The sequence below is a fragment of the Arthrobacter sp. AIWTK1 genome, from assembly GCF_056680535.1.
In genome coordinates, this window is the sequence record NZ_CM155287.1 from 4,541,510 (window position 1) to 4,596,876 (window position 55,367).

General features: G+C 66.4%; 54 protein-coding genes and 2 pseudogenes (2 of these 56 running past the window's edge). 25 read left to right on the top strand and 31 right to left on the bottom strand.

The features are described from left to right. On the bottom strand, positions 1 to 614 hold the 5' portion of the coding sequence (locus AC1MDG_RS20795; RefSeq protein WP_479806577.1) for an ABC transporter permease. It extends 373 nt beyond the left edge of the window; the window shows 614 of its 987 coding nt (coding positions 1-614); the start codon lies at positions 612 to 614; the stop codon falls past the left edge of the window. A gap of 360 nt (positions 615 to 974) precedes the next feature. Further along, a complete protein-coding gene (locus AC1MDG_RS20800) occupies positions 975 to 1,628 on the bottom strand; it encodes a TetR/AcrR family transcriptional regulator (RefSeq protein ID WP_479806579.1) in 654 nt (217 codons plus the stop codon). Positions 1,629 to 1,754: 126 nt separating this feature from the next. On the opposite strand from AC1MDG_RS20800, the gene AC1MDG_RS20805 reads away from it, so the two are divergent. Together AC1MDG_RS20805 and AC1MDG_RS20810 are read left to right on the top strand one after the other, a co-directional pair. Continuing rightward, positions 1,755 to 2,321 carry an NAD(P)H-dependent oxidoreductase gene (locus AC1MDG_RS20805; protein ID WP_479806581.1) on the top strand — a complete coding sequence of 189 codons (567 nt, stop codon included), beginning with the start codon at positions 1,755 to 1,757 and terminating at the stop codon, positions 2,319 to 2,321. A 294-nt stretch (positions 2,322 to 2,615) separates the two neighbouring features. After that, positions 2,616 to 3,329 carry a GerMN domain-containing protein gene (locus AC1MDG_RS20810; RefSeq protein ID WP_479806583.1) on the top strand — a complete coding sequence of 238 codons (714 nt, stop codon included), beginning with the start codon at positions 2,616 to 2,618 and terminating at the stop codon, positions 3,327 to 3,329. A 51-nt stretch (positions 3,330 to 3,380) separates the two neighbouring features. On the opposite strand, the gene AC1MDG_RS20815 is transcribed toward AC1MDG_RS20810, so the two are convergent. Then, entirely contained in the window at positions 3,381 to 4,226 is an 846-nt protein-coding gene (locus tag AC1MDG_RS20815) for an isocitrate lyase/PEP mutase family protein (RefSeq protein WP_479806585.1), read from the bottom strand. A gap of 123 nt (positions 4,227 to 4,349) precedes the next feature. On the opposite strand from AC1MDG_RS20815, the gene AC1MDG_RS20820 reads away from it, so the two are divergent. Next, complete coding sequence (locus tag AC1MDG_RS20820; protein ID WP_479806587.1) at positions 4,350 to 5,642, top strand: aminotransferase-like domain-containing protein; 1,293 nt, start codon at positions 4,350 to 4,352, stop codon at positions 5,640 to 5,642. A 67-nt stretch (positions 5,643 to 5,709) separates the two neighbouring features. Next, a complete protein-coding gene (locus AC1MDG_RS20825) occupies positions 5,710 to 6,141 on the top strand; it encodes a universal stress protein (RefSeq protein WP_479806589.1) in 432 nt (143 codons plus the stop codon). A gap of 7 nt (positions 6,142 to 6,148) precedes the next feature. On the opposite strand, the gene AC1MDG_RS20830 is transcribed toward AC1MDG_RS20825, so the two are convergent. After that, positions 6,149 to 7,741, bottom strand: a complete 1,593-nt coding sequence (locus tag AC1MDG_RS20830) for an AMP-binding protein (RefSeq protein ID WP_479806591.1) — start codon at positions 7,739 to 7,741, stop codon at positions 6,149 to 6,151. A gap of 184 nt (positions 7,742 to 7,925) precedes the next feature. Here AC1MDG_RS20830 and AC1MDG_RS20835 point away from each other — a divergent pair, with 184 nt between their 5' ends. Next, positions 7,926 to 8,306, top strand: a complete 381-nt coding sequence (locus AC1MDG_RS20835; protein WP_082049933.1) for a hypothetical protein — start codon at positions 7,926 to 7,928, stop codon at positions 8,304 to 8,306. 85 nt (positions 8,307 to 8,391) lie between these two features. On the opposite strand, the gene AC1MDG_RS20840 is transcribed toward AC1MDG_RS20835, so the two are convergent. From AC1MDG_RS20840 to AC1MDG_RS20855, 4 genes are all read right to left on the bottom strand, one after another. Further along, the gene (locus AC1MDG_RS20840) at positions 8,392 to 9,993 is read right to left on the bottom strand and encodes a dihydrolipoamide acetyltransferase family protein (protein ID WP_479806593.1); all 1,602 of its coding nucleotides are present in this window, start codon (positions 9,991 to 9,993) and stop codon (positions 8,392 to 8,394) included. A gap of 53 nt (positions 9,994 to 10,046) precedes the next feature. Beyond that, a complete protein-coding gene (locus AC1MDG_RS20845; protein ID WP_479806595.1) occupies positions 10,047 to 11,027 on the bottom strand; it encodes an alpha-ketoacid dehydrogenase subunit beta in 981 nt (326 codons plus the stop codon). Continuing rightward, positions 11,024 to 12,271, bottom strand: a complete 1,248-nt coding sequence (gene pdhA / locus AC1MDG_RS20850; RefSeq protein WP_479806597.1) for a pyruvate dehydrogenase (acetyl-transferring) E1 component subunit alpha — start codon at positions 12,269 to 12,271, stop codon at positions 11,024 to 11,026. Before pdhA ends, AC1MDG_RS20845 begins: the two co-directional genes overlap by 4 nt. Positions 12,272 to 12,420: 149 nt before the next feature. Beyond that, positions 12,421 to 13,539, bottom strand: coding sequence for a histidinol-phosphate transaminase (locus AC1MDG_RS20855; RefSeq protein WP_479806599.1), 1,119 nt, complete (start codon positions 13,537 to 13,539; stop codon positions 12,421 to 12,423). A gap of 60 nt (positions 13,540 to 13,599) precedes the next feature. On the opposite strand from AC1MDG_RS20855, the gene AC1MDG_RS20860 reads away from it, so the two are divergent. Beyond that, the gene (locus AC1MDG_RS20860) at positions 13,600 to 14,025 is read left to right on the top strand and encodes a phage holin family protein (protein WP_043485532.1); all 426 of its coding nucleotides are present in this window, start codon (positions 13,600 to 13,602) and stop codon (positions 14,023 to 14,025) included. A gap of 32 nt (positions 14,026 to 14,057) precedes the next feature. Here AC1MDG_RS20860 and AC1MDG_RS20865 read toward each other — a convergent pair whose 3' ends face one another. Both AC1MDG_RS20865 and AC1MDG_RS20870 read right to left on the bottom strand, forming a co-directional pair. After that, positions 14,058 to 15,488 (bottom strand): alpha/beta hydrolase family protein, encoded by a 1,431-nt coding sequence (locus tag AC1MDG_RS20865; RefSeq protein ID WP_479806601.1) that lies wholly within the window; start codon positions 15,486 to 15,488, stop codon positions 14,058 to 14,060. After that, on the bottom strand, positions 15,488 to 15,793 hold the full coding sequence (locus AC1MDG_RS20870; RefSeq protein ID WP_479806602.1) for a hypothetical protein: 306 nt from the start codon (positions 15,791 to 15,793) through the stop codon (positions 15,488 to 15,490). Before AC1MDG_RS20870 ends, AC1MDG_RS20865 begins: the two co-directional genes overlap by 1 nt. 191 nt (positions 15,794 to 15,984) lie before the next feature. Here AC1MDG_RS20870 and purB point away from each other — a divergent pair, with 191 nt between their 5' ends. Both purB and AC1MDG_RS20880 read left to right on the top strand, forming a co-directional pair. Then, entirely contained in the window at positions 15,985 to 17,427 is a 1,443-nt protein-coding gene (gene purB, locus AC1MDG_RS20875) for an adenylosuccinate lyase (RefSeq protein WP_043485539.1), read from the top strand. Further along, the gene (locus tag AC1MDG_RS20880; protein WP_479806604.1) at positions 17,424 to 18,095 is read left to right on the top strand and encodes a histidine phosphatase family protein; all 672 of its coding nucleotides are present in this window, start codon (positions 17,424 to 17,426) and stop codon (positions 18,093 to 18,095) included. The genes purB and AC1MDG_RS20880 overlap by 4 nt, the downstream gene beginning before the upstream one ends. Here AC1MDG_RS20880 and AC1MDG_RS20885 read toward each other — a convergent pair. The 3 genes from AC1MDG_RS20885 to AC1MDG_RS20895 form a co-directional block, all read right to left on the bottom strand. Continuing rightward, positions 18,092 to 18,979, bottom strand: coding sequence for a serine/threonine-protein kinase (locus AC1MDG_RS20885; protein WP_479806606.1), 888 nt, complete (start codon positions 18,977 to 18,979; stop codon positions 18,092 to 18,094). The genes AC1MDG_RS20880 and AC1MDG_RS20885 overlap by 4 nt on opposite strands. Then, positions 18,976 to 19,287, bottom strand: coding sequence for a hypothetical protein (locus AC1MDG_RS20890; RefSeq protein ID WP_479806608.1), 312 nt, complete (start codon positions 19,285 to 19,287; stop codon positions 18,976 to 18,978). Before AC1MDG_RS20890 ends, AC1MDG_RS20885 begins: the two co-directional genes overlap by 4 nt. 95 nt (positions 19,288 to 19,382) lie before the next feature. Further along, a complete protein-coding gene (locus AC1MDG_RS20895; protein ID WP_479806610.1) occupies positions 19,383 to 19,901 on the bottom strand; it encodes a MarR family winged helix-turn-helix transcriptional regulator in 519 nt (172 codons plus the stop codon). Positions 19,902 to 20,055: 154 nt separating this feature from the next. Between AC1MDG_RS20895 and AC1MDG_RS20900 the strand changes: the two genes are divergently transcribed. The 5 genes from AC1MDG_RS20900 to AC1MDG_RS20920 all read left to right on the top strand — a co-directional run bounded on the left by AC1MDG_RS20900 (position 20,056) and on the right by AC1MDG_RS20920 (position 25,333). Further along, positions 20,056 to 20,559: a GNAT family N-acetyltransferase gene (locus AC1MDG_RS20900; protein ID WP_043485551.1), complete on the top strand. Its 504-nt coding sequence runs from the start codon at positions 20,056 to 20,058 to the stop codon at positions 20,557 to 20,559. Between the two features lie 81 nt (positions 20,560 to 20,640). Beyond that, on the top strand, positions 20,641 to 21,075 hold the full coding sequence (locus AC1MDG_RS20905; RefSeq protein WP_082049934.1) for an acyl-CoA thioesterase: 435 nt from the start codon (positions 20,641 to 20,643) through the stop codon (positions 21,073 to 21,075). A gap of 213 nt (positions 21,076 to 21,288) precedes the next feature. Beyond that, positions 21,289 to 22,350, top strand: a complete 1,062-nt coding sequence (locus AC1MDG_RS20910) for an extracellular solute-binding protein (RefSeq protein WP_479806612.1) — start codon at positions 21,289 to 21,291, stop codon at positions 22,348 to 22,350. Between the two features lie 44 nt (positions 22,351 to 22,394). Further along, entirely contained in the window at positions 22,395 to 23,507 is a 1,113-nt protein-coding gene (locus AC1MDG_RS20915) for an ABC transporter ATP-binding protein (RefSeq protein WP_043485558.1), read from the top strand. Then, on the top strand, positions 23,504 to 25,333 hold the full coding sequence (locus AC1MDG_RS20920) for an ABC transporter permease (RefSeq protein ID WP_479806614.1): 1,830 nt from the start codon (positions 23,504 to 23,506) through the stop codon (positions 25,331 to 25,333). Before AC1MDG_RS20915 ends, AC1MDG_RS20920 begins: the two co-directional genes overlap by 4 nt. A 37-nt stretch (positions 25,334 to 25,370) precedes the next feature. Here AC1MDG_RS20920 and AC1MDG_RS20925 read toward each other — a convergent pair whose 3' ends face one another. From AC1MDG_RS20925 to AC1MDG_RS20935, 3 genes are all read right to left on the bottom strand, one after another. Continuing rightward, the gene (locus AC1MDG_RS20925; RefSeq protein WP_479806616.1) at positions 25,371 to 26,402 is read right to left on the bottom strand and encodes an FAD-dependent monooxygenase; all 1,032 of its coding nucleotides are present in this window, start codon (positions 26,400 to 26,402) and stop codon (positions 25,371 to 25,373) included. Positions 26,403 to 26,442: 40 nt separating this feature from the next. Then, positions 26,443 to 27,633, bottom strand: a complete 1,191-nt coding sequence (locus AC1MDG_RS20930; RefSeq protein WP_043485564.1) for a 4-hydroxybenzoate 3-monooxygenase — start codon at positions 27,631 to 27,633, stop codon at positions 26,443 to 26,445. Positions 27,634 to 27,758: 125 nt separating this feature from the next. Beyond that, positions 27,759 to 28,526 carry an IclR family transcriptional regulator gene (locus AC1MDG_RS20935; protein WP_479806618.1) on the bottom strand — a complete coding sequence of 256 codons (768 nt, stop codon included), beginning with the start codon at positions 28,524 to 28,526 and terminating at the stop codon, positions 27,759 to 27,761. 287 nt (positions 28,527 to 28,813) lie between these two features. Here AC1MDG_RS20935 and AC1MDG_RS20940 point away from each other — a divergent pair. The 3 genes and pseudogenes from AC1MDG_RS20940 to AC1MDG_RS20950 form a co-directional block, all read left to right on the top strand. Continuing rightward, positions 28,814 to 29,329: pseudogene (locus AC1MDG_RS20940) on the top strand (MFS transporter); the annotation flags it as partial. 120 nt (positions 29,330 to 29,449) lie between these two features. After that, positions 29,450 to 30,940, top strand: a pseudogene (locus AC1MDG_RS20945) (molybdopterin oxidoreductase family protein); the annotation flags it as partial. Continuing rightward, on the top strand, positions 30,937 to 31,398 hold the full coding sequence (locus tag AC1MDG_RS20950; RefSeq protein WP_479806620.1) for a hypothetical protein: 462 nt from the start codon (positions 30,937 to 30,939) through the stop codon (positions 31,396 to 31,398). The pseudogene AC1MDG_RS20945 and the gene AC1MDG_RS20950, both read left to right, overlap by 4 nt. Positions 31,399 to 31,403: 5 nt before the next feature. On the opposite strand, the gene AC1MDG_RS20955 is transcribed toward AC1MDG_RS20950, so the two are convergent. Beyond that, on the bottom strand, positions 31,404 to 32,480 hold the full coding sequence (locus AC1MDG_RS20955; protein WP_479809154.1) for an FUSC family protein: 1,077 nt from the start codon (positions 32,478 to 32,480) through the stop codon (positions 31,404 to 31,406). A gap of 215 nt (positions 32,481 to 32,695) precedes the next feature. On the opposite strand from AC1MDG_RS20955, the gene mscL reads away from it, so the two are divergent. Then, positions 32,696 to 33,157 (top strand): large conductance mechanosensitive channel protein MscL, encoded by a 462-nt coding sequence (mscL, locus tag AC1MDG_RS20960; protein WP_479806622.1) that lies wholly within the window; start codon positions 32,696 to 32,698, stop codon positions 33,155 to 33,157. Between the two features lie 11 nt (positions 33,158 to 33,168). Here the strand turns inward: mscL and AC1MDG_RS20965 are convergent, their stop codons facing one another. Beyond that, a complete protein-coding gene (locus tag AC1MDG_RS20965) occupies positions 33,169 to 34,344 on the bottom strand; it encodes a DegT/DnrJ/EryC1/StrS family aminotransferase (protein WP_082049935.1) in 1,176 nt (391 codons plus the stop codon). 282 nt (positions 34,345 to 34,626) lie between these two features. On the opposite strand from AC1MDG_RS20965, the gene AC1MDG_RS20970 reads away from it, so the two are divergent. The 6 genes from AC1MDG_RS20970 (at position 34,627) to AC1MDG_RS20995 (ending at position 41,021) form a co-directional block, all read left to right on the top strand. Then, positions 34,627 to 35,466 (top strand): ACT domain-containing protein, encoded by an 840-nt coding sequence (locus AC1MDG_RS20970; RefSeq protein WP_479806624.1) that lies wholly within the window; start codon positions 34,627 to 34,629, stop codon positions 35,464 to 35,466. Positions 35,467 to 35,802: 336 nt separating this feature from the next. After that, entirely contained in the window at positions 35,803 to 37,167 is a 1,365-nt protein-coding gene (locus AC1MDG_RS20975; RefSeq protein WP_479806626.1) for an MFS transporter, read from the top strand. A 94-nt stretch (positions 37,168 to 37,261) separates the two neighbouring features. Next, positions 37,262 to 37,945: a GntR family transcriptional regulator gene (locus tag AC1MDG_RS20980; protein WP_479806628.1), complete on the top strand. Its 684-nt coding sequence runs from the start codon at positions 37,262 to 37,264 to the stop codon at positions 37,943 to 37,945. Next, on the top strand, positions 37,942 to 38,787 hold the full coding sequence (locus tag AC1MDG_RS20985; RefSeq protein ID WP_479806630.1) for an aspartate/glutamate racemase family protein: 846 nt from the start codon (positions 37,942 to 37,944) through the stop codon (positions 38,785 to 38,787). The genes AC1MDG_RS20980 and AC1MDG_RS20985 overlap by 4 nt, the downstream gene beginning before the upstream one ends. 51 nt (positions 38,788 to 38,838) lie before the next feature. Beyond that, entirely contained in the window at positions 38,839 to 40,284 is a 1,446-nt protein-coding gene (locus tag AC1MDG_RS20990; protein ID WP_479806632.1) for an amidohydrolase family protein, read from the top strand. Between the two features lie 8 nt (positions 40,285 to 40,292). Further along, on the top strand, positions 40,293 to 41,021 hold the full coding sequence (locus AC1MDG_RS20995; RefSeq protein ID WP_479806634.1) for a maleate cis-trans isomerase family protein: 729 nt from the start codon (positions 40,293 to 40,295) through the stop codon (positions 41,019 to 41,021). A 114-nt stretch (positions 41,022 to 41,135) separates the two neighbouring features. On the opposite strand, the gene AC1MDG_RS21000 is transcribed toward AC1MDG_RS20995, so the two are convergent. Continuing rightward, complete coding sequence (locus AC1MDG_RS21000) at positions 41,136 to 42,122, bottom strand: diacylglycerol/lipid kinase family protein (RefSeq protein WP_479806636.1); 987 nt, start codon at positions 42,120 to 42,122, stop codon at positions 41,136 to 41,138. Between the two features lie 110 nt (positions 42,123 to 42,232). On the opposite strand from AC1MDG_RS21000, the gene AC1MDG_RS21005 reads away from it, so the two are divergent. Then, complete coding sequence (locus tag AC1MDG_RS21005; protein ID WP_479806638.1) at positions 42,233 to 42,694, top strand: pyridoxamine 5'-phosphate oxidase family protein; 462 nt, start codon at positions 42,233 to 42,235, stop codon at positions 42,692 to 42,694. Between the two features lie 10 nt (positions 42,695 to 42,704). Here AC1MDG_RS21005 and AC1MDG_RS21010 read toward each other — a convergent pair whose 3' ends face one another. From AC1MDG_RS21010 to AC1MDG_RS21065, 12 genes are all read right to left on the bottom strand, one after another. Beyond that, the gene (locus AC1MDG_RS21010; RefSeq protein WP_479806640.1) at positions 42,705 to 43,529 is read right to left on the bottom strand and encodes an IclR family transcriptional regulator domain-containing protein; all 825 of its coding nucleotides are present in this window, start codon (positions 43,527 to 43,529) and stop codon (positions 42,705 to 42,707) included. A gap of 161 nt (positions 43,530 to 43,690) precedes the next feature. After that, a complete protein-coding gene (locus AC1MDG_RS21015) occupies positions 43,691 to 44,383 on the bottom strand; it encodes a 3-oxoacid CoA-transferase subunit B (RefSeq protein WP_479806642.1) in 693 nt (230 codons plus the stop codon). A gap of 1 nt (position 44,384) precedes the next feature. After that, positions 44,385 to 45,044: a 3-oxoacid CoA-transferase subunit A gene (locus AC1MDG_RS21020; RefSeq protein ID WP_479806644.1), complete on the bottom strand. Its 660-nt coding sequence runs from the start codon at positions 45,042 to 45,044 to the stop codon at positions 44,385 to 44,387. Positions 45,045 to 45,047: 3 nt separating this feature from the next. After that, entirely contained in the window at positions 45,048 to 46,247 is a 1,200-nt protein-coding gene (locus AC1MDG_RS21025) for a thiolase family protein (RefSeq protein WP_479806646.1), read from the bottom strand. An 85-nt stretch (positions 46,248 to 46,332) separates the two neighbouring features. After that, positions 46,333 to 46,797 (bottom strand): 4-carboxymuconolactone decarboxylase, encoded by a 465-nt coding sequence (pcaC, locus tag AC1MDG_RS21030; RefSeq protein ID WP_479806648.1) that lies wholly within the window; start codon positions 46,795 to 46,797, stop codon positions 46,333 to 46,335. After that, positions 46,794 to 47,612, bottom strand: a complete 819-nt coding sequence (locus tag AC1MDG_RS21035; protein WP_479806649.1) for an alpha/beta fold hydrolase — start codon at positions 47,610 to 47,612, stop codon at positions 46,794 to 46,796. Before AC1MDG_RS21035 ends, pcaC begins: the two co-directional genes overlap by 4 nt. Continuing rightward, a complete protein-coding gene (locus tag AC1MDG_RS21040; RefSeq protein ID WP_479809155.1) occupies positions 47,605 to 49,095 on the bottom strand; it encodes a lyase family protein in 1,491 nt (496 codons plus the stop codon). Before AC1MDG_RS21040 ends, AC1MDG_RS21035 begins: the two co-directional genes overlap by 8 nt. A gap of 11 nt (positions 49,096 to 49,106) precedes the next feature. After that, complete coding sequence (pcaG, locus tag AC1MDG_RS21045) at positions 49,107 to 49,697, bottom strand: protocatechuate 3,4-dioxygenase subunit alpha (RefSeq protein WP_479806651.1); 591 nt, start codon at positions 49,695 to 49,697, stop codon at positions 49,107 to 49,109. A gap of 16 nt (positions 49,698 to 49,713) precedes the next feature. Next, entirely contained in the window at positions 49,714 to 50,598 is an 885-nt protein-coding gene (gene pcaH, locus AC1MDG_RS21050; RefSeq protein WP_144406499.1) for a protocatechuate 3,4-dioxygenase subunit beta, read from the bottom strand. 36 nt (positions 50,599 to 50,634) lie between these two features. Beyond that, on the bottom strand, positions 50,635 to 52,539 hold the full coding sequence (locus AC1MDG_RS21055; RefSeq protein ID WP_479806653.1) for a bifunctional sugar phosphate isomerase/epimerase/4-hydroxyphenylpyruvate dioxygenase family protein: 1,905 nt from the start codon (positions 52,537 to 52,539) through the stop codon (positions 50,635 to 50,637). After that, positions 52,539 to 53,420, bottom strand: a complete 882-nt coding sequence (locus AC1MDG_RS21060) for a shikimate dehydrogenase (RefSeq protein ID WP_479806655.1) — start codon at positions 53,418 to 53,420, stop codon at positions 52,539 to 52,541. Before AC1MDG_RS21060 ends, AC1MDG_RS21055 begins: the two co-directional genes overlap by 1 nt. 169 nt (positions 53,421 to 53,589) lie before the next feature. Beyond that, a complete protein-coding gene (locus tag AC1MDG_RS21065) occupies positions 53,590 to 54,453 on the bottom strand; it encodes an IclR family transcriptional regulator (protein ID WP_200891071.1) in 864 nt (287 codons plus the stop codon). A 242-nt stretch (positions 54,454 to 54,695) separates the two neighbouring features. Here AC1MDG_RS21065 and AC1MDG_RS21070 point away from each other — a divergent pair, with 242 nt between their 5' ends. Continuing rightward, on the top strand, positions 54,696 to 55,367 hold the 5' portion of the coding sequence (locus tag AC1MDG_RS21070; protein WP_479806657.1) for an MFS transporter. It continues 648 nt past the right edge of the window; the window shows 672 of its 1,320 coding nt (coding positions 1-672); the start codon lies at positions 54,696 to 54,698; the stop codon falls past the right edge of the window.

The following is a 55,367-nucleotide window of genomic DNA, read 5'->3' on the forward strand; positions in this document are numbered from 1 at the left end:
ACGATGGTGATGGCAAACGTGGGCACGGCGTAGTGGGCCAGCATGTCCACAAACTGGACCCAGCCGTTGCCTTCCAGCCCCGGGGTGGAGATGCCGGTGACGAACAGAATCCGTTCGCCGACCGTTTCGTTGATGTTGATGGCACCGAGCTGGACCAGGAAGTAGGCGATCGGCGCGGGCACGATGTACACAAGGTAGCTGTAGGAGGTGATTGCGCGGTCGGAAAACTTGTACTGCCGGGCGGCGGTGTACACGCCCAGTGCCACGCCGATGATCAGGGTGAGGACTATCGAGGCCAGGAACAGCCGGGTGGAGATCCATACGCGGTCCCCGAACTCGGCGTTGATGAAAGCGCCGTTGGGGCTTCGGCCCCAGTCCCACCGCGTGACCACCGCCGTGAGCCAGTCAACGTAGCGCTCCCACGGGCTGAGCGTCGGGTCCAGGCCCTTGAGACGGAAGGAGTTTGCCACCTGCTCGGGCGTCGGCCGCGGGATCCGTTCCTGTTCCAGCAACGCGGGCTGCAGCGTGCTGACGGCGAGGAAGTACCCCGCCGACGTGGTCAGGAAGATCATGAGCAGGTAGGTGGCTGCCCTTTTGGCGAGGTAACGGAACATGTCTGCCTAGCTCAGGATCGCCGGCGCCAGTTCCACGCCGTGCAGTGACGGCGGCGCTTGGGAGGCGCCGTCCCGGGCGGGTGTCATATCAGCAATCACAGCAGTCGATCCTTCCGTCATCCCCCGAACCGGCAGGGGGTCCGCCGCCGATCCGGGATCATGGCCAGCGGGTGTCTGGCCGCCCGCGAGCCCCTGGGGGCCGTGTCCTTGTGGACTATGTTGCGGGTCACATTCCAGAGGAAACTACCACATATGCAGGGGCCTCCAAGGTGCGTCAAAGCGGAACACGGGCGGCCTGTATCAGATCGTTATGAATAAATCACGATGATTGATTTGAGCGGCCCGGATGCGGTCCGCGGATTACCGGTCGCCCGCGGAAGTATCGTCCATCGGGTCAGCAACGCCGCCGGGACAGCTCACCACGCGGGTGACCAGTTCGCGCCAGGACTCGGCGAGCCGCTCGGGTGCTACGTGGTGCACCCGCACCGCGTAGAGCAGCCGCTCCGGATCCAGGGTGGAGCTCAGGGACATCGCCATCAGCCAGGGGTCGGCGGTCACGCCGGCCGCCCGCAGGAGCATTTCGATATGCCGGTGCCAGAGCACGGCCGCCGGCACGTCGAAACGGTTGTAGGCGGAGGAGTCCGCAGCCCGGGCCAGCTCGCCGTATTCCAGGACATAGGAAATCCGCTCGGCACCGAACGCCACGAGCCGGTCCCGCGGCGGCGCGCCCGGGCCCAGCGGCGGCGGCCCGAACATGAACCGGCCCTGAAACTCGGCCTCCGAATCGCTGAGCAGCGTCATCATGAGCCCTGCCCGGGAGCCGAACCGCCGGAAGACGGTGCCTTTGCCGACGCCTGCCCGCTCGGCCAGGCGGTCCATGGTGAGGCCGTCCGCCCCGCACTCCTCAATGAGTTCGCGGGCAGCCTTGAGAAGCAGCTCCCGGTTACGGGCGGCGTCGCTGCGTTCCGATTCCCCGGCCAACGGCGATCCGGAGCGGATTGGGATGAGGCTCACAGAAATTATTCTAGTCCGGGGAATAACATACGGACCGTAGTCCGTTTAGCATGAGTGAAGGCACTCACCAGCCTCCATGATCAACCAGCCTGCGGACCCTCCCGCGGCCAGAAACTAGGAGTTCACATGTCCAAGAGCACCGTACTCACCCTGGTCGGCAGCCTGCGCGCCGAATCCACCAACCACAAGCTCGCCGAGGCCATCCAGCTGAACGCGCCGGAGCAGGTTGAAGTTGTTATCCACGAAAGCCTGGGCAACATCCCGTTCTACAACGAAGACATCGACGTCGAGGGCCAGGTTCCGGCCGCAGCCGCAGCCCTGCGCGCCGCCGCCAACGAGGCCGACGTCCTGCTGCTGGTCACGCCGGAGCACAACGGAACCGTGCCGGCGTCGCTGAAGAACGCGATTGACTGGCTGTCCCGTCCGTTTGGTGCCGGCGCCCTTGCCGGCAAGCCCACCGCGGTCGTCGGGACCGCTTTCGGCCAGTACGGCGGAGTCTGGGCGCAGGACGAAGCCCGCAAGGCTGTCGGCATCGCCGGCGCCCAGGTGCTCGAGGACGCCAAGCTGGCCGTACCCGGCTCCATGGTCCGCTTCGCCGAAGTCCACCCCAAGGACGACGCCGAAGTTGTGGAGCAGATCAAGGGCGTGTTCGAAGCCCTGGCAAATGCCGGAACAGCCGCCGAAGCAGCCTGATTCACCGCATTTAGCGCACCCAACGCCCCCGGCATCTGCCGGGGGCGTTTGCGCGTCACCATTCCGTGATCGAGCTGACGCAGAACCGTCACTCGGCATATATTCCGTGCACAGGGGCGCCGCCGTAACGTGGAGACGGGGACGTGCGAGAGCTGAAAGAGCGGTGCGTTCATGATGTTCACGCCTGGGGTCCGGGCATGTGCGGCGGCGGCCGCGTTGATTCTTCCACTGTGGCTCGGCTCGTGCTCGACGTCTGGGCCGGCACCGGAGAATTCGGCAGTTAGGCCAGGCCTCATGCCGGAACCACAACCCCTTCCGGCGCCATTTCCCGCGACCACCAGCGCCGACGCCCCACCCCCGGCGGCGTCCTCCTCCGGGCCGGCCCTTGCCGCTTCCAGCATGGCGGCTAAACCCAGGACGGGTGGCAGCATCACCGCGCAGGCAGGCTCCAAAGCCGCCGCGGCCACTGACGATTCCACCGCGGTAAGCGCCCCCGGCAGTACGGCGTCGGGCACTCCAGCGGCAGGCGGCTCGGGCAACTCCGGCTCCGGGAGCCTGGCCGCGCCGGAGGAACCGGCCGCAGAGGGCAAGGCACTGCTGCGCGGCAAGCTCCCCGGCGGGACGCCGGTGTACTTCGTGGCAGTGGACGACGGCGGCAGCACCGGCGTACGGTTCGGCTGCAACGACAGCCTGGTGGCCGTTTTCCACAGCACCACGGCGGCGGAGGAACCGCTTCAGTCGGCCCTCGGAATCCTGTTGGGCGGCGGCGATCCCCCGGACGGACTGTACAACTCCCTGGATGACTCCACACTCAGTTACGTGTCCGCTTACTTCGACGGAACCACTGTGGTGGTAAACCTGACCGGAACGATCCGGCCCGGGGGCACCTGCGACATCCCGCGCCTGGAAGCGCAGCTTACGCACACGGCCGTGTCTGCCGTCGGCGCAGCGCGGGCGGAGATCTACGTGGACGGGCGGCGGCTGGCGGAGGCCGTGAGCCTCCGCTAGGCATCACCCCACAGCGCGAGGGGCGCGCCGGACAGACGGCGACTCTGATGGTCAGCTGCGCCGGAACAATTCATCCATGGCCTCGTGGCTGCGGGCGCCGGCCAGTTCGGACCAGTTGCCGTCCCCGAGCACGTCTTCGGCCACCCTGGAGACGGTGGCATACGCAGCCTTGGCAGTGTTGCCACCGATGCTGATCCGGCGGACGCCGGCGTCGTGCAGTTCCCCAACTGAGGGCGCACCCACGCCGGCGAGCGCATTCAAGGGCGCGCCAATCCGCCGGGACAGGTCATGGAGCACGTGCAGGTCCTGCACCCCGGGCACGAATATTCCGTTGGCTCCGGCGGCCAGGTATGCCTCCGCACGTCGGATCGTTTCCGTGAAGGCGTTGTCCGCAAAACGGCCGGACAGGTAGGTGTCGGTGCGCGCGTTGATAAACAGGTCAACGCCCTCTTCTTCCGCCACATGGCGGACGACGGCGATGCGGCGCGCCTGTTCTGCTACGTCAGTCAGCGGTTCGTCGCCGGAGTCCTCGAAGTTCACGCCGACCGCCCCGGCAGCCAGGACGCTGCGGATGGTTTCCCTAAGCTCACCGTCGTCGAAGGTGCCGCCGGGGCTGGCATAACCGGTCTCGATGTCCGCGGTGACGGGGAGCGCAGTGGAGGCAGCGATCCGACGGAGGGCCGCCATGGCCAGTTCGCGCGGCAGGTGGTTGCCGTCCGGAAAGCCAAGGCTCCATGAGAGGGCCGAGCTGGAGGTGGCCAGCGCCGCTGCCCCGGCCTCCTCCACCAGCCGGGCAGACGCCACATCCCAGATATTCACCAGGACCAGTGGCGCAGTGCCTTGGTGCAGAGCGTGGAAGGCGGCGGACAGGGGTCCCAGGCGGCTGTGCGAAGTCATGGGTCTATTCCATGCCCTGCGCCGCCCAAGGTAAAGGAGCTTCGGGCGTGCACCCGGAAAGGTCCGCAACTTCTTATCAACAAACGTTGCCTCATTGGCAACATATGGTTGTATCCTGTGAATGTGACCCACGAAACACTTGATGCTGCCGCCGATGTCCTGCCGGCCGAAGCAATTGACGCAATCGAACGCGCGGCTACGTCCGCCCACCGCCACGACGGACTTTTCTCGGAGCGCGCAGCCAATATCAAGCAGTCCGCCGTCCGCGACGTCTTTGACATCTCGCTCCGCCCGGGCCTGGTGTCGCTGGCCGGCGGCAGCCCCTACCTGCAGTCCCTGCCGCTGGAACGGCTGGGCCAGACGGCAGCGAAGATCATCTCCGAACAGGGCCTGACCGCACTTCAGTACGGCAACGGCCAGGGGACCGAAGAGCTCCGCACCCAGATCTGCGAGGTGATGGCAGCAGAGGGCATCCTCGATGCGGACCCCCGGAACGTAGTGATCACTGCGGGTTCCCAATCAGCCCAGGACGTCGCCACGAAGGTGTTCTGCAACCCCGGTGACGTAGTGCTGGTGGAAGACCCCACCTATGTGGGCGCCCTGAATACCTTCGAGGCGTACCAGGTGGAGGTGGCCACGGTTCCCATGGATCAGCACGGCCTGGTGCCCGATCTCCTGGAAGCCCGGATTGCCGCCCTCCAGACCGCCGGCAAGAACATCAAGTTCCTCTACACGATTCCCAACTTCAACAACCCGTCCGGCATCACGCTCGCTGAGGAACGTCGGCAGCAAATCGTCGATATATGCCGCAAGGCGAATATCCTGGTCCTCGAAGACAATCCGTACGGCCTGCTCCGCTTCGACGGCAAGCCGCTGGCTCCCCTGCGGGCCGGCAATCCCGACGATGTCATCTATATGGGCTCGTTCTCCAAAATCTTCGCCCCCGGGCTGCGGATTGGCTGGGCCCTGGTGCCGGCGCACCTCCAGCGCCGCTATTACCTGGCGTCCGAAGCCGTGACGCTCTGCCCGTCGACGCTGAACCAGATGCTGGTCTCGGCCTACCTGCGTGACTACGACTGGAAAGGGCAGATCGAAACCTACCGCGGGCTCTATGCCGAGCGCTGCGAGGCCATGCTCGCCGCCTTGGAAGAGTACATGCCGGAGGGGCTCAGCTGGACCCGGCCCGAGGGCGGCTTCTTCGTCTGGGTAACGCTGCCCGAGGGTGTGGACACGTACCCGCTGCTGCGCAAGGCAATCGACGCCGGCGTCGTGTTCATCCCGGGAGCGGCATTCACGCATTCGGACGAACCGTCCAACAAGCTGCGCCTCGCTTTTAGTGCCGTTCCTCCCGAGATCATCGCCGAAGGCGTGCGGCGGCTTGCGCCGGTCCTGCGGGACGCCATCGCGGCGCTGTAGCCTGAATCATTACCGCACGCAGCCGGGCACTTCCCATTAGGCTGACCGATCCCTTAGGAGCAGGACTATGACCGGAGTTATTGTTGTCGGCGTTGACGGCAGTGAGACTGCCATGCGGGCCGCGGAAACAGCGCAAGGGCTTGCCGCGTCCCTGGAGGCTACCCTTCACGTGGTGACGGCGTTCGACAGCGACCGCACCGAGGTTTACGGCAGCGGCAGTGACCGGTTCATTGTCTCTGATGCCGGTGAGGCCGAGAAAGTAGCCAAGGACGTTGCGGGACGGCTGAGCAGGGAAGGCCTCAAGGTCACCTATTCAGCGGCCCGGGGCAAGCCGGCGGAGGCCCTGATCAAGGAAGCCGAGCGCTTCGACGCCCGCATGATCGTGGTGGGCAACCGCCGGATGCGCGGGCTCGGCCGGGTCCTGGGCAGTGTCGCCAACAGCGTGGCGCACAACGCACCGTGCGACGTCTACATCGCGAAGACGGACGTGGCCGACTAGCGCCTTCTTAGGCCGACTGGGCCGCCTTGAGCATCCTGCGCAGGATCTTGCCGGAGGCGGACTTGGGCACAGCCTCGATGAATTCCACCCGGCGGACCTTCTTGAAGGGCGCCACCCTGGAGGCCACGAAGTCGATGACGCCGGCTTCGTCGAGCGTGTCCCCTGCCCCGCCCGGCTGGCGCACGATGAAAGCCATCGGAACTTCCTGGCCGTCGGCGTCGGGCGTCCCGATCACGGCGGCGTCCGCGATGCCCGGGTGCGACAGCAGCAGCGCCTCAAGTTCCGCCGGGGCGATCTGGTAGCCCTTGTATTTGATGAGTTCCTTCAGCCGGTCGACAATGGTCACCACTCCGTCAGCGCGGACCGTGGCGATGTCGCCGGTGCGGAGGAAACCGTCCGCGTCCAGGGTCTCCGCCGTTTCCTCCGGGCGGTTGAGGTATCCCAGCATGACATTCGGTCCGCGGCAGAGCAGATGGCCCGGAGCGCTGGTTCCCTCTGCCGGGATCTCGATGTCCTCGCCGGTGGCGGGGTCCACCAGCCGGCATTCCATGTTGGGCACCGTGAACCCCACCGAGCTCACCGGAACGTCCAGGGCATCCGCCGGGATCAGGTGCGACACAGGACTCATCTCGGTCATCCCGTAGCCCTGCAGCACGCGGCACTGGAGACGTTCGGCAAGCGTCGCGCCGAGTTCACCGTCCAGCGGCGCAGCGCCCGACAGCGTGGTGTGGACGGAGCTGAGATCGTACTCGGCAACCAGCGGATGCTTGGACAGGGCCACGGCCACGGGCGGGGCGATGAACAAGTACGTGCATCGGTGGTCCTGGATGATGCGCAGGAACTCGGCGAGCTCGAAGCGGGGCATGGTGACCAGGCATGCCCGTTCCCGCAGGGCGAGGTTCAGCAGGACAGTCAGGCCGTAAATGTGGAAAAAGGGCAGCAGGGCGAGCAGCCTGTCCTGCGGACCCACCTTGAGCAGCCCGCGGGACTGTTCCACGTTGGCCACGAGGTTCCGGTGGCTGAGCTTCACGCCCTTCGGCCGCCCCGTGGTTCCGGACGAGTACGGCAGCACCGCTACGTGCGTCGCCGGGTCGAAGGAAACCGCGGGAGCCCGCACTCCGGCGGTGAGCAGGTCCTTCAGCGACGGGTGGCCGGCGGCGCCGTCGAGCACTACGAGCCGCTCCGCCGGGATCCCGGCGCGTTCAGCGGCTTCCTCGGCCCCCGGAAGCAGCGCGGATACCGTAAACAGCCAACTGGCCCCGGCGTCCTGCAGCTGATGGGTGATTTCATCGGCGGTGTACAGCGAGTTGATGGTGGTGATGGTGGCACCGGCACGGAGCAGTCCGTGGAAAACGGCAGCGAACGCCGGGACGTTGGGGCAGAGGATCGCGGCAACACCATTCGGCCCCAGTCCCAGGGCGGAGACGGCGCCCGCCACAGCGTCGATCTGTTCGAGCAGCTCGCGGTAGGTGGTTTGCGCACCGCTGCTGCCGTCCACGACGGCGGTCCGGTCCAGGTCCGCTTCTGCGAGGTCCCCGAAGAGGTACTCGTAAATGCTTTGGTCCGGGATGACCACATCCGAAAAAGGGCTTGAGAACACGCAACATCTCCTTTGATCCGCTCGGGCAGCTGCCGGTAAGTGACGGTAGCTGGTGCCACTCTAGTTCGGCGTGTCAAGGATGCAGCGCGCCCGGCTTGACCGGCGTCACTGCCCCTGGTGGGCAGCCTCACCCGTTTTTCGGCGGAATCACGCGGTTTACGGCGATAAAATTGGAAGGTGCTCGATGGTGCGGACATCCGAGTACCGACGACCCCAGGGGAACATCATTCTTACTCTTCAGCGCCGCCAGCTGGTCGGCCACGACATCCTTCTTGCCCGCCACGGGAACCACATCAGCACCATGCGGGTGGACCGCGCCAATGACCGGGTGATCGCGTTCCTCGACGACGGTTCAACGGACACTGCCCCTAATCTGATCGCGCCCGGCCTGGATCTTCCGGAGACTATCCGAAGCGTCATGCGCGATGACTGGAAGTTCTTCGCGGTAGTGACGGCGTGCGTCACCGGCTTTTCCGGCATGATGATCGCAGCGGCGGTCGCCCTGAGCGGGATGACCTCCGATCCGGCCCTGGCCCAGATGCTCTCGAACTACCCCGCCTACTAGGCCGCCACTGACTCCGCCACTTGGCACAAAGGAACCCCGCCGCTGGAATTTCAGCGGCGGGGTTCCTTTTTTGACGCCTGACGTCCTAATCGAGCAGGAGCGCTGGCTCCTCTAGGATCGCCGCGACGTCGGCCATGAAGCGCGCCGAGAGGTCGCCGTCCACCACGCGGTGGTCGAAGGAACCGCCCAGGGTGGTGATCCATCGCGGAATGACTTCGCCGTCCAGGACCCACGGCTTCTGCTTGATCGTGCCGAACGCCACGATAGCCACCTCGCCGGGGTTGATGATCGGGGTGCCGGTGTCGATGCCCAGGGCGCCGATGTTGGTGACGGTCAGGGTGCCGCCCTGCATCTGGGCAGGCTGGGTCTTGCCGGCGCGGGCAGTGGTGGCCAGTTCGTTGAGCGCCAGGGCCAGTTCCTTGAGCGAGAGGTCCTGGGCGTTCTTGATGTTCGGCACCATCAGGCCGCGCGGGGTTGCCGCTGCGATGCCCAGGTTCATGAAGTGCTTGACGTGGATCTCGGCCGTGTCGCTGCCGTCAGCGCTGTCCACCCACGTGGCGTTGACGCTGGGGTTGCGGGCGGCCGCCCAGATCACAGCTTTGGCCAGGATCAGCAGCGGGGAGACCTTGATGCCTTCGAAGTCACGCGACACCTTGAGTCGCTTGACGAACTCCATGGTGCGGCTGGCGTCGACGTCCACGAAGATGCTCACGTGCGGGGCGGCGAACGCGGACTCCACCATGGCCTTGGCAGTGGCCTTGCGGACACCCTTGACCGGAATCCGCTCGATGCGCTGGTCCTGGGGCCGGCCGGACTTGCCCCAGAAGGTGTCCGCCTTGTCCACTTCGGCGTCGCGCTGGGCCTGGTAGCTCACCAGGTCCTCGCGGGTGACCTCGCCGCGGGCGCCGGTGGCGACGACGTCCGCGAGGTCGATCCCGAGGTCGCGGGCGATCTTGCGCACCGGCGGCTTGGCCAGGACCCGGTTCACCAGGCCGCTGATGGTGCCGCCCAGGGTGGGGCGTGCGGATCCTTCTGCGGACGCAGCCCCGGTGTCGGCGGCGTCGGCGGTGGACGGTGCGGAGGCGTTGATCCAGATGCCCTGGGTTTCGACGGGTTCCGCCAGAGGGGCGGGCTCCGCCACCGGCGAGGTAGCGGCGGCGAGTGCGGGCGCGGCGGCCGAGGCTGGCCGTACCGCGGCGGCAGGCGTGGCCTTGCGCGGGCGCCGTTTGACGGCGTCGGCCTTGGGGCCCGAGCCCACCAGGGGGCCCACGGCTTTCCCTGCGTCGGGTGCGCCCTGCTCACCCGACGACCCGCCCTCGTCCCCGTCCTCGGACAATTTCCCGTACATCGGGGCGTCAGCGGCGTCAGCGGCGGGAGCGGCTGGCGCCGGCGGGGCTGCAGGGGCAGCCGGAACAGGCGCATCCGCGGGCGTGGGGTCGCCGCTCACGGCGTCGGTCACGCTGATGATCGGAGTTCCGACGTCGACCGTTACCCCCACGGGGACGAGCAGTTCGGTGACCGTGCCTGCAAAGGGCGAGGGCAGTTCCACGAGGGACTTGGCCGTCTCGATTTCGCAGAGGATGTCGTTGATCGCGACGCTGTCACCGGGCTTGACGTTCCACGAAACGATCTCGGCCTCGGTGAGTCCTTCGCCCACATCGGGGAGGTTGAACTTGTTTACAGTCATGGGGTCCTCGGTTTGGAAGGCGTCGTCAGCAGGCAGTCGTCAGTACGCAGTTGTCAGTAGGCAAGGGCGCGGTCCAGCGCCTCGAGGATGCGGTCGATGTCCGGCAGGTAGTCCTCTTCCACCTTGGCCACCGGGTAGGGCATGTGGAAGCCGCCCACGCGGATCACCGGGGCTTCGAGGGACAGGAACGCACGCTCGCTCACACGCGCCGCGATTTCCCCGCCGATGCCGCCGAACGTCGGCGCCTCATGGGCCACGATGAGGCGGCCCGTCTTCTTGACGGAGTCGGTGACGGTGTCGAAGTCGATCGGCGAGATGGAGCGCAGGTCAATCACTTCGACGCTGTGGCCGTCCTCGGCGGCGGCGTTGGCCGCGGCGAGGGCCACCGGAACCAGCGGACCGTAGGCGACGACGGTGGCATCGGTGCCTTCGCGCAGCACGTGGGCCTTGAACGGGTCCGCCGAAGCGCCGGGCGTCTCGGTGTCGACGTCGCCCTTGAGCCAGTAGCGCCGTTTCGGTTCGAAAACGATCACCGGGTCCTGGCAGTCGACGGCCTGCTGGATCATCCAGTAGGCGTCATGGGGGTTGGAAGGGGTGATGATGCGCAGGCCGGCGGTGTGGGCGAACAGAGCTTCCGGGGACTCCGAGTGGTGTTCGATCGAGCCGATGCCGCCGCCGTAAGGAATGCGGATGACGACCGGCACGGTGAGGTTTCCGTTGCTGCGTGCGTGCATCTTGGCCAGCTGAGTGGTGATCTGGTTGAAGCCCGGAAAAACGAAGCCGTCGAACTGGATCTCGCAGACCGGCAGGTAGCCGCTGAGGGCAAGTCCGATCGCGGTTCCGATGATCCCGGACTCGGCCAGCGGGGTGTCCACGACGCGGTCGGCGCCGAATTCACCGAACAATCCGTCGGTCACCCGGTAGACGCCGCCAAGCGGGCCGATGTCCTCGCCCATGAGCAGGGTGCGGGGGTTGTTGTTCAGCGTCGCGCGCAGACCCTCATTGATGGCCTTGGCGATGGTCATGGTGGTCATCGGTTGGCTACCCCGTCTGTATCGGCCTCGTCGGCGTGCGCCTCATCAGCGAATCCTGCACTGTACTCCTCGAACCAGGCCAGCTCTTCGGCCACCAGCGGGTGGGCCTCGGCGTAAGTGTTCGCGAATGCCGTCCGGATATCCGGGGTTTCGAGGTCGTGGGTGGTCTTGCGCACGTAGGCGGCGAGTTCGTCGCCGTCGGCCTTGACCTTGGCGAAGAAGGCGTCGTCAGCCAGGCCCTCGGCACGGAGGTACTTCTCCAGCCGTTCCAGGGGGTCCTTTGCCCGCCACAGGGCTTCCTCATCGGAGCCGCGGTATTTGGTGGGGTCGTCCGCCGTGGTGTGGGCGCCGACCCGGTACGTGAAGGCCTCGATCAGCACCGGGCTCTTTCCTTCACGGGCGCGCTCCAAAGCCCACTCCGTGACGGCATGCACTGCGATGACGTCGTTGCCGTCCACCCGGATGCCGGGGAAACCGTAGCCTTTGGCGCGGTCGGCGAGAGGGACGCGGGTTTGCACGGTGCTGGGCACCGAGATGGCCCAATGGTTGTTCTGGCAGAAAAAGACCACGGGGGCGTTGTACGACGAGGCGAAGACCATGGATTCGTGCACGTCGCCCTCGGAGCTGGCGCCGTCGCCGAAGTAGACCATAACCGCCGCCTTCGGCTCCTGCGGCTGTCCGGGAGTGGCGTTGGCGGCTGCAAGCTTCTGGTCCCGCTGGATGCCCATGGCATAGCCCACGGCATGCGGAGTCTGGGCTGCGAGGACCAGGGTGTAAAGGTGGAAGTTGGTCTCCTTGGGATTCCAGCCTCCGTTGGACACCCCGCGGAACTGGCGCAGCAGCTCGGCCAGGTCAACGTTGCGGGTCAGGGCCACGCCGTGTTCGCGGTACGTGGGGAAAATGTAATCCTGCGGCTGGCTTGCCCGTCCCGAACCGATCTGGGCAGCTTCCTGGCCGGTCAGCGGTACCCAGAGGGCCAGCTGGCCCTGCCGCTGGAGCGCGGTTGCCTCTTGGTCGAACCGCCGGATGGCCGCCATGTCCGCGTAGAAACCGCGGAGCTTGTCAGCATCGAGGCGCCTGGCGTAGGCGGAGAAGACCGGGTCCTCGCCGAGGGTGCCGTCCGGCCCCAGGAGCTGGACCATCCGGGTGGGAGGTTCCCCCAGCACGGCCTCGGCTTCCGCCTCGAGCTGGTCGTCTACCCCGGTTCCGTCGAACTCGGTAGCGGGCAGATGTGTGGCGCCCATACCGTCTCCTTGCTTGCCGCTCATCTGAGCGTCGCAATCTCGCTGGGATATATGCCGGATCTGGAATACATTCCAGATCCGGCATATATTTTGGCTTACTGTCCCTTACTTTATCCGCAGTAGGCGGACGGCGGGGGTTATGTTAAGCGCTAGGAACGCCGTGGCGGCTTTGTATAGTCCGCACAGAGTTCGAGGAAACGGGTGTTCGCTTCCGCCTCGCCGATACTCACCCGGACGCCTTCGTTGCCGAACGCACGCACGGAGAGGGCACGTTCTCCCGCCAGCGCTGCGAAGTCCGCACTGTTTTCGCCCAGATCGAGCCAGACGAAGTTGCCCTGGGCGTCCGGCACCACCCAGCCGAGTTCGCGCAGCCCGGCCGTGACACGGTCACGCTCATCCACCAGGCTTTGTACCCTTTCTACAACCTGGCCGAAGTTTCGCAGGGACGTAACGGCTGCCCGCTCCGCGATCTGGGATACGGCGAAAGGCGTGGCGGCGACACGCAGGTGCTGGGTGAGGTCCGGGTTGGAGACGCTGTAGCCCACGCGAAGGCCCGCCAGCCCGTGGGCCTTGGAGAAGGTCCGCAGGACCACCACATTCGGGTACTTGCGGTACATCTCGATCCCGTCCACGGCGTGCTCCGCGCGAACAAACTCCTGGTAGGCCTCGTCGATGACGATGACCACGTCCGACGGGACCGAGCGGATGAACCGTTCGGCTTCTTCGGCTTCAAGGATGGGGCCGGTGGGGTTGTTGGGGGTGCACAGCAGGATGACTTTGGTGCGCGCGGTCACGGCTGCCGCCATGGCATCAAGATCGTGGCGCCCGTCGGGCGTCAGCGGGATCCGCACGCTCTCAGCCCCGGCGAGCCCGACGCAGATGGGGTAGGCCTCAAAGGACCGCCAGGCGTAGATGACTTCATCGGCCTTGCCGTCGTCGTTCTGCCCGGCGAAGGTCACCAGGAGCTGGTTCAACGCGCCCAGGCTTCCCGCCCCGGTGACGATGTCTTCGGCCGGGACCTGCAGGAAGTCAGAGAGCGCCGCCCGGAGCTTGGTACTGAGGGGATCCGGGTAGCGGTTGAAATCGGTCTGGTCCGCGATGGCCTGCAACACCGCAGGGATGGGCGGAAGCGGATTCTCGTTGGAAGACAGCTTGTAGCTGGCAAGGCCCTCGACGACGGCGGGAGGCTTGCCGGCGGCATAGCGGGGAAGCCTGTCCACCACCGGACGCGGCCTGATTCCCCCGGCGGGATTCTCTGGTGAAGTCATGCCAACTAGCCTACTTCTCCGCTCCTGCCCCTTTCCTCCGCCATGTGACAGCATGGGGCCATGTTTTCTTTCATCGTGCGGGTTCTCATCAACGGCCTGGCTCTCTGGATTGCGAGCTGGATCCTGCCCGGTCTGGACATCTCCACCACCGCAACGACGGAAGCCGTTGCCCAAGGCGGCGTCACGCAGGGAACCGATCCGCTTGGCGTAGCCCTTGCCTACCTGTTCATTGGCCTGATCTTCGGCCTGGTCAACGCGCTGGTGCGGCCCATCGTCAGCCTGTTGTCCCTGCCGATCACCATCCTGACGCTGGGCCTCTTCACGATCGTCATCAACGCCGCCATGCTGTTCCTGACGTCCTGGCTGAGCAGCTACACCCCCGTCCACTTCACCATTGACTCCTTCTTCTGGACTGCTGTGCTGGCGGCCATCATCATCACGGTGGTCTCCCTCGTAGCGGGCAGGATCACGGGCGTCCGGCGCTAAGGTGTGCGCTGCGCGCACCAGCACGTACCCGCCTAGCGCCCGACCCATCTGGCGGCGCCTTGGGGCAGCCTGTCCTCTTGGCGTGCCGGCGGGGCCTTCGGTTCCCGGTTAACGGCAAAGCGGGTGGCTGTCCCTGCCCCTCCCGCGCCAACAACGCCGGCGAGGACCGCCGTGTTCGCGGCCAGGGACGGGTTTTCGCTTGCGGAAACCCTTCTGGCCGCTGCCTCGTAATTTTCAAGGTTGTGGCCGGGCCCGAGCCCGGGTTCCCTGCCTTCCGGGGTGGCCACCCTGTCCGTCAGCGTGACAGTGACCCTGTCCCTCGTGTCCGGGTTAGGGGTTCCGTCGCTGCCGGGAACCCAGTCCTGGCGGTGTTCGAGGTGGAGGGACGTGATTCCGGGTGCCGGGGTAACACCGCCCACCGGTGAACCGGCCGTCAGGACATACTTCAGGTCGAATTCGGCGAGGAACGCGCTGTCGCTGCTGAGGTTCATGGCATGCGCCCCGCCCTGGCTGTAGCCAACGGCCACCACCTGGTCCCCCTTGACTGCGCCGGCCTGATGCAACGCCGACAGAACGGCGGCATTCAGGTATTCGGAGCCATAGCCCAAGGCCTCCGCAATCCCGGCCTCATCCAGCGGGTTCGCTCCCCCGGGCGGATCCGTGGGCTGCGTGCCGGGTACGATGACGATGAATGCCTTGCGCCCGCCATTCTCGACCTGGACCACCTCTATTGTGCCGTGCCCGTCCGCGTCCAGCTGGCGGAGCCGGGCGAGCAGGCCGGCAGGGGAGGTGTCAACGTCGACGTCCCGCGTCAGTTCCTCCACCGCGGTGACCGGGCGGGGTTTCAACTGCGGGAAATAGTTTTCCACCAACCTGCGAACGGAAGGGCCTGCGGCTGAGATGTGCCGGCCGGCGGCCAGCTCCGCAGCCAATGCCCGAACGAGGTCCTCTTTCGGTGCAATGGTGGCCAGCAGCCCGAGGGACAACGGCAGCGCAAGGGCCTCGGCGGCGTCACGGCTCGGGTAGTTGGCTTGAGTCAGATCCACGAACAACAAAGGCAGGAAGCCCCAGCCGTCGTCCGGGGTGCGGATCCCCGCGGCGGCCCATGACTCTGCCGTTTCGTAGTCGCCGTGACTCGCCCGGACCTGACTGCTGAGGTGCTGGAGTTCTTCCCTGACGGCGCGAACTGCCTGGCACCCTTCGCCCACCGCAATCAGCGCGGCCGTGCCGCTGGCACGGGGATCGTTCTCGTAGGGACACAGCTCCTCCCAGACCCGCCGGACACCGACCTCAATCGCGGCGAGTTCGTCAGCCATGCCTTCAAGTTCAGCCACACCGGCCATCAGCTCTTCCAGTTGAAAGCTGATTCCGCCGACTCCGCCGCGGATCCGCATGCTGCCGTCCGTTGCCGGTTCCAGCGGTCCCAGCCGGCCTCCGCTTCCTGAAGGTGTGGCCTCCGCCATCAGTACCCTCCCCCGGGCGTCCGCTGCGAGGAGACCGAAACCTGCTGCGCGTGGCGGAGCACCGCTTCAGAGGCCGCCATCAGCCGGTCACGCGCGCGGCCCAGCGCGGCTGCCTGCAACGAGACGGCGGTGCGGTACGCCTGTCCGGCCGGCGACTGCCACTCCGACAGCTGAACCCGGCGGAACGCGAGCATCGAGGTATCGAGGCTGTGCGCAAAGCCCGCCACCCGCCAGGCCAGCTGCTGCACCTCAAAGCTTCGCGAACCGCAGGTGTCGGCATCTGCTGCAGTGATGCTCCCGCTCATTCCTGTCCCCCTGACTTTTGTTGTTACGCATGGTCGGTAACGACGACGCTACGGACCGGTGGAGCGGCGCGGAACTGCCGTCCTCGGCTATGTGGGAAACAGCGGACAACCGGGAACCTGGGGCCCGGCGGGCAGATGTCACACGGACGCCGGGCTTAAGGGCCGGTGCGACTTCGTGAAAGAATCAGCACATGCCTGAAACTGCCGCCACAGCTGAGACCCGTACGCCTTCCGGACGCCTGGCCCTCGCCGCCTCGCCGGAAAAGATTGCCCTAGGCCCGCTGGACGGCCGGTACCAGTCCGCCGTCGCGCCCCTGGTGGATTACCTGTCCGAGGCGGCCCTCAACCGGGACCGCGTGGCCGTGGAAGTTGAGTGGCTCATCCATCTGACCAGCAACAACGTCCTTCCGGGCGCCGGTCCGCTGACTCCCGAACAGCAGGAGCAGCTCCGCGCGATCGTCACGGAATTCGACTCCGCGTCGGTTGCTGAGCTGGCCGACATCGAGGCCGTCACGGTGCATGACGTCAAGGCTGTGGAGTACTACATCGGCCGCAGGCTGCCGGCCATCGGCATTGAACGGCTGACCGCCATGGTGCACTTCGGCTGCACCTCGGAAGACATCAACAACCTCTCCTACGCCCTGGGCGTCAAGGGGGCTGTGGAGGACGTGTGGCTGCCCGCCGCCAGGGCGCTGGTAGCTCAGATCAGCAAAATGGCAGACGACAACCGCAGCGTGCCCATGCTTTCCCGCACGCACGGCCAGCCGGCCACGCCCACCACGCTGGGCAAGGAACTAGCCGTCATCGCCCACCGCCTGACCCGCCAGCTGGACCGGATCGCCAAGACGGAATACCTGGGCAAGATCAACGGGGCCACCGGCACCTACGCCGCCCACGTGGCTTCGGTCCCGGGCGCGGACTGGCAGGACGTTGCAAAGTCGTTCGTCGAGGGCCTGGGCCTGACCTGGAACCCCCTGACCACCCAGATCGAAAGCCACGACTGGCAGGCTGAGCTGTACGCCGACGTCGCGCGGTTCAACCGGATCCTGCACAACGTGTGCACGGACATCTGGAGCTACATCTCCATCGGCTATTTCGCGCAGATCCCGGTGGCAGGCGCCACGGGTTCCTCCACCATGCCGCACAAGGTCAACCCGATCCGCTTTGAGAACGCCGAAGCCAACCTGGAGATCTCCTCCGGCCTGCTGGACGTGCTGGGCTCCACCCTGGTCACCTCGCGGTGGCAGCGCGACCTCACCGACTCGTCCAGCCAGCGCAACATCGGCGTGGCCTTCGGGCACTCCCTTCTGGCCATTTCAAACGTGGTTAAGGGCCTGGAGCGCCTGGACGTGGCCGAGGACGTCCTGGCGGGCGACCTCGACACCAACTGGGAAGTGCTTGGCGAGGCCATCCAGATGGTGATGCGCGCCGAAGCGATTGCCGGCGTCGAAGGGATGGAAAACCCTTACGAGCGGCTCAAGGACCTGACCCGCGGCCAGCGTGTTGATGCCGCCCGGATGCAGGAATTCGTGCAGGGACTGGGCCTTTCCGCGGACGCCGAGGCACGGCTGCTGGCCCTGACTCCCGGCAAGTACACGGGCATCGCGGAGAAGTTGGTGGATCACCTCAAATGAGGCTCCTGCTCATCCGCCACGGCCAGACCCCCGGCAACGTCCTGGGCCAGCTGGACACCGCGCACCCTGGACCGGGGCTGACTGAACTCGGCGAACGCCAGGCCGAAGCGTTGTCCCGCGCCCTGGCGAATGAACGGATCCACGCCCTCTACGCCTCCACCCTGGTCCGGACCCAGATCACGGCGGCGCCTCTTGCGCGGCTGCACGGGCTGGATACCGAGGTGATCCACGGCATCCACGAGATCGAGGCCGGGGCGCTGGAAAAGCTAACGGACGAGGAATCGCACAAGCGGTACCTGGGAACCATTTTTTCCTGGGCCGACGGCGACCTGGACCGCCGGATGCCTGCAGGTCCCAGCGGCCGGGACTTCTTCGACCGCTATGACGCCGCCATTGCCACGGTGGCCGAGCGGGCGAACGGAATTGGCGATTCCGGGAGCGTAGCCGTGGTCAGCCACGGGGCAGCCATCCGGGTGTGGGCAGGCCTGCGCGCCGGCAACATCGAACCGGACTTTGCCGCAAAGCACGTGCTGAACAACACCGGCATCGTGGCGCTGGAAGGGGATCCCGATGGCGGCTGGAAGCTCATCCACTGGGACGACAGCCGTGTGGGGGGCCTGGCCCTGGCCGATCCGACCGCGGAAGACCCCGCCGGGAAGCCGGCCTAGCAGGAGCTCCCCGAGCGCGCCTCCACCCGGCGGCGCAGGGGGTGCGGGCGCTGCAGGAGCATTGCTGCCTCAGCCGTGGCTTCCAGCGCTGTGGGGCGGTCCGCCGAGTTCGTGGCTGTCATCGATACCAGCAGCGATTTCCATGGGGAACCGAGGTGCCGCGGTATCTCGGGGCTCCTCAGCGTCCTTGCGACCAGGGACTCGACGGCGGTCCCGGGGAACGCTTTGACTCCGGTCAGGCATTCGAGAAGGACCAGCCCCAGGGCGTAGATGTCGTCAGCCGGACGCACTATCCCGCCGTTGGCCTGCTCCGGACTCATGTATTGGACGGTGCCGGAAGACGTACCCGGCTCAGGCTCGGTTCCCGCAGGTGCAGCGATGCCGAAATCGATAATCCGGACAGGGCATGTGCGCAGGCGACTAAGCAGCAGGTTCGCCGGCTTGATGTCGCGGTGCACAATCCCGCGCGCGTGCAGGTGCCTCAGCCCGGACAGGAGACCCACCGCCCACGGAGCCACTTCACTCCCGGGCGCCGGTCCCGAACGGATCCTGTCGGCAAGACTGCTGCCGTACACAAGTTCCTGGACGAGGAAGGGCCGGCCCGCCCAGCGGCAATCCGCTGCCCCGGTCCCCTGGTCAACAAACTTTACGAGTGCCGGATGCTGCAAGCCCTCCATCAATGCGGCTTCGGCGACTATGCGTTCTCGATTCCGGTCATCCGCCAGCGCCGCCACCTTGATGGCGACCGGACGGCCATCACGACGGTCCGTACCGCGGAACACCTGGGCTGTGGCACCGATGCCCACTCGTTCATGCAGGACGTAGCGCGCGTCCGAACGGGCATCCCATATCTCGGGAGGCCGGGAGCCGCCGTCTCCCGTCATGACGGGCTGATATCGGCCAGCAGGTCAGCGGCGGGCGCCACGTTTACCCAGGAGTCGACTTGGAAGCCGCATCGGCACCGCCACAATTCGGGCAGGTCGGCCAGGGCTTCACCGGCATCGTACGAGTACGCGGACATGGCCTGCGGGGCCGGCTTGGACCATTCCATGGCGACGCCGCAGTGCTTGGGTGGATACCCCGCCGTGTCCGCCCTACCGGAGCCTCGGAACGTTTCAGGTTTCGTGCCCGCTGCGAGCGCCTGCAGTCCGGTCCGCTGGTCCCGTCCGTCAAATCGTGTGAACGTAACCAAGCGAATCCAACTTCCTATGCCAAACGCCAAACTACCAACGGTCAAACCCCATTAATAGTAAGCATACATATAAGTAGTTGATATAACTAGCTTGTCTAACTATCTAAATCAGCCTTGACATGGTTTTCGGGATCGATCGCCTCGCGCATGCGCTGGAGAAAAGCAATGACGACGCCGGCTTCCTCCGCCGTCAGCTCCTCCGCCACCGCCATCATCCGACGGTGCATCGCCCCGAGCGTAGCCCGGACTTCCGTATCGGATTCAGTGGTCGGGACAACGATCAGCGACCGCCTGTCCGTGGGATGGGGTTCGCGCCGGACATGACCGCTACCCACCAGGCGGTCAATCAGAGAGGTGGTGGATGCGCTGGTGATGCCCAGGAAGTTACTCAGGTCCTTGGGGACGACAGCCTTGTTCGAAGCGCGCGCGCGGAGGAGGTAGCGCAGCGCGAGGATGTCCGTCTCCCCCATGCCCATCGAATCCCTGGTGGACCGACGGGTCGCCACTTCGGCGTTGCGGTAGTCACGCAGGGACTGCAACACGGCCGCGCTATGGTCGAACTGCCCGTCGGCGCCGTACCAATAACCGGACCCGGTGCTGCTGTTCAAAGCCATTGAGTAATACTAGCTGATCTGATAACTAGACGGGCTTGCTAGTTGGTTGAGGCGCCAGCTCCCTGTTCTCCGGACGCTTACGCGGAGGAAACACCGCGGAAACGGCCGCCTCCTAGGCTTATTTTGCATAACCCTTCGGCGAATCGAGGCAGTGATGCAGACCAACCCCCGTCTCAACATCAGGCAGGTCACTTGGGCCAACCCCGTAGGCGCCGACCTGCGTGCAGCGCAGCAGGCGGAACTGGACGCCCGCTTCGGCACGAAGGACCACGAACCCGGGCCGCCGCCGTCGGAAGTGGACACCGCGGTTTTCCTGGTGGCCTATGAGAAGAGTTCAGGCCAGCCGGTCGGCTGCGGCGGGCTGAGGATGCTGGACTCCACGACAGCGGAGATAAAGCGGCTTTACGTGTTGCCGTACACCCGCGGCTCGGGAGTTGCGAGTTCCATCCTGGCGGCGCTGGAAGCGCACGCCTACGGTATGGGCGTCACATCGATCACCGCCGAGGCGGGTTCGGCCCAGCCGGACGGCAGGAACTTCTACCAAAGCTGCGGCTTTGACGAAGTGCCGAACTTCGGGCCCTATATCGGGGTGGAACACTCCTATTGCTACGCCAAGAAGATCGACTCCCACAGCGCCGCCCACACTGCGATGGCCTGACGGCATCAGGCCCGTGCGCCGTCGTCACCTGGAGGTCCGTCACACTGCTGCAGGCGGGCCGCCGTCGGCTAATCTCGCCTTATGGAACCGGCAGACATTACTTTCCGCACGCGCAAATGGGTGCGACCTGAAGACCTCAACGCGAACGGCACCCTGTTCGGCGGGAGCCTGCTGAAATGGATCGACGAGGAAGCGGCCATCTACGCCATCCTGCAACTTGGAAACGGCCGGGCTGTCACCAAGTACATTTCCGAAATCAACTTCGTCAGCTCCGCCGTGCAGGGCGACCTGATTGAGATGGGGCTGACTGCCACGCGGTTTGGCCGGACATCGCTGACCATGCGCGCCGAAGTGCGGAACATGATCACCCGGCAGAGCATCCTCACCATTGAGGAGATCGTGTTCGTGAACCTCAACCCGCACGGCAAGCCCGAGCCCCACGGTTATACCGAGATCACCTACGACCGCGACCGCATTCCCACGCACCATCTGACAGAGACCCTCGAGCAGGACTGACTCCCTCCGGGGCGCCCCGGAAGTTCATGATGCGTTAAAGCCAGGGGCGCGCGCTGTTGGGATGCCTGGACAAGACTCGAACGCCGAGGCCGGGTAGTTTATCGAATCGATAGCTATAAACGGCCCTAATCGGCATGAGCCGCTATAGGCTTGCCGGACAATGCTCCGGTTCCAGTTCAGAAATGGGTCTCAATCGTGCACAAACTCAAGACAATGGTTGGCGCCGTAGTCGCCGTCACCCTCCTCGCCGGCTGCGGCGCCGGCGCCGCCTCGCCACAGCCGTCCGGAAGTTCCTCCGCCGCCGGGGCATCCGGCGACACGCTGGTTGTGTACACCAACTCCAACGGGGAGGGCCGCGGGGAGTGGCTCACCAAGAAGGCAGCGGACGCCGGCTTCAAGATTGAAATTGTGGGTGCCGGCGGTGCCGACGCGACGAACAAGCTGATCGCCGAGAAGAACAACCCCATTGCGGATGTCGCCTTCGGCCTCAACAACATGTACTTCGCCCAGGTCAAAGCAGCAGGTGCCATCGAGGCCTATGAGCCGGCGTGGGCCGGCGAAGTGGACGCCTCGCTCGCCGACAGCGAAGAGGACAAGGCCTACTGGCCGCTGGTGAAGCAGGCCATCCTCCTCGGCTACAACTCGGACAAGATCACCCCGGAGCAGGCGCCCAAGGACTGGACGGACCTGTGGTCCAAGGACGAGTTCAAGACTCGCTATGAGCGGGTGACGGGGCTCGGTACCGCGACGGCGCAGCTGGTGTTCGCCGGCATCCTCTCCCGCTACAAGGACGATTCCGGCGATCTGGGTATCTCGGATGAAGGCTGGAAGCAGGTGGAGCAGTATTTCCAGAACGGCAGCCCCGCCGTAGCCAAAACCGACCTCTTCGCCCGCATCGCATCAGGTGAAGTGGACATGGGCCAGATGCCGTCGTCGATCGTGGCGGAACGCGAGAAGTCATTCAAGGTGAACGTGGAAACAGTGGTGCCGTCCGTCGGCGTCCCCCTCGCTGTGGAACAGGTTGCCCTGGTGAAGGGAACCGACAAGAAGGAACAGGCGCAAAAGTTCATCGACTGGTTCGGCAGTGCTGACGTCCAGGGTGAATGGGCCCAGCAGTTCAACTCCATGCCGGTGAACAAGTCCGCCGCCGCCAAGGCCAAGCCGGAGGTGGTGAAGTTCTTCGACGGGCTCAAGCAGCAGGACATCGACTGGAACTTCGTCCAGGAAAACATGGGCTCGTGGGTGGAGAAGATCGAGCTTGAATACATGACGTAACCCCCGCCCGCCCCGCTTCCGCAGTCCCACCAGACAGGTTTCCCATGATCCGCTTGGACAACATCGAAGTTTCCTTCGGCGATTTTATTGCCATCCCGCACCTGGACCTCCACGTCCGGCCCGGTGAATTCTTCACGCTGCTGGGCCCCTCAGGCTGCGGCAAAACGACGGCGCTCCGGACGCTGGCAGGCTTCATCGAGCCGTCCGCGGGAACCGTCCATGTGGATGGCAAGAACGTCACACGCCTGCCCAGCGACAAGCGCCAGGTGGGCATGGTTTTCCAGAATTATGCTCTTTTCCCGAGCATGAGCGTGTGGGAAAACATCGCATTCGGCCTGCGGGTCCGAAAGGAAAAGTCCGCCGAGAGTGACCGCCTGGTGCGCGACATCGCGCGCCGGGTGGAGCTCAGCGATGAGCAGCTGGACAAGAACGTGGCGGAGCTTTCGGGTGGGCAGCAGCAGCGGGTGGCCGTTGCCCGCGCGCTGGTGCTTCGGCCGAAGATCCTGCTTCTCGATGAGCCGCTGTCCAACCTCGATGCCAAGCTGCGGCACCAGCTTCGGCAGCAGCTCAAGGACCTGCAGAGCGAGTTCGGCATCACCACCGTTTACGTGACACACGACCAGGACGAAGCCCTTGCCATGAGCGACCGCGTGGCTGTCTTCAACAAGGGCGTGGTGGAGCAGGTGGGCACTCCGCAAGAGATTTACGACCAGGCAGCCACCGAGTTTGTCTGCAATTTCATCGGTGACAGTTCCACCCTGACCGCGGAGTTCGTCGCTGAACTGAACCGGCTCTCGGGCGCCGGACTCAGCCCGGCGGCAAATTCCTACCTGCGGGTGGAAAAAGCGTCGTTGACGCCGCCCGCAACCGGCGGTTCAGCAGCCGGCGGAACCGCCGTCGGGCTTTCCGGGGAGGTGGTGTCCCGCACCTATCACGGCCTCCACAGCCGCTACGTGGTGCGGAGCCACGGCGCCGACATCCGGCTGCTGGTGAAGGAGGATGGCGGCGTCCACCCCGAGGCAGGGGCGCAGACCACTATCTACGTGCAACCAGGCCACGTGCTGCAGTACCATTCCGGCACCGGGGCGGCGCTGGCCACGCAGGATCCGGCCGGGCAAGATCAGGCCGAGCAGGACCAGGCAGCGTCCCTCCGATGAGCGGGACCCCGGCCAGGAGCATGCTCCGTTCCCCGTTCATCATCATTGTGGGAACGGTCCTGACATGGTTCATCGCGGCTTTCCTCGTCTGGCCCAATGCGAACGTGCTGATCGAAACCTTCTTCCCCGACGGAAACTTCTCCGGCCGCGCCGCCGAGAAGCTCTTTTCCTCCCAGCGCGCCATGAAATCCCTGGGGAACAGCTTCCTGCTGGCCGTGGCACTCTCCATCACGGTGAACGTCGTGGGAATCTTCATCGTGCTGGTCACCCACTACTTCAGGATCCGCGGTTCCAAGATCCTGTTCCTGGGTTACGCCACCACGTTCATCTACGGCGGCATCGTGCTGGCGGCCGGCTACAAGTTCATCTACGGCGACAAGGGAATCGTCACGGCATTCCTGCTGAACGTCTTTCCGGGGATGGATCCGGGCTGGTTTTCGGGATTCTTTGCCGTTTTGGCGGTGATGACCTTCGCCACCACCACCAACCACATGCTCTTTGTGGCGAACGCCCTCAAAGGAGTCGACTACCAGACCATCGAAGCGGCCAGGAACCTTGGCGCGTCCACCTGGACCATCCTTCGCCGCATCGTCCTGCCGATGCTGAAGCCCACGCTTTTTGCCGTCACCATCCTGTCCTTCCTGACCGGACTGGGGGCGCTCAGCGCGCCGCAGGTCCTCGGCGGGCGCGACTTCCAGACCATCACCCCGATGATCCTCACGTTCACGAACAGCCCCACGTCCCGCGACCTGGCGGCGCTGCTCGCCGTCATCCTCGGTGTGGCCACCATCCTGATGCTCGCGGTAATGTCGCGCTTGGAAAAGGGCGGCACCTACTTTTCGGTGTCCAAGGTTTCCTCCGCGCTGCAGAAGCAGAAAATCACCAACCCCGCAGCCAACATTGCCGTCCACGCGGCCGCCTACCTGCTGTTTGCGGTGTACACCCTGCCCGTGGTCCTGATTGTGCTGTTCTCCTTCGCCGACGGCGCCGCCATCCAGACCGGACAGATCTCGCCGGGCGGCCTTACCTTCGACAATTACGTGCGTGTACTGACCCAGCCTTCAGGCCTGCGGCCTTTTGCCATCAGCGTTGCCTACAGCGCGCTTGCCGCAGTCATCGCCGTGGGCGGCCTCCTCTTTGTGGCGCGGATCCTGCAGAAACACAAGAACTGGGTGACTGCCATGTTCGAGTACCTGCTGCACATCCCCTGGATCCTGCCGTCGGCCCTGCTGGCCCTGGGGTTGATCATCAGCTACGACCACCCCAACCCGCTGGTGGGCGGCGCCGTCCTCACCGGGACCACAGTCATCCTCCTGATCGCCTTCGTCACAGTGAAAATCCCCTTCACGCTCAGGATGCTCAAGGCATCGTTTGCGTCGGTGAATTCTTCCCTGGAGGAGGCGGCCACCATCATGGGTGCCAAGACCCTCTATGTGTTCCGGCGCATCCTGCTGCCGCTGGTCCTTCCGGCCGCTGCGGCCATTGCCGCCCTCAACTTCAACAGCATGCTGGACGACTACGACACCGCCATCTTCCTGGCGCATCCGCTGGTCCAGCCGCTGGGCCTGGTCATCAAGGCCAACACGGACGGCGCCGAAGGCGTGGACGGCGTGTCCAACACCTTTGTCTATACGGTGCTGCTGATGGTCATCACCGGGCTGACGATGTACCTCGTCTACGGGCGTTCGGGCGCACGGCCCGGCAGGCGCCGGGGCCCGAAGGGCGGGAAGCGCGGCGGACCTGCCGCTGAAAGCAGGGCTGTCCCCGCCACTTCGCCGGCGGCGGTAGCGGATGCCAAGGCGTCCGCACCCAGTCCCGTGCCTTAGGCCGGGGCCCGGGAACCGCGTCCGACGGCGGCGCGCGCTAGGCAGACCGGCTGAGCCGCCCGGCCATGCTGAGGATCCTGTCCCGGAGGGGCTGGGCGGACTCGGCAAGCACCAGCCGGGTCATGGCGGACGACGCCGCCCGTAGGGCCTGGCTGCGCAATACGCGGCGTTTGTTGTACGCCTTGAGCGCCTCCGGAAGCGGCCGCGAGTTGAGCAGCCCCGCGAGGGTAACGGAATCAACCAGGGCTTCGCAGGCACCGCGCCCAAGGTTCGGTGTCATGCCGTGCGCAGCGTCTCCCACCAGCACGGTGCCATCCCGCGTGTAGCGCCGGAGGGCCGGCACGGTCCAGATCCGCTGGGCGAGCGTCCCTTCGGGGGCGGCCCCGGCAAGAACGCGGTCGATTCCCTGCGCCTTTCCTGAAAAGCGCCGGCGGGTGAGATCCAGGGCCGCCTCGATATCAATGCCGCCAGGCCCCAGGTCCGACCGGTAGGAGGCATACCAGTAGGTCCGCTCCCGGGAGGCCGGGGCGATGCCGAACAACTCGCCGCGACCCCAGTATTCGCCGCCCGCATCCGCAGGGACAGGTTCATCAACGATCCCGCGCAATGCGAGATAGGGACTGAGCCGCTCAGCGGACCGCGGACCCCACCGCTGCCGGCGGACCACGCTATGGACGCCGTCGGCTCCCACCAGCAGCCCAGCATCGGGGAGCGAGGTCACCGCCCCGGGGACCCGGCTAACAGACTCCGGCACAACAGAGTCCAGAAGCCGTAGCAGGTCCGCGCGTGAAACGCCGATCACGCCAGCAGCCTCGGCCCTGAACCACGCCTTCCCGGCCACGTCCCGCAGAGCCATGGCGGCAAAGGCGGAGCCTGCCGCCATGATCTCCGGCAGGATCCCCACGGCGTCGAGTGCCTGATGGGCCTCCGGCCACATGGCCAGGGACGTTTCCACCGTTGGCAGCGTGTTCCGCTGCTCGTGCACAGTGACGTGGAAGCGATCCGCGTCCAGCGCCGCGGCAAGGGCCAAACCTGCGATGCCCCCGCCGACGATTGTTATGCCGTACATTCCCCGAGTCTACGGCCGGAACTGGTGTCCCCCGGCCTGCCTAGTGGGCTCCGGGCCAGCCGGTGTAGGCCTCGGCCAGGTAGGCCCTGCCGTGGCGGGAGGAGACCACCGAGTTGAGCTCACCCAGTTGGCGGGCCCGGGAGAAGTCGTCAGCATCCACCGGCGTGTGGAGCATCGAGGTCATCCAGTAGGAGAACTGCTGCGCCTTCCAGACACGTTCCAGCGCGCGGTCGCTGTAGGCGTCCAGCAGCACCGTGGAACCGCCCTTGTAGTAGCTGTCCAGCCCTTCGAACAGGACCTTGACGTCGTGGATGGCCAGGTTCAGGCCCTTGGCTCCGGTGGGCGGGACCGTGTGGGCGGCATCGCCGGCCAGGAAGAGCTTTCCATGGCGCATGGGGGCGTGGACGAAGCTGCGGAACTTCAGCACCATCTTGTCGATGACCGGTCCCTCCTTGAGCTCGAAGCCGTTGCCGTTGACCCGGCTGCGGAAGGCGTCCCAGATGCGGTCCTCGCTCCAGTTGTTCACGTCTTCATCGGGATCGCACTGGAAGTACATGCGCTGGACGGTTTCGGTCCGCTGGCTGATCAGAGCAAAGCCGTTGTCCGAGTTGGCGTAGATCAGCTCATCGGAACTCCGGGGCGCCTCGGCCAGGATGCCGAACCACGCGAAAGGGTACTCGTGGAAGTACCACTTGCGGTCCGCCTCCGGGATCTGGAAGCGGCAGTGGCTCCGGGAACCGTCCGCGCCGGTGATGAAATCGGCCTGCAGCTCATATTCCACGCCGTCGGCGTCCGTGAACCAGACCTTCGGGGATCCTTCGATGTCGTGGATGGTGGTGTCCGTCACGCTGTAGCGGACGTCCCCGCCGTCGGCCTCGCGGCGTGCGGCAAGGTCCATGAACACGTCAGTCTGCGGGTAGAGCCACACCGACTCGCCCACCAGGTCCTGAAAATCGATCCGGTGGCTTTCGCCGTTGAAGCGCAGTTCGATGCCGTCGTGCCGGTCGCCGTCCCGCAGCACCCGGTCCGAGACGCCACTGTCCACCAGCATGTTCACGGTGCCGTGCTCCAGGATGCCGGCGCGGACCGTCTCCTGGATTTCCTGGCGGCTGCGGATTTCGATGACGGTGGATTCGATGCCGGACTTGGCGAGAAGATGCGAGAGCATCAGGCCTGCCGGACCGGCGCCCAGGATGGCCACCTGGGTGGTGATGACTTTGCGGACTGCCATGGTGTTTCCTCGCTTCGTTGCGGGGCCCGGCGGAAGTGTCCGGGGCCTGTTGGATCGTCTGGCTAACAGTGTGCGCCCCGATGCGTGATCCGCGTTACAGCGATTCCGTTGAATGGAATCCGCGGCTAATCCCGCCGCTCGGCGGGGCTTTGCGATTCAGCCAGGCGGCGGCCGATACCCCGTGCTGCCGTCTGCAGGGCCGGAACCAGCGCCTGCAGGCGCACCTCGCGCAAGGGAACCACGACGCCGATCGCGGCAACCGTCCGCTTCTTGCGGTTCATCACCGGAACGGCAATGCCCCAGGTGTCCGGATCCACCACGCCGGCGAGCTGGGCGTATCCCTGGTGCGCGGCTTCGCCTAACTGGATGCGCAGCTCTTCCACCGTCAGCCTGCCGGCGGGATCGGTGAAACCCGCCAGGTATTCCGCCTGGACGGCGTGCGGCTGGTTGGCCATCAGGACCAACCCGGCAGAGGACACGTGCACGGGCATGCGGCCGGCCACCTGCGCCCGGTTGGCCACCGAGCCGCGCCGCGAAAGCCGCTCGACGAAAAGTGCCTCCCAGCCGTCCAGCACGGCAAGGTTCACGTTCTGGTTGAGCACCTGCTGGATGTCCTCCATGAACGGCATGGCGGCCTGGCGCAGCTCAAGGGTGGGCGAATTGCGGTTGACCAGTTCCCAGAGCCGCAGCCCCAGCTGCACCGAACCGCCTGCCCCGATGTCCAGGAGCCCGTGTCCGGCCAGCTGCCGCACCAGCCGGTGGGCCGTGGTGAGCGGCAACCCGGCCCGGTCGGCGAGGTCCGAGAGGGCCAGGACGTTGACTCCCTCCGGAAAGGCGGCAATGACGCGGACCACGCGGTCCACCACTGAGTCTCCGGAGCCCGAGTTGGCCACAGCTCTCCTTCCATTGAATGGTTTGAAGTGTCCCACACAACACGGCCCAGTGGTACAAATCTCAGGATAGGGATCGTCTGGTTCCGGCCGGTTTCGCACGGACGCAGACCCGCAAAAAATCAACTTCGAGGTAGCAATGTCAACGACGCCGTTGGAAAACAAATCACGCTGGCCGGTCTGGCTCTGCTGGCTGGCCATGGTCCTGGACGGCTTTGACCTGGTGGTGCTCGGCACCGTCATCCCCACCCTCATCAAGACCCACGACCTTGGCTTCGACGCTGTCGGTGCTGCCGCAGCTCATGTCGTCCGCCGGCTACACGCTGAACGCGGGACTCTCCCTCCTGCTGGTCCTGAACGTGGGCGCCGTGGCGGGCCTGGTGGTGGCCGGGATCCTGGCGGACAAGCACGGAACCAAGAAGATCGTTCTTCTCTGGTTCGGGCTCTCCGCCGTGTTCCTGGCGATACTCAGCGTGAAGATCCAGAACGAACTGCTCCTGAACGCGGCCGTCTTCGTGACCGGCGTCTTCGTCTTCAGCTCGCAGGTGCTGGTGTACGCCTGGGTCAGCCAGCTGTTCCCGGCCCGGCTGCGCGGTACCGCCCTGGGCTTCGCGGCAGGGGTCGGACGCCTTGGCGCCATCCTTGGTCCCGCCGTGACCGGCGCCCTGGTGGCCGCCGGAATCGCCTATCCGTGGGGCTTCTACGTCTTTGCCGGCGCGGCCGTCCTGGCCGTGGCAGCCCTCGTCCTGGTCCCGCAGGCAGTCACCGCAGCGGCCGGCAAGCGGACCGCCGTCGGGCCTTCCTGATCCCGGCGCCGCGGCGGGTTATCAAGGAGGCCCGACCGGAGTAGCCTTTGCAGGAAATAAGCCTGCTTATTTCCTCGAGGTGAACTCATGGTTGACCGTATTGCAGACATCTGGGGTGACACCCTTAACATCGGGCAGCTGCGCAGTGTGGTGGACAAGTGGACACCCGAGCTGGTGGCCGAGGTCTGCGGCGTGGAAGCCTCCGACGTCCGCCGTGCCGCGGCGATCTTCGGCACCAGTGAACGGGTTCTGTCCACGGTGCTGCAGGGGTTCTACCAGTCCGCCCACGCCACAGCCTCAGCGTGCCAGGTGAACAACCTCCACCTGCTCCGCGGCCAGCTGGGCAGGCCGGGGTGCGGAATTCTGCAAATGAACGGCCAGCCCACCGCGCAGAACAACCGGGAATGCGGGGCCGACGGCGACCTCCCGGGCTTCCGGAACTGGGAGAATCCGGAGCACGTAAAGGACCTCGCGCGCATCTGGAACGTCGACCCGGCCATCATCCCGGACTGGTCACCACCCACCCATGCGATGCAGATCTTCCGCTACGCAGAGCTGGGATCCATCGGCTTCCTCTGGATATCGGCCACCAACCCGGCCGTCTCAATGCCCCAGCTCGCTAGGATCCGGGACATTTTGCGCAAGGAGAGCCTGTTTTTGGTGGTGCAGGACATCTACCTTTCCGAAACCGCGCAATTCGCTGACGTCGTTCTCCCGTGCGCGGGCTGGGGCGAGAAAACCGGGACCTTCACGAACGTGGACCGCACAGTCCACCTCTCGGAGAAAGCGGTCGACCCGCCCGGCGAAGCACGCAGCGACCTGGACGTCTTCCTGGACTACGCCCGCCGCATGGATTTCAGAGACAAGGACGGCCGACCGCTATTGGAGTGGAACGGTCCCCAGGACGGTTTTGAGGCTTGGAAGGAATGCACCCGGGGCCGTCCCTGCGACTACACGGCCCTGAGCTACGACAAACTCCGCGGCGCCGGCGGTGTCCAGTGGCCCTGCAATGACGAACATCCTGCAGGCACGGAACGGCTCTACGGGGACGGGGTGTTCCCCACCGATCCTGCCTACTGCGAATCGTTCGGCCACGACCTGCTCACGGGAGCCACCGCAGGGGCCACACCGTACAAGGCGAGCGCCGAGTCCGGGAAGGCCTGGTTCAAGGCGCTCGACTACACGCCCCCGCATGAAGAACCGGATGCGGACTACCCGTTCCGATACACCACCGGCCGAACGGTCTACCACTTCCATACCCGGACAAAAACCGGACGCAGCAAGCCGTTGAACGATGCCGCCCCGGAACCATGGCTGGAAGTCTCCGCGGAGGATGCCGGAAAGCTCGGAGTGGCGGAGGGCGAGATGGTCCGCGTGATCTCCCGCCGCGGCAGGCTGGAAGTGCCGGTGCGGGTGGCGGACATCAGGCCGGGGTGCGTTTTCGCCCCGTTCCATTACGGGTACTGGGATACCGTCGGCCCCGACAACGGCGGCCGGCCGCGGGCAGCCAATGAACTGACGCTGACGGAATGGGATCCGGTGTCCAAACAGCCCGTCTTCAAGAACGCGGCCGTGCGAATTGAAAAGATGACCGGGGAGGCGCCGGCATGAAACTTCCCGTCTACCTCGGCCTCCTGCAGGAAGCTGAAGCCACCTTGGCAAACTCTTTTCGGGTGGTGGCGCACGGGCACGGCGAGGAGCCCGACGTGCACTTCCTGCTCGAAACACTCGCCAGTCAGTGCGACGCCCACCGCGAGGCGCTGAGACCTGTGCTTGAACGCTACGGCGAGGAGACCGAAGGAGAAGAGGAACACCGGCTGACCGCCAACGGAATCCGGGAAGTACGTTCCGGGCCCTTGGCCCTCCTCCTGGACCTCCAGGACCTGTACGTGCTTGTGAACCACATCGATGTTACGTGGATGATGGTGGGGCAGGCCGCGAAGGGCGACCGCGACGAACAGCTCCTTGACGTCGTTTCGACATGCGAAGGGGACTCCGAGCTCCAGCTCCGGTGGCTCAGGACGCGCATGAAGCAGGCCGCACCGCAGGCCCTGCTGGTGGCCGAATAGGACCCCTACGCCGGGAGGCGCTGCGCGCCGCTCCGGTCTCGCATCCGCCGCCATGCTACGGGAGCAACCACCACGGCAATGCCGACGGCGGCGCCGATGACCGTCTCCACGATCCTGTCCCTCAGCAGCACCTGCGGGGCAGTGGGCGCAGCCAACAACGTGGCACTCAGGGCCAGCGGCGTAACGAAAATCTGCGCCAGGACGTACTGGCGTGCAATGAACATCTCGGCGCCGAACTGGCACGCGGCGATCACCAGGACCATCTGCCAGGGCGCAGGATCCAGCAGGAGCACACCGGCAAGCACGATCAGGCCCAGCACGGTGCCAATGATTCTCTGGACGCCCCTCGCCACCCGGTGGCGGGTGGTGCGGCCCACCAACGGAACAACGGCAGCCACCATGGCCCAATAGTTGTGGCCGAAGCCCAACCGCTGGCCCACAATGGTGGCCAGCGTGCCGGCCAGACCCGCAGCCACGATGTAGCCCAGGGCTTCGAGCCAGGCGGCGCGCTTTTCATCGGGCGTCAACCGGGCAGGTTCGGGCATGGCCCACGGCGTCCGCCGGCTCCGCACCAGCCGGGAGGATATGCCGATCAGCAGGCAGAATACGGTGGTGAGGATGGCGACGAGCATGCATTGCCAGAGCGGCGGCTGGTTGGGAATCGACGCGATGGCCGCAAAGGCGAAAATGTGGAACAACGAGCCCGCCGGCCGGTGCCGCCACAGGGCAATCACCAGCGAACACGCCCCGGCCACCACCGTGGTAGCAGCCACCTGCGTCCAGGTGCTCGCGGCGTCCGAGAGCCCCAAGGCCTGGCCGGCGCGGGCTGACAGGGTTGCCAGCAGCATGACGAGGAGCATGAGCGAACCGGCGCGCATCTGGATGAAGAGCCGCTTCCGGTGCATCTCCCCGCGACCGTAGATCCCGGTGAAGGCGCCAAAGGACGCAAAAATCGCCAGATCGCTCCGGCCTACCAGGACGAGGATGATCAGCGGAACAAAGACACCCACTGCGCAACGGATCGCGACCTGATGGTCCTTATTGCCGGGAGCAATCGTGAACATCTCGGCCAACAGCTTCACGGGGGTCACGCCTTTCCATACGGTGCCAGTCTGATGGCGGCAGCGTTGGCGTCCACTCCAAATCCTACGCCCGGGCCGGCGGCACCAGCCCGCCGACGAGCCCGGGTTCCCGCTCCCCGGGGCTCCCCGCCCGCGGTCATAAGGGCCGTCTGACGGGCGGGGACTGGTATTGTCAATCGGTTAAATTACTGACTGAACCGAATACCGGAGGACCCATGCTCAAAGGATTCAAGGATTTCATCCTTCGTGGCAACGTGATCGAACTGTCCATCGCCGTCGTCGTCGGCACGGCTTTCACGGCGCTGGTCACCGCTTTCACCACCAACATCGTGAACCCGATCATTGCAGCTGCCGGCGGGGTCCAGACTGAAGGGCTGGGCTTCCACATCTGGCCCGGCAATAACAAAACCTTCGTCAATATCGGCGGAGTCATCACCGCTTTCGTGACCTTCCTCATCACCGCCGCTGTGGTGTATTTCATCTTCGTGGCGCCCATGAACAAGATCAACTCGCTCGTGAAGAGCCGGCTGGCCACGGCAGAACCCGAGGAGGAGCCCATCCCGGCGGACACAGCGCTGCTGGCCGAGATCCGGGACCTGCTGACCCAGCTCGCGGGCAGCGACAGGGAACTCACCAGCGCCGGAACGTCGTCGAAGGAATCCGAAAGCTCACGCTGACCTAGGGGCAGTCAGGCGCTGGCGGCGTCCGCCCGCCGGAACCCGCCGTTCCATTTGCCCCGCCGCACGGTGGCGGGTATCCCTGCGGCAGCGAGCCGGACGGAGCGGAGCACCCGCGACTGCTCGCCGGGAGTCAGCTCGTGGTACACCGGCAGAACCACCAGCCTGTCCGCCAGCCGTTCGGTGACTGAGAGGTCCGCCTCGCCGGTGTCCCTGTTCCGGTAGGGAGGCTGCCGGTGTACCGCCGCGATCCCGGTGCCGGCTGTTATGCCGTCGCGCGACAACCGCTCCAGAAGCTCGTTGCGGGCCACGGCGAAGGACGGCAGCACTTCAAGCCAGAAGGATTGGAAATTGCTGGTGCCGTAGTCGGGATCCTTGATGAACCGCAGCCCGCCGATCCGCCCGAGCGCCAGCTGGTAGCTGGCCACGATTTCCCGGCGATGGGCAACAGCTTCCTGCAGCCGCCCGAGCTGGACCAGGCCGATGGCAGCCTGCAGGTCGGTCATGCGGTGATCGGTTCCCGCGTCGCTCCCGGCGTTATCACGAAGGTGACGGGCTGCGCTTGCCCACCCCTCGTTCCGTGTGGTCAGCATTCCGCCCTCGCCGGTGGTCAGGACCTCACACGAATCGAAGGACCACACTGCCAGTTCCGCGCCGGCCCCCACGGGCTCTCCCTGGTAGGTGGAGCCCACGCCGCAGGAGGCGTCCTCGATGACCGTGACACCGAGGGGGTCACACAGGTCCCGGATAGGTTTCAGGTCAACAGGCACGCCACCCTGGTCCGCCACGATCACCGCCCGGGTGGCCGGCGTCAGGGCCGCCTCGAGGGTGCCACGGGACACATTGCCGGTTCCCGCCTCGACATCCGCAAAGACCGTCCGGGCGCCGAGGCGACTGACGGCGTCGGCGTTCGATGCTGGGCCGAACGAGGGCAGCACGACGTCGTCCTGAGGTTGAACCCCGGCCACGCTGAGCGCCAACTGGAGTGCCGCGGTGCCGGTGGAAACCGCGACGGCGTGCGGCGCCCGTTGCGTAGACGCGAACGCGTCTTCGAACTGCCCCACGCGGGGCCCTTGGACCATGCGGCCTGATGAAAGCACTTGCACGACGGCGTCCGCCTCCTCCGGCCCCAGCCACGGCCTCATAACACCGATGTGGCTAACCGCGCGGTCTTCGCTGATGGTCACCGGGTCCTCCCGATCGTCAAAAAGAAATGGGTACGCCCTTCTATTCAACGCGCCACCACTCAGTGCGGTCACGAGAGTCACGTACGCGCATTTTCCCGCGGGACACCGCTGTTGCAGCCCGGAATACCCGCTTGGGAACCGCCGTACGGCCCGCGGAGCCGGGCGGTACTTGGTTTACTTGCCGCCGGACACCCCGGGGTTACCTGCGCGGGTGCAGGCGGCCGCCGGCAATCGTGACGCGGCCGCAATGCCGTTGAAACAGGGCCCGGACATGATGTGAGTATGAGGCGCAAGGCACAGTCCCCCGAACCGGCCGACCTGAGCTGCGAAGTTTGCGGCCAGATGCCGGAACCCACCAAAGCGCGGCTGACCCTGGCGAATATCGCCGTCATGCTGCCCATTGAACTCCTGGTGCACGCGGCCGTGGTGGAGACCCACCTCCCCTACGTGGCCAAAGTCCTGGTCCTGACCCTGACGGCCACGGTGCTGGTGATCTGGGTGGCTGAGCCGTCCGCGGCCCGGATGCTGCGGAGTTGGCTGCACGCGCCCGCCCTCCGGCACCGCAAGCGGCTGAATACCGCACCGGCCCTCTGGCGGGCACGCACGGTGCTGCGCGACCAGCCAGGGTCGCTTCAGAAAGTCACACAGGCGCTGGCCCGGCTGGACACCAACATCCTCAGCATCCACATCCATCCGGTGGCGGGCGGGGTACTCGACGAATTCGTCCTCTCCGCGCCGGGCAATGTCGGCGAACGTGAACTGCTGGAGGCCCTGCGCGACGGCGGCGGCAGGCATCCGCACGTCTGGCCCACCACGGCCCTGGCTATGGCGGACGGCCAGACCAAGGCACTCAGCCTCGCCGCCCGGATCGCGGGTAACCCGGATGAGCTTCCGCTGGCCGTCGCCGAGCTGCTTTCCGCTCGGATCGTCCCGGTCACCGCGGAGGGCCGGCAGGAGCTTCCGGCCTCTGCCGACGCCGGGACGGTACTGAAAATCCCGACTGCCTGGCACGGACCCGTCACTTTCTACCGGCCCGGCGAACCGTTCACCCCCGCGGAATCAGCCCGGGCCCACCGGCTGGCGGAACTCGCGGAGATGCTGGCGTACAGCGACAACCGGTAACCGGCCTGACGACGGGGTGCGTCCACCCGGACGTGCCGGTCAGCTGCGCCCTCCCCCAGCAAGCCCCGGCCCAGCGGCCGGCAGTCACACTCGGTAAATAGGCTGCCCGGCAGGCACCGGGCGAAAAACCCTTGACAGTGGCGTGGCCCACTTCTATCTTTGATTTTGGGATCCCAAAACGGGATCCCAAAAGTGACCACCATCCCGGGCCTGGCGCCATGAATGGCGTACCCATTGCCAGCCCCGGACAGTTAGGCCTCCGCCCGATCCGGCCGCGGCCCGCCACAGCACCCGAATCTTTCCCCTGCCCGCAATCTTCCCCGTGAAGGAGAAGCTGTGTCTCTCCCCAGTACCGAAACATCAAACTCCGCAACCGAACCAGCAGCAGCCCCGTCCCCGGAGGGCCAAACCGGCAAGGACGGCGTGCAACGGCGCACCAACGTCCGCTGGAAGCTCTTCCTGCTGCTCCTCGTCCTGGTGGCCGTCAATTACATCGACCGTGGCTCCATCTCGGTGGCGCTCCCCATCATCCAGAAGGAATTCAACCTCGCCCCCGAACTCGTGGGCCTGCTGCTCTCCGCCTTCTTCTGGACTTACGCCCTGATGCAGATCCCGGTCGGCCTGCTCATCGACAAGTTCGGACCGCGAAAGGTCATGACCGCCTCCTGCGTGGGCTGGGGCGCCGCAACGGCAGCTTCCGGCATGGCGGGTGGCTTCCTGAGCATGTTCATTGCCCGGCTCGGCATCGGCGTCACCGAAGCCGGCGTCATGCCGGCCGGCGGCAAGCTCAACGCCATCTGGATGCACAAGTCGGAGCGCGGCCGCGGCGCCACCATCCTGGACGCCGGCGCACCCCTCGGCGCCGGTCTGGGCGGCATCCTCATTGCCGGCCTCATCGCCGCCACCGGCAGCTGGCGCAGTTCCTTCGTCATCGCCGGCGCTGCCACCGTCCTGATGGGCCTTGCCGTCTGGTGGTACGTCCGGGACAACCCGCGCCAGCACCGCGGAGTCAACGCAGCCGAGGCCGAATACATTGAAGCCTCCCACGCGGCCGAGGACGCGGAGGCCGAGCTGGACGGCAGCAAGGGCAAGCGCGCCCTTCTCCCCTACCTGAAGTTCCGTTCCTTCTGGGCCATGTGCTTCGGCTGGCTGGGCTTCAACGGCGTGTTCTACGGCCTGCTCACCTGGGGCCCGCTGTACCTCGCCCAGGCCAAGGGTTTCGACCTGAAGACCATCGGCTGGTCCACGTTCGTGATCTTCGGAGCAGGCTTCGTCGGTGAGATCCTGGGCGGCACCATTGCAGACAAGTGGCGGGCAGCCGGCGCCTCGGCGAACCGCGTCATGCGGACACTGCTGGGCATCTCCAGCGTCGTGGTGGTGGGCGGCCTCGTCGGGGTGACAGTCGTGGAAGACCCGACCACCGCCGTCGTACTCCTCTCCGTGGTGATGTTCTTCCTCCGCTGGGTCGGGCTTTTCTGGAGCATTCCGTCCATCCTGGGCGGCCGGACCAACGCCGGCGTGCTGGGCGGGGCAATGAACTTCAGCGGCAACATCTCCGGCTTCGTCACGCCCATCGCGGTCGGCCTGATCGTGGGCGCCACCGGCTCCTACACCTGGGCGCTGCTGTACTTCGTCGGCTCCGCGATCATCATGGGCGTGTCCGTCCTGGTGCTTGACTACAACAAGCGCCTGCCCGTCTAGGCGCCGCCCAGGCGGCCGGCCCTAAGCTAGGCACGCAGCACCTCCTCCCGGCGCCGGGAGCGCACCACCCCTCAAGAAACCCGAATGGAGCACCATGCTTACCGCAGAAGAAACCCAGGACAAGGAACGCCCCCTCCGCGAGACTGTCCGGGACACGCTCCGCACCAGGATCTTTGAAGGGCACTACGCTCCCGGCACCCGGCTGGTGGAACGCGACCTGGCAGCGGAGTTCAACGTCTCCCGGCTGCCTGTCCGGGAGGCGCTGCGGATGCTGCGCCAGGAAGGACTCCTGAGCGACCGGGGCGCCCGCGGCGCCGAGGTCAGCTCACTCAGCCCCAAGGACGTGGAGGACCTCTTCGACGTCCGCCAGTCGCTGGAGGTGCTGGCCTGCCGGCTCGCCGCGGTCCGGGCCACCGGCGAGGACCTCAAGTACCTTGCCGGACTGCTGGACGAGGCCGAACGCTGCCTCGCCAAAGGCGCCGTCATGGAGGCCCACCGGGCCAACAGCGAATTCCACGACGCCATCACCCGGATCGCGGACAACGGCTTCCTCAGGTCCGCCCTGGAGCCGCTGCAGGGCCGCATGCACTGGCTGTTCCGGCACGTGAGCGACCTGCCCGAACTGATCCGGGAGCACCGGGAACTCTACGCCGCCATCGCCAGCGGTGACCCGGACCGCGCCGCGGCCCAGTCGGCATCGCACATCGGCAAATACCGCGAACAGTTCCCCGACGACTTCCAGAAAACAGAACCCGATCTTCACCGGAAGAAAAAATGAAACTTCTCGTCATCAACCCCAATATCAGCGACGACGTGACGGCGCTGATCGAAGCGGAGGCCCTGCGCTCCGCCTCGCCGGACACCCAACTGGTGGTCCGCACCGCCGCGCACGGCGTCGAATACATCGAAACCCGCTTCGAGTCCGTGATCGCCGCCGGAGCAGTGGCCGAGGTGATCGCCGAATACGCCGCTGTAACTGCCGAAGGCGGCCCGGCCGGAGGCAGCGCCGGGCACCACGACCGCATCGACCCGGACCGCATCGACGGCGTCGTTGTGGCAGCCTTCGGTGATCCGGGCATGCCCGCCCTGAAGGAGCTCACGGACGTCCCCGTCATCGGCATCACCGAGGCCGCCCTGTGCGCCGCCGCCCTGCAGGGCCACCGGTTTTCCATCATCGCCATCTCCGACCGGATCCGGCCCTGGTACCTGGACTGCGTGGAGCGCTTCGGCCTCGGCGGGCGACTGGCCTCCATCCGCTCCATCAACGAGGCGCTCAACGGCATCAGCTCCGTGCAGCAGGACTTCAAGGAAACGCTGCTGGCGCTCAGCCGGCAGGCCGTGGCGGAGGACGGGGCCGACGTCGTCATCCTCGCCGGTGCGCCCCTCGCCGGGCTCGCCCGCGAACTTCGCGGCCAGATCCCGGTTCCGGTGGTTGACGGCATCTCCGCCGGTATCCGCATGGCGGAGGCCGTCGTCGGGCTTCAGTCCGGCCCGCACCGCGCCGGAGCGTTTGCACCGCCACCCGTCAAGGCCCGCAAGGGACTCTCCGAAAACCTCGACGCCGCCCTGGCCGCCGCCCAGAAGGCGGCCCTCCCTGCCGCCGCGGCCCCCGCCCGCTAATCCGACCAGCCGCCGGCTTCCCCTCCGGCGCCGTCCCCAAGGAGGACAAAGATGTCCCGCATTCCCGACCTCGTCATCGCCCACGGCACCGTGGTCAACAGCTTCGGCCGCCGGTCCGCCCACGTGGTGGTCTGCGACGGCCGCGTGGAACAGCTCATCGACGCCGCGGAACCCGTCCCCGCCGCAGTCCGCACTATCGACGCCACCGGACAACTGGTGATCCCGGGCGGCGTGGACGGCCACTGCCACGTGGCCCAGGTAACCGGCCGCTTCCGCACCCTGGACGACTACCGCACCACCTCCACCGCGGCCCTGTGGGGCGGCACCACCACCATCATCGACTTCGGCATTCCCCGCGACGCGCAGGAAACCCCCCTGGCTGCCGTGCTGCACAAGAAGGAACTGGCGCTGGAATCCCGCTGCGATGTCGCCCTGCACGGCTCCGTGGTCAGCTGGGACGAGACCGTACCCTGGCAGCTGGAGCAACTCGCCGCAGAGGGAGTGCGCTCGGTAAAGATGTACACCACCAACCGCGGCACCACCATGGCGGACGGCGACACCATCCTGAAGGTCATGCGCGAGATGGTCCGGCTGGACGGCCTCACCTACATCCACGCCGAACACGACCCCATCATCAGCGACTGCACACAGCAGCACGCCGACGACGGCAGGATCGGCATCGAACACCTGCACCGGACCCGCCCTGAACTGGCCGAGGAAATCTCGGTCAAGGAAACCCTGGCCATGGCCGAATACACCAAGGCCCCCGTGTACTTCGTGCACCAGTCCACGCCGGGCGCCGTCGACCTCGTCACCGAAGCACGTGCCCGCGGCCAGGAAGCCTACTCCGAGACCTGCCCGCACTACCTCACCCTCGATGACACTGTGTACGGCTCCACATTCCCCGAGTGGTACGCCTGCTGCCCGCCCATGCGCAGCCCCGAAACCGTCGCCGCCCTCAAGGAACGGCTGGCCGACGGCGCCATCCACACCGTTTCCTCGGACCACTCCTGCTACGACCTGTCGCAGAAACGCGAACGCACGGACGACATCCGCGCCATGCCGCACGGCCTGCCCGGCGTGGAAACCCGGATGCCCGTCACCTTCACCGCCATGGCGTCCGCCGGCAGCCGCGTGGAGGACTTCGTGGAGGTCTTCTCCGCCGGCCCGGCCCGCATCAACGCCGTTCCCCGCAAGGGAACCATCGCCGAGGGCTTCGACGCCGACCTGGTGATCTTCGACCCCGTCGAGGAACGGGTAGTGGACGGCGGGGCACTGCACATGGGCACTGACTTCTCGCCGTTCGACGGCCGGGCACTCACCGGCTGGCCCGCCGTCGTGGTCTCCGCAGGACGGGTGGTGCTCGACGCCGGCGGCTTCCACGACCCCGGCGCCGTGGGGCGTTTCGTGGCCCGGAACGGCTTCCGCGAACACCTCTCGTCCGCCGCGGCGTCCGCCCCCGTAACCACCACTGCAACCCTCTCCGCAGCAAAGTAGGAGCAGCCATGCCTTCAGAAGTACGCAAAACCCGCATCGGCATGATCGTGCCGTCCTCCAACACCTGCCTGGAGCCGCAGAGCTACCGCATCCTGGGCGACCGGGACGACGTCACCATCCACTTCACCCGGATCCCGGTCACCCGGATCGCCCTGGACGATTCCTCGGACCGGCAGTTCGACCCCGCTGTCATGAGGGCCGCCGCCGAGCTCCTGGCGACGGCGGACGTGGACGTCATCGCCTGGAACGGGACGTCGGGCTCTTGGCTCGGCGCCGACCACGACCGCGAACTGGTCGGCGAGATCGTCGACGCGACGGGCATCCCGGCCACCACGTCCACGCTGGCCTACCTGGCGGCTTTCGAGTCCTTCGGCACGGAACGGATCGGGCTTTTCACGCCCTACACGGCAGACGTCAACCACGCGATCATGGCCTCCTACGAGCGGGACGGCATCAAGACCATCGGCCACCGGGCCCTGGGGCTGAGCGACAACGAGTCCTTTGGCCGGGTCACGGACGACGAAATGCGTCCGGGGTCGCTGGAGCTCGCGGCAGCACGGCCGGACGCCCTGATCTACCTCTGCACCAACCTGTACGGCGCCATCATCGCAGCGGAAGTGGAGGAGGAAACCGGCGTTCCGGTGCTGGACTCCGTGGCCGTGACGCTGTGGCACTGCCTCAAACTTGCCGGGTCCCCCTTGCTCGCACCGAGGTGGGGCAGGCTGCTGGCCGGCTAAGCGCCAGCAATCTGCAGTTCCAGCAGCCCCGGCATGACGACGGCGGCCCACTCACGTGAGTGGACCGCCGTCCGGGCCGCCGTCGAACCCTTAATGTCTGTTGCGCGCTGCCGTCTAGGCAGCAGCGGGTGCGTTCATCCGGACGGTCAGCGCACCGGGAAGCATGGTCATCCGAACGTGCTTGCTGTCGCCCTCATGGTCACCGTCCAGCTGGTAGTCGTCCGCGTGTTCAAGGGTGATCTCAACGGTCTTGCCCTGGAAGTACTCCACCGACGTGTCCTTGCCTTTGCCCTTGCCGATCATGCCGGCCACCACGGAGAACCAGCCGAGCTTGCCCCGGGGTGCCAGGACCACGACGTCCAGGAGTCCGTCATCCACCTTCGCGTCAGGGAAGATCTCCAGGCCGCCCTGGACCTTGCCGCAGTTTCCCACCATGACGCTTCGGACCCGGCGGTGGACCACCGACTTGCCGTCGATGACGATGCTTGCCTTCACCGGTTTGCCAGGGAGGTTCCTGATGCCCGCGTCAACGTAGGCCAGCCAGCCCACCTTGTCCTTCAGGTCCTCGTTGGTGTCCGCCATGATGGTGGCGTCGTACCCCACGCCGGCCATCACCAGGAAGTGCTGCTCCTTGTCCGGATCGCTCCGGACCGCGCGGACGACGTCGACCTTGCGGTCCTCGCCCGTCAGGGCGCCCGCCATCGCACCTTCAATATCGGTGACATCCATGCCGAGGTTGCGGGCCAGCAGGTTCCCCGTGCCCAGCGGCAGGAGCCCCATGGGCGTGGACGTGCCGGAAAGCACCTCAGCCACGCACCGGACGGTGCCGTCGCCGCCAGCGGCAATGACGATGTCGGCGCCCCGCTCCAGCGCTTCCTTCGCCTGGCCTACGCCGGGGTCGTCCTTGCTGGTTTCGATCCACATGGGCTCATCCCAGCCCGCATCTGCGCAGTGCTTGGCCATCAGTCCGCGAACATCAAAGTCCACGGGCTTGGCCGGGTTGATGATGACGGCGGCGCGCTTGGGGCTGGTGCCGGCCTGCGCCGCGGTGCTGCCTTCCGGAGCGTTCGTGTTCTCCGGCTCATTGTTGTGCTGGGTCATGGCATCCTTCACGGGCAAATGGTCGGGGGTTCTCACTAAAGTGAAGCGTAACTGAAAACAGGGTCTTACTGCCTTGCCGCAACGCGGACCGGACGCCTAGGCTCAGCACCATGAACACCTCTGGGCCGGGGCCGGAAATAACAGAACTCACCGTCCGTGAATGCTGGCGGCACCTTCGCTCCGCCTCCGTGGGACGGCTTGCGGTCATCAGCCATGCCGCGCCGGAAATCTTTCCGGTGAACTACCTGCCGGATGAAGGCACGGTGATTTTCCGGACCGGCCCGGGGACCAAGCTGGACGCGGTGCTCTCCGGGGAACCGGTGGTCCTTGAAGCCGACGGGCTGAACGTCTACGGGACCATCGCGTGGAGTGTGGTGGTCAAGGGGGTCGCCGAGGCTGTGCAGCCGGGCGAGGACGCCCCTGCCGAGACTCCGTCGCCGTGGCAGGAGGGCGCCAAGGACGTCCTGGTCCGGATCACGCCCAGCGAACTGACCGGGCGCCGGTTTGTCATCGGTCCGCCCACCAAATGGTGGCCGCCCGTGGAGCCGATCACTCCCGGGCAGAAGGAATGACCCGGACGGCCTAGTGCTTGGCTGAAAGGTCCGCGGAAATCAGCCGGGCCGTCTCCACGGTTTCCTTCCGCACCATCTCCAGGTAGGCCCCGGGATCCGGTTTGGCAGCCACCGACTGGGCCTGCAGCGACACGTTGATGGCCGCCACCACCTTCGTGGGGCCGTGATACACCGGCGCCGCGACGGACATCAGGCCAAGTTCGAGTTCCTGGTCCAGCAGGCACCAGCCCTGCGCGCGGACCGTGTCCAGCGCAGCCACAAGGTCCTTCCTGGTGCCGATGGCCCGGGGCGTGAGCGGCCTGATCTCAGCGTCCGCAAGGTACTGCTGCAGTGCGGCCGGCGGCAGGGCCGCGAGCAGCACGCGGCCCATGGAGGTGGCGTAGGCGGGGAAGCGGGTCCCCACCGTGATGCCCACGTTCATGATCCGGCGGGTGGTGACGCGGGCGATGTAGGCGATGTCCTGCCCGTCCAGGACAGCGGCCGACGTCGACTCCCCCAGCCGCAGCGAAAGCTCCTCGAGGTGCGGCTGGGCGAGCTGGGGCAGCGACAGCCCGGACAGGTAGGCGTAGCCGAGCTGCAGCACCTGCGCGGTGAGGGCGAAGGTCTTCCCGTCCGTGCGGACATAGCCCAGCTCCACCAGGGTGTGCAGGAAGCGGCGCGCGGTGGCGCGGGTCAGGTCCGTCCGCGCGGCAACTTCGGTGAGCGTCATCACCGGGTGGTCGGTATCGAAGGCGCGGATCACGGCCAGCCCCCGGGCGAGGGACTGGACGTACTGGTCACTGGCCTGGGGCGCAGAGGAAGGCCTGGGCGCGGTCTCGGCTGCTGCGTCGGTCATGGTTACCAATCCTATTAGGCTCCGCCTCCCGTTCAGCGCGAACGGACACTTCCGGCGGCCCCGCCCCGGAGCGCGAACGGACACTTGAGGCCCAACGTTGGGGGCTTAACTGTCCGTTCGCGCTGGCGTTTGGGGCTTAACTGTCCGTTCGCGCCAGTGGGTTAAGGTTCGACGGCGGGGGCTGCCGTGAGGGGGACGGGAACCAGGTCCTGAAGCTCCTCAAGGGTGCAGCCGAAGGTCTCGCGGACCTGGACGCCGTCCGGGCTCGTGAGGAACACGGCCTTGTCCGTGTACACGCGGGTCACGCAGCCCACGCCGGTGAGCGGGTAGGTGCAGGCCTCCACGATCTTGGACGCTCCGTCGCGGGTCAGGAGCGTCATCATCACAAAGACGTCCTTGGCCCCCGTTGCAAGGTCCATGGCGCCCCCCACCGCAGGGATGGCGTCCGGCGCGCCGGTGTGCCAGTTGGCGAGATCACCGGTGGCCGAGACCTGGAACGCGCCGAGGACGCAGATGTCCAGGTGCCCGCCGCGCATGATCGCGAACGAGTCGGCGTGGTGGAAGTAGGACGCCCCCGGCAGTTCCGTCACGGGGATCTTGCCGGCGTTGATGAGGTCGCCATCGATCTGGTCGCCGGTGGCCTCCGGGCCCATGCCCAGCATGCCGTTCTCGGTGTGGAGCGTGATGTTCTGCTCCGGCTGCAGGTAGTTGGACACCAGGGTGGGCTGGCCGATGCCCAGGTTCACGAAGGAGCCGGGCTTGATGTCCTTTGCCACCAGGCGGGCGAGGTCGTCGCGGCCCAGCGGCTTGTCGGACGTCTGAATGCCGGCCCGGCTGTTGGATTGGACGCTCATCTCAGGCCACCTTCACAATGCTGTTGACGTAGATTCCGGGAGTCACGATGATCTCCGGGTCGAGGTCTCCGGTCGGGACGATTTCGGAGACCTGGACCACCGTGTGCTTGGCTGCGGCGGCCATGATCGGGCCGAAGTTGCGGGCGGTCTTGCGGTAGACGAGGTTGCCCTTGCCGTCGGCCTTAAGCGCCTTGATGAGCGCGACGTCGGCGTGGATGGGAGTCTCGAAGACCTGGCCGCGGCCGTCAAGGATGCGGGTTTCCTTGCCTTCGGCCAGCATGGTGCCGTAGCCGGTGGGCGTGAAGAAGCCGCCGATCCCGGCGCCTGCGGCGCGGATGCGCTCGGCCAGGTTGCCCTGCGGGACGAGCTCCAGCTCGATCTCACCGGCCCGGAACCTGGCGTCGAAGTGCCAGGAGTCGGACTGCCGCGGGAAGGAACAGATCATCTTCTTCACCCGGCCTTCCTTGATCAGCAGCGCGAGGCCCTGGTCGCCCTGGCCGGCGTTGTTGTTGACCACGGTGAGCTCGCGGGCGCCGCAGTCCATCAGGGCGTCGATCAGTTCGAACGGCTGCCCGGCGTTGCCGAAGCCTCCGATCATGACGGTGGAGCCGTCCTTGATGCCGGCGACAGCCTCGCCGACGGTGTCAATGAAATTCAGCATCGCCTATCCCTTTGCTCCAGCGGAAACATTCTCAAGTACGACGGCGAGGCCCTGGCCGACGCCGATGCAGATCGCGGCGACGCCCCAGCGTTCACCGGAGGCCTGCAGGGACCGGGCCAGGGTGCCCAGGATGCGTCCGCCGGAGGCACCGAGCGGGTGGCCCATCGCGATCGCGCCGCCGTGCCGGTTCACAATTGCGTGGTCGATGCCCCAGGCGTTTATGCAGGCCAGGGACTGCGCGGCGAACGCTTCGTTCAGTTCGACGGCGCCCACCTGGTCCCAGCCGATCCCGGCCTTCGCGAGGGCTTTGTTCGCAGCCTCCACCGGGGCGTAGCCGAAGAACTGCGGATCGTTCGCGTGCGCACCGCGGCCCGCGATCCGCGCCAACGGCTCCATCCCGAGGAGCCCGGCGGCATTCTCGGACCCGATCCACGCCGCGGACGCGCCGTCCGAGAGCGGGGACGCGTTCCCCGCGGTGACCGTGCCGTTCTCGGTACGGAACACCGTCTTCAACCCGGCGAGCTTCTCCGCCGAAGACCCGGCACGGATCCCCTCGTCCCGGACCAGGTCCGTGCCCGGCACCGGCGCCACCAGGTTGTCATAGAAGCCCTCGTCCCACGCCGCGGCAGCCAGGTTGTGGGAGTTCGCGGAGAACTCATCCTGCTGCTCGCGGGTGACCCCGTACTTCTGGGCCAAACGCTCGGTGGCCTCGCCCAGGGAGATGGTCCAGTCCTTCGGCATCGCCTTGTTCACCAGCCGCCAGCCCAGCGTGGTGGAGGCCAGGTTCAGGTCCCCGGCCGGGTAGGGCTTCTCCGTTTTCGGCAGCACCCACGGCGCCCGGGACATCGACTCGGCACCGCCGATCAGCATCAGCTCCGCGTCCCCGGCGTTCACCTGCCGGGAAGCGATGATCGCCGCGTCCAGCGACGACCCGCAAAGCCGGTTCACCGTGGTGCCCGGGATCGAGACCGGCAACCCCGCCAGCAGCGTGCCCATCCGGGCCACGTTGCGGTTCTCCTCACCCGCGCCGTTCGCGTTGCCGAACACGACCTCATCGATCCGCTCCACATCGAGCTTCGGCGCGCGGTTGACGATCTCACCGATCACATGCGCGGCGAGGTCATCCGGGCGGACAGCGGCAAGGCCGGAGCCGAACTTCCCAAAAGGCGTGCGCACGGCGTCGTACACAAAAGCGTGGTTCATAACTATTCCTCTAATTCCGTCTGATAATCCCAACCAGGTCGCAGTTAATGTCGTTATGAGGGCTCAAAACGACATCTCCTGCTACCTAGTTGGGCGGGGCGGTCGCGTCCATGTCTCTAAAAACCTGTTGTGCTGTCTTGAAAGCGGTGTTGGCGGAGGGGACTCCGCAGTAAATGGCGGTCTGCAGCAGGATTTCCTTGATTTCGTCCCTGCTCAGGCCGTTGGTGAGGGCCGCGCGGATATGCATGGCCAGTTCTTCCCAGTGCCCGTGCGCCACCATGGCGGTGATGGTGACGGCCGAACGCATCTGCCGGGTCAGGCCCGGCCGGGTCCAAATGCCACCCCAGGCGATACGGGTGATCATGTCCTGGAAATCCTCGGTGAACGCATCCTTGTTGGCGTTGGCGCGGTCAACGTGCGCCGCGCCCAGCACCTCGCGGCGGACCACCATGCCGCCGTCGTAGATTTCCTGGCTGGTGGCGTCCGGCTGGACCACCCCGTGCCGTTCCAGGCCGGCGGGTGCCCCGCCGGATGGTTCGGAGCCGCTCATTTGGCTGCCCCGCTGGTTTCGCTCCAGGTGATGAGGCTGCGCAGCAGCTCTGCTACGTGGGCGGGCGCCTCGGCAGGAGCCAGGTGTGCCACGCCTTCCAGCGTCACGGCGTTTGCGGTCCCGCCGCCGGCGGTAATGCCGTCCACGATTTCCTTGGCGAACGACGGCGGCACCACGGTGTCCTCCACACCCGCCACGGCCTGGGTGGGAACCCGGATGCTGCCCAGCTCGGCGCGGACGTCGAAGCCCGCCAGGGCTTCGCAGCAGAAGGCGTAGCTGAAGCGGTCGGCGTCCCGCAGGGAGTGCAGCAGGCGGCTGCTGACCTCGGGTTCGCGGTCCATGAAGCCGCGGGCGAACCAGCGCTCGGCCGATCCCTGGATCATCACCGCGGTGCCCTGGGTGCGGACGGTCTCGGCGCGTTCCAGCCAGCCTTCGGGTGTGCCGATCTTGGCGCCGGAGCACTGCACGGAGAGGCTCCTGAGGCGTTCGCCGTGCTTGATGCCCAGCTGCAGGCCGATGGCCCCGCCGAGGGACACGCCCGCGTAGTGGAACCTTTCGCCCGGAGCAATTGAATCGACAAGTTCGACGACGGCGTCAGCCAGTTCGGCGACGTCGAACGGTTCCGTCGCGGCCGGGGACACGCCGTGGCCGGGGAGGTCCCAGGCGACGACGTCGACGTCGGTCCCGAGCAGGGCGCCGGCCTGGGTCCACAGCACCGAGGACGTCCCTAATGACGGCCCCACCACCAGCAGGGGCTTGTCCCCCAGCGGGCGCTGGGGGGAGAGCAGTACTGCCTTGACTGTTGGTCTAGCCACGGGGGTCTCCGTTCAGGTCTGTTGCGGTCGTTGGTGCAGCGGGGATGTTTTGGCTTGCATCGGCCGGAGGTGCGCCGCCGCCGGCAAAGTCCGGGTAGGCAGCCAGGATGCGGCGGGAAATTTCAGCGGACTGCCCCAGGTAGCTGGCAGGATCCAGGAGTTCTTCCAGCCGTTCGTCGGACAAGGCACTGGCGGGCACGGCCTCCCGCAGCAGGCGGCGGTACGTTCCGGACTGCTCCGCGGGCGGAGCCTGGAGCGTCCGGTCCACCACGTCCTGGAGCTGCTGCTTGCCGTTCCTGCCGTCCCGCTCGTCGAGGAGCGGCGCCACGGCGGCGGACACTCCTTCGCTCAGCAGCAGCGGCCCGGACAGTTCCAGGTTGCGGCGCATGGCGTCCGGGAAAACCTGCAGGCCGTCGGCGAGTTCCCGAAGGTGCCCTGCCGCACCCAACGCCAGGCGGAGCAGTTGCCGGAAGGCCGGCCACTCGCTGTGCCAGGCGCCGTCGGGACGTTCATCATTGAAGTTGGCCGCCGCCAGGTGCAGCTGCGCGGCCAGGTTCGGGGCCTGCAGTGCGGCGCTGCGGACCAGCACGGAGAGCACCGGGTTCTGCTTCTGCGGCATGGCCGAGGACACCCCGCGTCCGGCGGCCCGCGGTTCGGCGAGCTCGCCCACTTCCGGCCGGCTGAGGAACAGCACGTCGCTGGCGATCTTGCCCAGCGCATCCGTCACCGCCGCCAGGGCATCGCCCAGGGACGTGACCGCCAGCCGGTTGGTGTGCCACGGCCCCGGCGCTGCCGCCAGGCCAAGTTGCGCGGCCAGGTTGCCCGACAGATCGAAGGGGGTGTCCACCGAGCCCTGCGTGAGCACCGTCGCGGCCGCGAGGGTTCCCGCGGCGCCGCCCGTCTGCAGCGGCAGCTCCACTGCCTCCAGCCGCCGGGCCGCGGCGGCCAGACCGTGGAACCACTGCGCCGCTTTGAGCCCGAACGTGAACGGCAGCGAGTGCTGCGTCAGGCTCCTGCCGACGCACAGCGTGTCCGCATGCTGCTCCGCGGACGCCGCCAGCGCCGTTGTAATTCCGCGAACGTCAGCCAGGAGGGCACGAACAGCATTCCTGGCCAGCAGCATCAGCGCCGAGTCCAGTACGTCCTGGCTGGTCAACGAAGTGTGCACCGCACGCAGGGCGCCCAGACCATCCGTGTCCAGGGCCTTGACCTCGGCACGGAGGTCAGCCAACAGCGGGATGACCGGGTTGGCGCCGCCCTGGGCGCGGACGGCGATGCCGGCCACGTCGTAGCGGTCCACCTCCGCGGCGGCAGCCACCACGGCGGCGGAGCCGGCCGGCGCGAGGCCGGCCTTCTCCAACACCGAGGCCCAGCCGGCCTCGACGGCGAGGATCGCCGCGAGGACCGCCCGGTCCCCCGTCAGCGCCGCCACCAAAGGCGACGCCGACACGGGAGTCAGGAGGCCGACGTCGCCGTCGGACACGTGGGAACCAGTCACTGCGCGGCGCCCCCGCCAGCCGCACCCTCGAAGTCGAGGAACACGGTTTCGCCCTCGCCCTGCAGACGGATGTCCCAGGTAAGTCCGCCGTCGGCGTCGCGGCGCGCAATCAGCGTGCTGCGGCGTTCCGCGTCCAGGGAGGATAGCAGCGGATCGGCCGCCAGGGCTTCCTCGTTCTCCGGCAGGTACACGCGGGTGAAGAGCCGGTTCATCAGGCCGCGGGCAAACACGGCCACGGACATGAAGGCGGCCGCACGGGGCTCGGTGGGACCGGGATTGACCGTGGTGAAGGTGTACACGCCGGTGTTGCCCACCGCACTCCGGCCGAAGCCGGTGAACGTGTAGCCGTCCCGGACCAGCGAACCGGTCCGGTGCACGACGTTGCCTTCGGAATCCGGCTGCCAGATTTCCAGGATCGCGTCCGGGATGGGGTGGCCGGCGCCGTCGTACACGGTGCCCTGCAGGCGGATGGAGCCCGGTGAACCCGGAGCCAGCAGCTCACGATCCTTTTCGTACGGCAGGGCGTAGCCGTAGAACGGGCCAACGGTCTGGCCGGGGGTGGGGGTCAGCTTCGCGGGGTTACTCATCCGACTATTCGTCTGCCTATTCACTCTCGTCACCTGCTGTACCAAACGCTTCGTTTTCGGTCCAGGTCCGCTTGGAGCCCGTCAGGACGATGTCCCACCTGTAGCCGATCGCCCACTCAGGCTTGGTGAGGTCGTGATCATAGGTGGCCACCAGGCGGTCGCGGGCGTCCTGGTCCACGATGGACTGGTAGATCGGGTCCAGCGGGAAGAGCTGGTCACCGGGGAAGTACATCTGGGTGACGATGCGCTGGGTGAACTCCTGCCCGAACAGCGAGAAGTGGATGTGCGCCGGCCGCCAGGCGTTGAGGTGGTTCTTCCATGGGTACGCGCCGGGCTTGATGGTGGTGAAGCTGTAGGAGCCGTCCGCGCCGGTAATGCAGCGGCCCACGCCGGTGAAGTTGGGGTCGAGAGGGGCAGGGTGCTGGTCCCGCTTGTGGATGTAGCGGCCGGCGGAGTTGGCCTGCCAGATCTCCACGAGCTGTCCCGCCACGGGACGTCCGTCGCCGTCGAGCACGCGGCCGGACACCAGGATGCGTTCACCCACGGGCTCACCGTTGTGCTGGATGGTCAGGTCCGATTCCAGCGCGTGAACGTCCATGTGCCCGAAAGCCGGCGAGTACAGCTCGATGGTTTCCGGATCCGCGTGGTGCAGGTCCTTGGTCGGGTGGCGCAGGACGCTGCTGCGGTACGGTGCGTAGTCCAGCCTGGGCTGGGTTTCCGCCGGGGCGCCGTCCTTGAGCGCCTTCGCGTACGCTTCGCCGATCGACTTCATCTCGGCGCTGAGGTGCGCCTGCGATTCCGCGGCGGCATCAAGCGGCGCATATTTCTTGGGTGCGGCTCCGGTTTCGGCCTGGGGCGCCGCGTCCGACACGTCTTCGGTGATTGGGTCGGCGTTGAATATTTCAAGGTTGACGTCTTCAGGCACAGCAGCCTCCTTTCAGTGTTGGTGTTGCAGGTGGTCGTACTGGACGGCGTGCCGTACCGGGGCGTTGGGCGCACCGTAGCCGTCGTAGCCGCCGCGGCGCTCCACCATTTCGAAGAACACGCTGCCAATGGTGGCGGTGTAGAAGTGCAGGAACTCGCCGTCTGCGTCGCGGTCATAGAGGAGGTTGAGCTCCCGGAGCGTGGCCAGGAACGCGGGGTCCAGGTCGAAGCGCGCGTCCAGGTCCTCGTAGTAGTTGGCCGGGATCTGCAGGAAGTCCAGCCCCCGGTCCCGGGCCGCACGGGCCGTCTCCACGAGGTCGTCCACGGCGAAGGCGATGTGCTCCTGGTAGGTTTTCCGGTGCGCGGTTCCCGAATCCGCGCCGTCCTGCTGGATCACCGGTGCAAGGTTCAGTACCAGGCGCACGGCCCGGTCGGCCGTCAGCATCACCTGGGAGCGCACCAGTCCGCTGGGGCTGGGCACCTCCGCGAACGGCTGCGGCTCCAGCGCAAGGGCACTGGTGTAGAACAGCACGGCCTCGTCAAAGTGCTGCCACGGCTGGGCGAGGTTCACGTGATCGATCACAGCATTCTGTCCGCCGGGGGGCGGAACCTCCAGCCCTTCGCCGAACTCGCGGGTCCAGGCTGCGGTGCCGTCCGGGCTGCCCTGGCAGAGGAAGACCTCGGTGGAGTCCGGCGCGGCGAAGCCCTGGAACACTTCCTCGTCGGCCTGGCTCTTGCGGGGAACCGCGGGCGCCTTGAGCTGCTGGGCTCGGGCCGCGGCGATCACGGGCGAATCGACGTCGAAACCGAGGGCGGCAATCGCCGGGGCCGGGCCGGTGACGCCCGGATCCTGTTCGTTGATGATCACACGTGCGTGGCCCATGCTCCACAATTGCACGTCCTTGGTGCGGTGTCTGCCGTTGAATTCAAATCCCAGCTGGCCCAGCACCTTTTCGAGGCCCGCCGGGTCTGCGGCTTTGACCTCGGCGAAGTTGAAGCCGGCCGGTTCGGCCACCTGCGGGAGGGTGGCCAGTTCCATGGGATAACGACGGCGGCCGGCAGTCCCGGCAGCAGGGTCCGCGGAGGCCGGAGCGTTCGCATCCAGCCACTTGGCGCTCTGCTCCTCCAGCCAGATCAGCGACCGCATCGCGTCCACGGCGGTGCGTTCGACGTCGGACTGGCGGAAGACGTCATTGAAGACTTCCAGTGAAACGGGCCCGGTGTACCCGGCACGGACCACGTGGCCCATGAACTTGGCCAGCTCGAACTGGCCCTCGCCCGGGAAGACCCGGAAGTGGCGGCTCCAGGACAGGACGTCCATGGACAGCTTCGGGGCGTCCGCCACCTGGACAAAGAAGATCTTGTCCGCACTGAACCCTTCGATGGGCGCCGTGTCCCAGTCGCGGGAAAGGATGTGGAAGGAGTCCAGGCAGGTGCCCAGGTTGGGGTGGTCCACGGCTTGCACCAGGCGATGGGCGTGCTCATAGTCGTTGACGTACTTGCCCCAGGCCAGGGCCTCGTAGGCCACTTTGACGCCGTGGTCTCCTGCCAGGCCCGCCAGCCGGGCCAATTGTTCAGCGCGCAGCGAGTCGTCGTCGATGGTGGCCGTGCCAACGTTGGTGCAGACCAGGATGGTGTCCATGCCCAGGCGGGACATCAGCTTGAACTTCGCTTCGGCCCGGCGGAGGTTGGCGGCAAGGAGGTCCTCGGGAACGCTGTCAAAGTCGCGGAACGGCTGGTAGAGGTCCAGTGTCAGGCCCAGGTCCGCGGCCATCTTCCGGATATCCTCCGGGCTCAGGGACGAGGTCACCAGGTCCTGCTCGAAGATCTCGATTCCATCGAAGCCGGCGACGGCACACGCCTGCATTTTTTCCTTCAGGGTGCCGGACAGGCACACCGTGGCGATTCCGGTGCGCATCAGGCGGCCACCTCCTCGGCGGCCACGAGTTCCAGGAAGTGGGCGCGCATGCGGTCAGCGTCGGCCTCGAGGCCGGTGAAGATCCTGAAGGCATCCGCTGCCTGGCCCACGGCCATGCGGCCGCCGTCGAGCACTTCGCACCCTTTGGCACGGGCTTCGCGGACCAGTTCGGTTTCGATCGGGCGGTAGACGATGTCCGCCACCCAGTGCCGTGATTCGAGCAGCGACAGGTCCAGCGGCGCGCCCGGGTGGGCGGCCATGCCGACGGGAGTGCAGTGCACCAAACCGTCGGCGACGGGCATCAGCTGCGGCAGCTCCGCCGTCGCGCGGGCCGTGACGGTGCTGTCCGGGAAGAAGGCGGCCAGTTCGGCGGCGCGGGCGGCGCAGCGGGCGGCGTCCGTGTCCACGAGGTCGAGCTGGCGGACGCCTGCGGTGAGCAGGGCGTATGCGACGGCGGAACCGGCACCGCCGGCACCCAGCTGGACCACCCGGTCAAGCTTGGCGTCCGGGAGTCCCGAAGCGAGGGCGGCCGCGAAGCCGGAAAAATCGGTGTTGTGGCCGATGAAGCGGCCGTCCCGGATGGTCACGGTGTTGACGGCGCCAAGGCGCCGGGCATCCGGCGAAACCTCATCCAGGTGGTCCAGGACCAGCTGCTTGCACGGGTGCGTGATGTTCAGCCCGTTGAAGCCGAGGCGGTGGGCGCTCTGCAGCAGCTCACCCACGGATTCACCCGGCAGGCCCAGCTCCAGCAGGTCGATGGGGCGGTAGAGGTACCGCAGGCCCTGCACGTCGCCTTCGCGTTCGTGCATGTGGGGCGTGAGCGACGGCATCACGCCATCGCCTACGAGGCCCACCAGAAAGGACTCTGCTCGATTGCTCATCCGTATAGCTCCTTTGACAACGGCACCCGGTTTGCCGGGACGCACTGGGCGCCTGCGGCTGCTCTCCGGGTGATAGGGATTACAGTACAGGAAATGTTCACATGTTGCACTGATGTTCTTATGACGAACAAATGGGGACGACGGCGACTGTCCCCGGAGACGGTGCGGCTCATCGCTGCGGCAGCCTTGCGGCCAGTTCCGCGGCGGCCTCCTGGAGCACGGGAACAAGGGCCGCCAGCTCCTCCAGGCTGAGCCGGAAGACGGGAACCGCCGTGGCCAGGGACGCGAAGGCATTGCCCTGGGCATTGAAGACAGGAACTGCCACGGCGCGCATGCCGAGCTCGTTCTCCTCATCCATGACGGCATAGCCACGGCGGCGGACCTGCTCGATCTCGGACCGGAAGGCCTCGCGGTCCGTGATGGAAAATTCGGTCAGCGGCTCAAGTTCCAGCTCCTCCACCAGTCGCTTCCGCTCAGCGTCCTCGGCAAAGGCCACCAGCGCCTTGCCCACAGAGGTGGTGTGCAGTGCGCCGAGGTGCCCAGGATCACTCGTCACCCGGAACGTCTGCGGCCCGTCCACCTTGTTGACGGTGAGGTGGTGGTTTCCGTCGCGGACGGACAGGATGGTGGCCTCCCCGGTCTTCTCCGTGACGCGGCGAAGGATGGGCAGCGCTGTTCCAGCAAAACCGTGATGATTGGACACACGCTGACCCAACTGGAAGACGCGCAGGCCCAGGTGGTAGCGGCGGCCGTCCGGTTCATAGTCCACAAAACCGTCCCGCGTGAGCGAGCCCAGGAGCCGGTAGGTGGTGCTGAACGGCAGCTCCGCGCGCCGGGACAGCTCGGCCGCACTGGCGCCCCGCGGCTCATCGCCCAGCAGGACCAGAAGGCCCAGGGCCTTGCCTACCATGTCCGTACGGGAATCTTCCTTGGCGGCCCTGGGCGCCTTCGCCGCTTTCGCGGGCGCTTCCGAAAGGGCCTCCACGGGCGGGCCGGCCACAACGTCCGGTTCTGTGCTTTGATTCACACTCATAACCTGATGTTGCCACATTGTGAGAGCTATTTCTAGATGGTGATTATTTTCCTTGACAAGTGACAGCCCTCACAGCCATCATTGCTATATCGCACAAGTAGCTCCCACCATGTGGCTACTCGTCCGGGTCTTTACACGGACCACCGGCCGCCGCCAGCGAAGCCTCCATCTGGGTCTCCAGAAATGAAGCGCGGCGGCTGCGAAAATCCATCCGCGACAATGTCGTCACACAAAGGAACACCATGAGCCAGACACTCCCGTCCACGACGCCGGGCACCGCTGCACCGGCCGGGACCCCGAAGAAGGCAGCCCTCGCCAGCTTCCTGGGAAGCGCCGTCGAGTACTACGACTTCTTCATCTTCGGTTCCGCCGCCGCGCTGATCTTCCCGCACGTGTTTTTCCCCAATGCTGATGCCAACGCCGCCATCATGTCCTTCGCCACCTTCGGTTTCGCCTACGTGGCACGCCCGGTTGGCGCCGTCATCCTGGGCCACTTCGGCGACCGCGTGGGCCGGCAGAAGGTCCTCATGTTCACCCTGGTGCTGATGGGAGCGTCCACCTTCGTCATCGGCTGCCTCCCGGACTTCAACACGGTGGGCTGGTGGGCTCCCGCCCTGCTGGTGCTCGCCCGCCTCTGCCAGGGCCTCTCCGCAGCCGGTGAACAGGCCGGCGCTTCCTCCATGACTCTGGAGCACGCCCCGGACAACCGCCGTTCCTTCTTCACGTCCTGGACCCTCACCGGCACCCAGGGCGGCCAGATCCTCGCGGCCCTCGTCTTCATCCCCGTGCTCGCCCTGCCTGACGAGGTCAAGTACGGCATCGGCTGGCGCATCCCGTTCTGGCTCAGCGCCGTCGTGGTCCTCGTGGCCTTCTTCATCCGCCGCACCCTGCACGAACCGCCGGCATTCGCCGAA

What these genes read in the sequence shown, in the direction of transcription:
- AC1MDG_RS20970 (WP_479806624.1), top strand. Translation starts at nt 34,627, where the DNA reads ATGAGGCGCAAGGCACAGTCCCCCGAACCGGCCGACCTGAGCTGCGAA.
- AC1MDG_RS20995 (WP_479806634.1), top strand. Translation starts at nt 40,293, where the DNA reads ATGCCTTCAGAAGTACGCAAAACCCGCATCGGCATGATCGTGCCGTCC.
- AC1MDG_RS20885 (WP_479806606.1), bottom strand. Translation starts at nt 18,979, where the DNA reads ATGACGGGAGACGGCGGCTCCCGGCCTCCCGAGATATGGGATGCCCGT.
- AC1MDG_RS20805 (WP_479806581.1), top strand. Translation starts at nt 1,755, where the DNA reads ATGTCCAAGAGCACCGTACTCACCCTGGTCGGCAGCCTGCGCGCCGAA.
- AC1MDG_RS20900 (WP_043485551.1), top strand. Translation starts at nt 20,056, where the DNA reads ATGCAGACCAACCCCCGTCTCAACATCAGGCAGGTCACTTGGGCCAAC.
- AC1MDG_RS20825 (WP_479806589.1), top strand. Translation starts at nt 5,710, where the DNA reads ATGACCGGAGTTATTGTTGTCGGCGTTGACGGCAGTGAGACTGCCATG.
- mscL (WP_479806622.1), top strand. Translation starts at nt 32,696, where the DNA reads ATGCTCAAAGGATTCAAGGATTTCATCCTTCGTGGCAACGTGATCGAA.
- pdhA (WP_479806597.1), bottom strand. Translation starts at nt 12,271, where the DNA reads ATGGGCGCCACACATCTGCCCGCTACCGAGTTCGACGGAACCGGGGTA.
- AC1MDG_RS20860 (WP_043485532.1), top strand. Translation starts at nt 13,600, where the DNA reads ATGTTTTCTTTCATCGTGCGGGTTCTCATCAACGGCCTGGCTCTCTGG.
- AC1MDG_RS21000 (WP_479806636.1), bottom strand. Translation starts at nt 42,122, where the DNA reads ATGACCCAGCACAACAATGAGCCGGAGAACACGAACGCTCCGGAAGGC.
- AC1MDG_RS20915 (WP_043485558.1), top strand. Translation starts at nt 22,395, where the DNA reads ATGATCCGCTTGGACAACATCGAAGTTTCCTTCGGCGATTTTATTGCC.
- AC1MDG_RS21060 (WP_479806655.1), bottom strand. Translation starts at nt 53,420, where the DNA reads ATGAGCAATCGAGCAGAGTCCTTTCTGGTGGGCCTCGTAGGCGATGGC.
- AC1MDG_RS20810 (WP_479806583.1), top strand. Translation starts at nt 2,616, where the DNA reads ATGCCGGAACCACAACCCCTTCCGGCGCCATTTCCCGCGACCACCAGC.
- AC1MDG_RS21015 (WP_479806642.1), bottom strand. Translation starts at nt 44,383, where the DNA reads ATGAGCGTCCAATCCAACAGCCGGGCCGGCATTCAGACGTCCGACAAG.
- AC1MDG_RS20835 (WP_082049933.1), top strand. Translation starts at nt 7,926, where the DNA reads ATGGTGCGGACATCCGAGTACCGACGACCCCAGGGGAACATCATTCTT.
- AC1MDG_RS21010 (WP_479806640.1), bottom strand. Translation starts at nt 43,529, where the DNA reads ATGACCGACGCAGCAGCCGAGACCGCGCCCAGGCCTTCCTCTGCGCCC.
- AC1MDG_RS20910 (WP_479806612.1), top strand. Translation starts at nt 21,289, where the DNA reads ATGGTTGGCGCCGTAGTCGCCGTCACCCTCCTCGCCGGCTGCGGCGCC.
- AC1MDG_RS20985 (WP_479806630.1), top strand. Translation starts at nt 37,942, where the DNA reads ATGAAACTTCTCGTCATCAACCCCAATATCAGCGACGACGTGACGGCG.
- AC1MDG_RS20880 (WP_479806604.1), top strand. Translation starts at nt 17,424, where the DNA reads ATGAGGCTCCTGCTCATCCGCCACGGCCAGACCCCCGGCAACGTCCTG.
- AC1MDG_RS21055 (WP_479806653.1), bottom strand. Translation starts at nt 52,539, where the DNA reads ATGCGCACCGGAATCGCCACGGTGTGCCTGTCCGGCACCCTGAAGGAA.
- AC1MDG_RS20870 (WP_479806602.1), bottom strand. Translation starts at nt 15,793, where the DNA reads ATGAGCGGGAGCATCACTGCAGCAGATGCCGACACCTGCGGTTCGCGA.
- AC1MDG_RS20930 (WP_043485564.1), bottom strand. Translation starts at nt 27,633, where the DNA reads ATGGCAGTCCGCAAAGTCATCACCACCCAGGTGGCCATCCTGGGCGCC.
- AC1MDG_RS20845 (WP_479806595.1), bottom strand. Translation starts at nt 11,027, where the DNA reads ATGACCACCATGACCATCGCCAAGGCCATCAATGAGGGTCTGCGCGCG.
- AC1MDG_RS21005 (WP_479806638.1), top strand. Translation starts at nt 42,233, where the DNA reads ATGAACACCTCTGGGCCGGGGCCGGAAATAACAGAACTCACCGTCCGT.
- AC1MDG_RS20980 (WP_479806628.1), top strand. Translation starts at nt 37,262, where the DNA reads ATGCTTACCGCAGAAGAAACCCAGGACAAGGAACGCCCCCTCCGCGAG.
- AC1MDG_RS20925 (WP_479806616.1), bottom strand. Translation starts at nt 26,402, where the DNA reads ATGTACGGCATAACAATCGTCGGCGGGGGCATCGCAGGTTTGGCCCTT.
- AC1MDG_RS21020 (WP_479806644.1), bottom strand. Translation starts at nt 45,044, where the DNA reads ATGCTGAATTTCATTGACACCGTCGGCGAGGCTGTCGCCGGCATCAAG.
- AC1MDG_RS20815 (WP_479806585.1), bottom strand. Translation starts at nt 4,226, where the DNA reads ATGACTTCGCACAGCCGCCTGGGACCCCTGTCCGCCGCCTTCCACGCT.
- AC1MDG_RS21065 (WP_200891071.1), bottom strand. Translation starts at nt 54,453, where the DNA reads ATGAGTGTGAATCAAAGCACAGAACCGGACGTTGTGGCCGGCCCGCCC.
- AC1MDG_RS20895 (WP_479806610.1), bottom strand. Translation starts at nt 19,901, where the DNA reads ATGGCTTTGAACAGCAGCACCGGGTCCGGTTATTGGTACGGCGCCGAC.
- AC1MDG_RS21025 (WP_479806646.1), bottom strand. Translation starts at nt 46,247, where the DNA reads ATGAACCACGCTTTTGTGTACGACGCCGTGCGCACGCCTTTTGGGAAG.
- AC1MDG_RS20920 (WP_479806614.1), top strand. Translation starts at nt 23,504, where the DNA reads ATGAGCGGGACCCCGGCCAGGAGCATGCTCCGTTCCCCGTTCATCATC.
- AC1MDG_RS20905 (WP_082049934.1), top strand. Translation starts at nt 20,641, where the DNA reads ATGGAACCGGCAGACATTACTTTCCGCACGCGCAAATGGGTGCGACCT.
- AC1MDG_RS20865 (WP_479806601.1), bottom strand. Translation starts at nt 15,488, where the DNA reads ATGGCGGAGGCCACACCTTCAGGAAGCGGAGGCCGGCTGGGACCGCTG.
- AC1MDG_RS20990 (WP_479806632.1), top strand. Translation starts at nt 38,839, where the DNA reads ATGTCCCGCATTCCCGACCTCGTCATCGCCCACGGCACCGTGGTCAAC.
- purB (WP_043485539.1), top strand. Translation starts at nt 15,985, where the DNA reads ATGCCTGAAACTGCCGCCACAGCTGAGACCCGTACGCCTTCCGGACGC.
- AC1MDG_RS20855 (WP_479806599.1), bottom strand. Translation starts at nt 13,539, where the DNA reads ATGACTTCACCAGAGAATCCCGCCGGGGGAATCAGGCCGCGTCCGGTG.
- pcaC (WP_479806648.1), bottom strand. Translation starts at nt 46,797, where the DNA reads ATGAGCGGCTCCGAACCATCCGGCGGGGCACCCGCCGGCCTGGAACGG.
- AC1MDG_RS20950 (WP_479806620.1), top strand. Translation starts at nt 30,937, where the DNA reads ATGAAACTTCCCGTCTACCTCGGCCTCCTGCAGGAAGCTGAAGCCACC.
- AC1MDG_RS20840 (WP_479806593.1), bottom strand. Translation starts at nt 9,993, where the DNA reads ATGACTGTAAACAAGTTCAACCTCCCCGATGTGGGCGAAGGACTCACC.
- pcaG (WP_479806651.1), bottom strand. Translation starts at nt 49,697, where the DNA reads ATGAGTAACCCCGCGAAGCTGACCCCCACCCCCGGCCAGACCGTTGGC.